We start from the raw sequence: 55,464 nt of genomic DNA, 5'->3' as shown, positions 1-55,464 counted from the left end.
TACTTTGCCAGCGAGTCAAGGAAAGGTACGCGTTCATAACCTCCCGACTCGACCGGTACAGTGTCGTTACCCTGTGCCAGACCCTGGGGGTTCACCGAAGTGGCTTCTACGCGTGGCTGAAACAGCCTACATCGCCACGACAGCAGGAGGACGAACGACTGACCGGATTGGTCAAGCAATCCTGGCTGGAAAGTGGTGCTGTCTACGGTTATCGCAAGATCCATCGCGACCTTCGTGACGCAGGGGAAGCCTGCGGCAAGCACCGTGTGGCCAAATTAATGAGGCGGGAAGGGCTGCGTTCGCAAACGGGCTATCAACGCCGCAAGGGGCATTATGGAGGCAAGAGCCCGCAGGCTGCCCCAAACACGCTGGCACGTCAGTTTAAGGTGCCAGCCCCCAACCTCTCCTGGGTGACTGACATTACCTACATCCGTACTCAAGAAGGGTGGCTGTACTTGGCGGTGGTGCTCGACCTGTTCTCTCGCCAGATCGTCGGCTGGGCGATGAAGTCACGCATGACGGCAGACTTGGCGGTTGATGCGTTATTGATGGCCGTCTGGCGGCGCAAGCCCAAGCAGCCGGTACTGGTGCATTCGGATAGGGCAGCCAGTTTACCGGTGCTGAATGGCAGGACTTTCTGAAGGCCCACAACCTGAGTTGCAGCATGAGCCGACGTGGCAACTGTCACGACAATGCTGTCGCCGAGAGTTTCTTCCAGTTGCTCAAACGGGAGCGGATCAAGCGCAGGATTTACGCGACAAGAGACGAAGCCCGCAGCGATGTGTTTGATTATATCGAGATGTTTTACAACCCAATCAGGCGCCATGGTTCCAATGATGGGCTGTCGCCGGTAGAGTTTGAAAGGCAGTTCAATGTTCAACAACAGAGTGTCTAGAAAACCCGGGGCGATTCAATGAGCCAACTCAACATGTAGGGAATACCGACCAACTATGACAGCAAGTATTGGTCGGTTGTCTCGACGCTGTGCTGCTAATTGACTCCATTCGGATATATCGAGACTAGAAGGATGAGGATGGTCCTCTGGATGTGTGTGCCATTCACCTAGATAGCGGACAGTACCCTGGCTTGCCATCCATCTAGACTGAGCGATGGCTTCGTGACCTGTCGGCATCCGTTCAAACTGATATCGAAACCGTTTATCCAATGTTGTGGGAACTGTTGCCTGCTCGATGAGTAAATGAGTGCCGTGTACCGAGCCAAGCAAAATGCCCCCAGCTTCGCAATCGAATTCACTTACTTGAATATGCTGGCAGAAAGTTCTCAGCACAGACCCTGAAAAATGTAGCAGCGTTCTGCTATCCTCTGTGGCCCAGGAGTTCATTGGCAGCATATAGGACATTCCCGATCCTGCTGCGGATCACAATCTGGTGTAGCTGGCTGTTGGGTTCGGTCGATCAGTCTCGTACGCAGTGCAGGGGAATTGATGCCATTGACCCAGTCAATTGTCATCTCAGCTCCTAGGCTGGCAGCTTGTACGGACACCGAAGCGGGAAATGGCACGTACAAGCCCTCGCATCCATGTCCCGCCAAGATAGTAGGCAGAGGAAAAAGGGTAGAACGGAGTTCACCTCTTCTATTGCTATGCCAAAGACATCGGAAACATGCTCCTGATTCGTTCGCTCTCAAGAGTGCACGGACGCCTGTTCCCGGTCCTTCGATCCAGACCGAGAGTATGGGTAGGGGAAGCTGATAGTAACTGCACAGCCAATGTCCTAATGCTTCTTCCCCAGTAGCATCTATGAGCAGATCCAGCTTTCCTAGTTGGGCCAACCTCACATCCACAGGGAGAGCTCGAATTTCAGCGCCAGGTGCCAAGCGTTTGAGCTCTTTCGCCATGGCTTCGGCTTTGTTGGACATCAGATCAGAGAATCCTAGGCGATGGCGTCCGATGTTCTGGGGAAGAAGGATATCGAAATCCACCAATGTGAGTCTTCCACCACATGTTCCCGCCCCAGCTTTGACCAGCATGTCCGATAGATACCCACCGATTGTGCCACATCCAACAATGGCTAGGTGCTTACCTGCAAGCGTCTTTGACTTGGGCATGTTCCGCTGAGCAAGATATCTATCATCGATTCTGACCACAGAGATGGGCGTTACCTTTAACCTGTAGCTAGGATCTCTGCGCTCTTTAAGTCTGTCCTTTTTGACTGGTTCTTGGCGATCATAGAAAACGACAAAGCCATAGGTCATCAGCGGTGATTCAATAATGATCAGTACGCCCTTAGCATTCGTTCTCTCCCCTTCTTTTATGCGTTCGTGAATATTGTGCCGGCACCGAGGGTCAAGGGTGCTTTGCCAAGCCAAAATATCTGCGACCGTCACAGGCGGCCATTGGTTGGCTAGCGGCCGAGGTTGAGCGGCGGTTTTGACTCGGTAAGTTAGCAAAGTCTTATCGGTTATTTGGAAACCGAGTGAACTCAACTTTATTGTTGTTCGATCTGCGTTATCGGTGATGAACAAAAATGGTTTTCCATTGGCGGCTTCCGCGACAATACAATTTTGTCGTCCCAGCTCGTCGTTTTGCATATCTGAGAAGCAAAGCCAGCCGTTCCAGTAGGCGAAGAATTCTTCAGCGAGATCTTCTATCATCTCACCCTGCAAAATCTGCCCGAATACCTCTGCCGCACGTTGCAGGCACGCCAAAGACTGTCCTAAAGGATCGTAGATATCCAGAACAATAGTACCCTTGGCGAGATAGCAAAGATCACCGTTTGCGCCAAGATGAGGGAGCGTCTTGGGCAGCTCAGGAGGAATGTCGAGCAGCCGAATGCGAGGCAGGTCGAAGAACTCGGGGTCGATCTGAATCTCACACAGGTATCCTTTGTCCGCGTTGGGTGGGAGCAGTTGTCCCTGTAACTTGAACCAGCCATCGTCCGTTTTGCAGACAAAATAGAAACCTTGTTGCTTGAAGGCATCGATCACATCAGTGACAGTAACGACGTTGTTCATCCAGCCTTCGTACGCCCGACGAATTCGCTTGGACCGGCTGTGGCAGGTGCTGCTGCGATGGTGGCGGCGACCGATACAGCCTTGACTCGATCTGGCTCATTCGGAAAGCGAGGGCCGAATTCGCCCTGCATCCAAATGCAAGCCTGTGAAGGACTGCTAGCGTTAGTGGCCCCACGAAGCATCTTTTCGAATTCTTCAAATGCTTTTGCAGCCTCTTCGACACCTTCCTTGCCAAGCCGTTCTGTGAGCGATTCTGACTCATCCACGGGGTTATTGACTCCTGCACGTAGTTTACCCGGCAGTTTTGTAACAACATCCAGTAGTGCAAGGTCATCGCGTCGATCTCGTTTCTCAAAGAGGGGCGCCGCAGATGCCATCAGTAGGATCGAAGCTGGTCCGCCGCTGGACCATCTCCAATCGCGGTATGCCTTTAAGTAGCGAATCACGCGGCGAAACTGCTCTCCCTTGGCCTCAACTTCGCCCAAAAACCACTCCTTTACTGGTCTTGGATCAGAGCGCATCCAGTTGTATTCGCGATGTGCGAGGAGAACCTCGTCAGCAGGTAGGGCTGTCCAAGCATCTCGCTCTGCTTTTTTCACTGCTTCGGTCAGCGAATCATAGCCGTAGCTCTCCATCGATGCTTTGGCTAGCATGACAAATTCCTTGTCTGGTATGGCATACAACGGAATATCAATGTGAGCATACTTGGAAATGATTATGCGGATACATGTTGGTTTATCGGTAACAAGCTTCCACTGCTTTTCTTTAACCAGTGGCGTTAAGGCTTCTTCCGCGGCGGTAAAGAACACCATTGCCGCTACACTGGGACGCTTCGTCTGCGAAACGAAGCTCAATGGCAAATAACAGCCATCATCAATATCCGCTTGTTGAGGGGGCTTTGCCGGGGAATTTAGCGTCTTGTATGCCCACGATCCTTGCGTGAAGAAACGCGGCTGTGGCACATCTTCAGAATATCCATGTGCTTTCAGCACTCGTGGGATGCCATTTCGCAGACAGTTCCTGACATCTGTGCGCGCATTGGCGATACTGACACGTTGTTCGGGGGTCAGATCCAGTTCGTCATGCATGCAGGATTCGTCATCAGAAGTAGTAAAGAAAAGCGGACTCAGGTTTAGCATGTGACCTCCGAAGCATTCTTGTTGGGGCCGTGATAGAAGGTGGGGGCACCAGCTTGGTGCGCTCGGAACGGTTTAAAAAGTGGATCGCCAAGTGCACGTTGCGCGGCGTGAATTCCTCGATTTTTGAGCGTGTTAGTTGCACCTATAGAAACCCGATCTAGCGCCTTTACATCTTTACTCTGATCAGGCGTTGCCTTGTCGTCGATCTGGAAGTAGTTGTTCCCTAGCAATTGCCGCAGCATATAGTCTACTGACGATTCCTGAGCCGAGATCACTAAGTCGAAGAGCCCCCCACGCCATTTCCCAAATCCACGGTCAAGACTTGCGGCCCCTCGAACTGTAGCGCCAATACTCATTGTTCCTATGGACAGAACTCTAATCTGGGCATTCTGGTTTGGTGCGAGGAATGTGGTTACTTCATGTAACCCAAATAAACCTGGAGCGTTGCCAACCAGCCCCCCATCTGCAAAAACTCCCCGGTCATTTCGTGCTAATGGAAAGTAGACAGGAGCTGCTGCTGTTGCAAGCGCAACATCGACGAGCTTCATGCGATGATCCAGTTCAAAAGATGGGTGATGAGGCGTCTTAAAGAATTGCCCGCGCCCTGTCGAATAGTTGACTGCCGGCACAAGAACACGATGCTTCAAATCACCCATAGTGAGCTCCTGGAAGCGTTCGATTAATACCTGCCGTAATCCGTCGGAGTCATGTTTTGCTGTCCACCAGAACCCGAGCATTCGCCGCCATAAGTTGCGACAACCAAAGATGCGATTGCCTTGTTCTTCAAAAAGGGCTTTGAGCTCATAAGCGGGAATATCTGCAGCTAGCCCTAATGCAAGCATTCCCCCTGCGGATGTACCGCAGATGAGATCGAAGTGTGAAGCTATAGGGCGACCAAGTATGGCTTCGAGTTCGGCCAGAACAGTGGCTGTATATAGGCCGCGATAACCACCACCTGATAATGCCAGAACGTGATACGTTGGGGGACTTGTCATGGTCTGTTAGCCTTTTGGCGGAAAAGGATCTTTGCCGTGGCTATCCTTGTCACGAATACGACCATCCGGGCGGTGAATGACAAGTTCAGACTGTTGGTTTCGTGCAATATCTCTCGCGGCATCAATGGCTTGCTGCTGAGTGTTGTGTACAGAGGTTGCCTTCTGATTGCCTTCACCTTTAACAGCCCAACCATTTTCGTGAGGAACAACATGCTGATTTTTGCCCGCCATCATAAATCTCCCGAATTGAACCAATGAGAGCCAGCTATGCTGGTGGGCTAGTCAATAGCTACCCACTACTTCAGTTATGCCGGCTAAAGAATGTATAGCTATCCACTTGAGGACACTGTGACACTATATGGCGTGCCTGTTTATATGGTCAACTACCATATATTGATTTCTGTTAAAGACATCAATGATGGTGGGCGGAGTTGACGGTGTATGCGGATAGAGGCGGGGAGTGTACTTTTTTCATTAAACTTGGACCTCATGGCGAACGAACTGCAAAGCAGCATCGACCTCCTCAGTGTTGGCATGCTTTTGGCAAAAAATACTGAATGCCAGGACTGCAGAATGTCGCTCTTTGTAGAAGAAGTGCATCCGTAGCGGATGCTTTGCTGCCCCATATAGTGGGGCATTTATCCCGTCAAATCGGTTACCCAAAGTTTCTTGAAACTGATCCAGGGTCAGGTCATAGATCAGCCCATCGATCTCTAGCCAGTAGTGCGACTCTCGACGATCTCTGGTATCGCCTTTGACAACAGTCACCATGTGTTGTGTGGGCAGAAGACTCACCAACATTCCAAACACCACAGAGGCCCCCTGACAGCAGTTCAGGGGGAAACTGGTGAAGAAGGGCAGACCAGTTAGGCTCTCGTAGTGCAGCTCAAAGACGCTGCGTGTGGATCTGGCAAGTTGCTCGATGGTCATTCGTGACTCCAGGTCGGGGGAGCCAATAAGATACTACTCACGAGGGACCCTGAGAACCCTCGGTCTCCCACCTTTCCTTCTCCTGCTCGGCACCTCCATCTTGCCCACGCTACGGGAGCGTTCAAACATCGTAGCCAGTAACCTTTCATCCATTTTGAACAAATAGTTCAGGGCATGATCTAATAGCTTTCCTCGCTTGCTCGAATCATCCCAATGCACCTCTCCAATACCGCACGTACCCCATTCCTCATACTTTTGCTTATCGGCATTACAATTATGATAACTACCAGCCTTCCAAGCCTCCCCTAATAAACGGCCTATCCGGATATCGTTCTGCACAAAATTGCCATTGAAGAAGAATGCAATGTGATAATGATACTCCCGGTGCTTGCCACACTCTAATTTCCACACATAACCAACCAGTGATTTGTACTTTCGTTTAATCGAACGTAAATACCATTCTCGTTCCTCTTTAGCTTCTTCGATAGTCACTGAGTCTCTAAAGTGAAAATCTACTCGTACAACCAGTAGTTTTGCATGCTTGGCAAATAGTTCATCTACATACGATTTTATACTTGCGCTATTACGTAGCTCAGAACGTCTCAGATTGCGTAGCCGTAGTTGATGTTGCGGTGACATCAGATCACTCATGAAATCCTCTAGAACGTATTCTAGCTCAGTCAAAAGTTCACTTCGTGCTTCAGCAGATAGATACTCGTCAAATACATTCAGGTCTCGGTACTGATAGAAGGATTTTAGAAATAGCTCAACTGAGGGTTGAGCTGATTTAGCCTCTTGGTATTGATAGTAGTGTTTGGTTACTGCATCCATTGCTTTTTGGAAAGCATGGATACTGAATGATGGATAGTCAGATTCGAAGTCTTTAATGAAGTCCAGTATGTCTGTAGACACGAGTAGTTCCTCAATGAAGAGTGGCAATAGGATTGGTGGATGCCAATCCTATTGATATTGACTGATGAATTAATTCAATTGATTAATTAACAATTGATTAATGAATAATATAAACCACTTAACCAAATGGATTTCATTGGTAAGTTAATAATGCTGGTTTCAACCTATGCATATGTAACTATGTGCACTAAAAATAGTGCAAACACTAAATATATGGAATTCTGGTTTCTGTAAACTTATGGATTCATATATGTTTTTAGAAATATCTCAGATGACTTGCAAGCATAGCTTATTGTTTATGTCGAGAGTTCTCATTCAACAGAATGCATCTAATAATTTACGTGTGCGTTGAATACGCAATGGAATTTTTGATTTATATTTTCCGTAGTAGGGGACCAACCCTTTAATTCGTCCACAATTTTTCTCCAGCCTATAACGGTCACGTATGTAACTTGGATGTCTATCCCATGACAAGGAGATGAGCAGGGACTGCTTTCTCCTGAAGCAATAAATGTCTCCCGTAGCAATAAGGATCTCAATTGCGCGATCTAACCTGCCTAAATCACGCATGCAATAGGGGCCACTTCGTCTTATGTCACTTTTTAAAATCCACTTATTCCGCCAGTTATGCTTAATCCAGGCGAGTAATGTGTCAGCATCTTTTTGGTCTGATAGATCTTTTTTGTCAGGCTTTGTAAAAATTTCCAAGGCCTGATGCAAGTATATTTCTGTCAAGTGAATTGCCATATCCATAGTTTTGTAATTAACAGAATGCTCTTTATAGTCAGTGTGAGTAAAAACATGAAGAACGGCTGCGATACGTGAAACCTGCTCCATAAACTTTGAGCCAAAATCTGTATAGTCCATCAGGTATTCACCACGTTGCATATGAGCTTCAATCTCATTGAATTTTTGACGCCACAATATTTCGGCACTATCTGTCATTTTCAAACAGTGACGAGCTATACAAGCTTCCCCCTCTCTCAGCAAAGCTTCAATTCTTGTATTAAAATTGCACAATGCATTTAAGCCCTGGAATGGCAAGTCACTATCTACAGACTCATCCTCAAATCTATTGCCAATCTCAGATGTTGGTTCACAAAACAAAAAGCGAGCATCAAGTCCAGAGCTTCTGAATGAAGCCCCACTTTTTTCTCTAAATGATGTGTATATATCAGGTTGAACCTGGATGCTTATTGTGAGGCGAGCACCATCAATTCGTATCTCAGTGTTGTTGGCCCTGTCGATTCTTATCGTTTGCCCAGACCATAGCGAACAAAAAAGTGAATGGTCTTTTATCAGCTCGCTAGATAGTAGGGTCCCACCCTCATCTGAAGTCAGTGCCAATGAGGAATTTTTTTCTGATAGCATCATTTTCAGTTTCGCACCTGAAATATCATCTATCAGCACTCGTCTAGTGATTGGTTGAATCGGTTTACATAATTGATGTAAACGCCATTCTTCGGCAGCTTCGTTAAAGGTAGTGCTATCATGATGATTTTTTTCTAAGCATTTTTTTAGAGCCTTTTGCTTCAGTTCCCACAATTCAAGTTCTATTACATAATTCGCATATGTAGCTTCTGTCTTTGTTGCCAAAGAGAGTTCATATTCACGGATAGACTTCATCAATAACTTATCAACCGTACTTTTCCGTTCACCGGATGCGGCAAGAATGAGAAAATACAGTGAAACAGGTAACTGCATACCCACTGGTGTTCTAATGTCAACCAAAGGTTGCGCAGCTATACTCATCACTGAAAGCATCTGACTTAATATCATAAACTCAGGTGCTTTTGTTGCGTGAGAAATATCATCCAAGGGGGCTAGGATTTTTTCATCCAAGTTTTCGATAGCGCTCCTGATTTCTCGGCGAATATTCATTTCTCACATCCTTTAGTTGATTTTTTTGAACGATTTTCAATCCATTGGTTGACGTCACTTTGACGCCAGCCGACAGCTGACAAACCCAGCTTTATTGCTTGCGGAAAATCGCAGTCGTATCGTTTTGACTTGATGTCTAGCTTGTCATAAATGGTTGATCTGGCTAGACCAATCATCTCTGTGAGTTCTGGCAGCCTAATGATGCGATCTGTGGTGTGTGGCATTGCGTGCTCTCCTTCCTATCTCTGATTCAGGAGTCCCCATGATGAAGTGTTCGAAACTAAAATTCCTGGGGTGAAATTACGTGGGCAAAACTCGAGTTATTACACCACACAGATACCAGGCTGGAGGCCGCTAGCCAGCACGCTCTGACGCTGTGCCCGCCCCATCGGCAATTCATCTATAGACCTCCTCAAATATCATCGTGATGGTGCCGCTGTCGTAGGGCCAGGCCAGTCTCAAGGACTCTCACGTAAAGCTACGTGGCGTAGGAGACTTGTCATCACAATCACTTGAACAACAAAGGGCATTGCGGCAGGGCCAGAGTGCACACGCGCTGGCATCCCCCAATTGACCCCGCACATGCCAGTCGAGCAGTTGGGGCTCATGCCGGAGTTGATGTTGCTCACAGAGAATTATCTGTGTTGGTAAGAACGTGTTGATCACTGGGGCGACGGGTTGCGATAAAAACTACGTTGCCCGCTCCCTGGACGAACGAACAGCCAGCAGCATATGTGCGGGTTCGTAACTACCGGTTGGGCTGGTTACTGGAAGAGCTGAGCGTGGCTCGTGCAGATAGCGGGTATAAACGCTTGTATCCTGACGCTGGCAAAGCAGGTGTTGTGGCTACTAGATTTGAGCACGCGACAAGCGGCGTGTCTGCTGGAAGTGGTAGAGGGTTGGTATCAGCAAGGGAATTCGGCCATAGGCAGCCAATTACCAGTTAGGGGCTGATTGATTTCGGTACAATACCCACCCCCTTAACGTAAAAATCATCAGTTCATGTCAACACCAGCTTGTCGCCGCCACGATATTTCAGACCGTGCATAGGCTTTAATCGAACCTCATCTATTGGGGCAAAAAGGTCAATGGGGTCGTGTTGCTCGTGATAACCGATTGTTTATCAACGCTGTTTTCTGGGTTTTGCGCACAGGGGCTCCTTGGCGTGACTTGCCCTCTGAATACGGGGACTGGAAAAACACCCATCGCCGCTTTTGTCGTTGGCGCGACAAGGGCATTTAGGCTCGTCTTCAAGAACGTCTGATAAATGAACCTGATTGCGAGTGGCTGATGATTGACGCCAGCCATATCAAGGTTCATCCCCATGCCAGTGGTGTTCGAGGTGGTAATCAGGATATGGGGGTCACTAAGGGGGGGCTGAACAGCAAGACCCATTTGGCCGTCGACGGACATGGAATGCCAATATAATGCATCATTACATCGGGTTCGACCGCAGATTGTACGCAAGCCGCGACCTTGATTGACGGTTTGGAGGCCGCGTATCTCTTGGCGGACAGGGGATATGATACCAATTCATTGATTGATACCGCCCAGGTCCAGGGGATGGAGCCCGTCATACCTTCCAAACGGAATCGTAAGGAACAACGAGACCACGACAGGGGGCTTTATCGGGCAAGGCATTTGGTAGAAAACGCCTTCCTTCATCTGAAGCAATGGCGAGGCATTGCCACAAGATACGCCAAAAACACAGGCTGGTTTGTAGCCACAGTGCAGATCCGCTGCGCATACATGTAGGCCTCAATCTTATGACGACACCCCCTAGTGAGTGGTACCTGATGGTAAGCCACCCGATGATAGCGAATAGGCTACTGCATCACAGTCTAAAAGGTGAGTCGATGAGAACGCTGGTACAAACCGATCAGTAACGGTAGAAATGGATATGGTACGAAGAATGTTGTAGTGAGGGTGATCAACTTGTTCGAAATGTATACGCAACTGAGCGGATAAATGCTCGTCAGATTCCAAAATGACAATCATGTGGCTCGGCTGTCGTTCAATTTAGATGGATAAGTCAAGTGATATTGGGAACTCACTTTATATTTAACGATAAGAATCCAATAGGCAATATAATGACAACACACAAATTTGCTACAATTCTATACGCAATAGAAGATACTCTTGGCCTTTGGTCTAATGCCAGAAAAAATGAACAAATCCAAAAGTCTGAATATGATGGGCACCGTCAACACTATCATGAAGTTGATCTATCAAGGTCTGATATAGACAATAACACCTCAAGAATGAAAGCAATTTTTAATCGCTTGCATATAGGGTCTAATGTACCACAAGCGATGAAAGATAATCATCTTAACATATTGGAGAGTATTTATAATTTCATATCTAGACAATGCTTTTATTTAGCCAGTCGTACAAGTAATCCCACCCAGTTTTATATCGATTGGATATTATCACCTATAATGTGTGTCGATATTGCCATATTTCATGCTGGTGCTAATGAAAATTCCATATACTTTCATCTCGATCGAATTCTTGGAATTGAAGAAATAATTAAGAAAAAAGATGGTGTTGAGGTTTTAGATAAAACCATTGCTAAAAGATATGTTAAAAAATACATTAATCAGTTATTTCAGGCTGTACATAATCAAGCTTCTTCGTATGATACGCCTCAAGCTATAATACCAGGTATTCTTAGTTACTTAGATGAGTTCTCGAAAAGATCGAATCAGACCAGTGTGACTTTACATCAACGCATAAAAATGGATCGTGATTTAAAAAATGAAAGTGCAGAGTCGAGAGAAATTACAAACACTATAATAGACAAAATTGAGGCGGCTTATACTGCCATTATAATATTGCAAGATATTGACAATGAAATGAACAATTTGGGCCTTATGTTAAGGCTATATAATAGCTTCTATAGCCCTTATCAAAAGGAAGATGGCAATCTTTTGGGTTTATGGTCATACATGCACAGCGCACTTATCACCAATTACCATGAGCTTTTTGAATATGAATTCAAGACGTGTTTTATTAATAATATCAGTCTAGAGTTTTTTTTAGATATAAAGAAGCGTAATTATGTTGAGAACATATGTGGATATATTTATAGCTTAATGTTAGAGCATTTTCAGCCTTGTGCTATAACTAACTTAACGATGTCATCGTTAAGCGAAGAAAATCATTTATCAAAGATGGTCTCTCTGCCTCCTGAAATTGAGCCACCTATGATTTGTAGTGATGCACAGACTTACGCCAAGTATTTTGATAAAGCAAAGAAATACAATCTTCACGTGTTCAATAAGTCAAATTTTTCTTGTATTTATGACATGGCAAGATGTCATGTTAATGACGATAAACTCACAACTAATGATGCAGAGTACTTTGGCCAATATATACCATTGATTGAGGCGCTTGATTATATCAAGCATGGAGATGCAACATCAGCTTTACGTGAAATAAACACTGCTTCTGAAGTGAAATTTCAATTGTTCGGGTTTGTAAAATATGCACTTGCTGTTCTTCATATTGGTCTGATGTACAATCTTAATAAAAAGATTGGCAATAAACATTTAATGCCAAAAATAAATGACATTATAAATCATCAAGGTCTTGTCACCATTCCTAGCGTTTTACCATCCTATGTAATACAGCCTGATAATATGAAGTGTAGAGAGGCCTGGATGCCAGAGGAGGAATATTTGAAAGCCTCAATTATTTTTGGTGCCAATACCTATAATTACATATTATCTCAAGCAATATATTGCTATAATTTCACGGTGGCTCGACATACTGTGACAAAGGGTGTTTTCGCTGACAGTAAAGATGCAAACATCACCAGAGTTAATTTGTTAAAACTCAATTATTCATCACCATTGATTATCCACAACCTTCTTGACAAACTTAATGAGATTTCAGAGAAAATCCTGAATGGACTTGATAAAGTAAGTGTCAATGTGGCACCAGAAGTTTTTGCTATGGATTTATGTACCAAAAATATAATAACTGAAACAGAACTAACGGAGTCGCTTATTCGTGGAATTAATGATTCCTCCCTTGGTCTCTGCCTCTTAGATCACTTAACCATTATATTGTTATTCTCTGTCCCTGGTGACAATGTCAAAAGCATTGTTGAATTAGGTAAAAATACCAGGGTGGTAGAGTTATTGTATCTGGCGTATCAACACCATAAAACGCTAGACAAGAAGCCAAAATAACCGTGATGGGCTCCAGGCCAAAAATAATTGAGATGTTCGCAACAGACGAACCTCCGGCCATGCCGGAGGTTCGTTTCACGTTGAGGTAAAATAATGAATCTTCTGTGACTTTGGGCTATCATGACAAGCCCCATCAGCCTTATCCCAGTCGGTTCTGATTGTTAACCACCAGTGCTCAAAATCTGATATTCACAGATATTTTTTGATACGAATATCAAAAATATCACACAAAAGACTCAAGAAAGGCCCTTGATTGGTTTGCATATTTTATTACCGGCTCTGTACGTAACTATTTGCGAACATGAATGTAAAGTCATGGCTAGAGATGAAGCCATACGGATGAATATGATTGCCAAACACCTATGGTTAAATTTATTGACAAGCTGTACATCAGAACCTGGCATATTCTATAGATATATTTATCCATACTCGGTGACATCCATTTAAAAAACGAAATCATTTATTTTCTCCATGTGTTTTTATCTATGATGCCCGTGAGGGCATGGGGTAAGTAAGTTCATGTAGGCATTTGATAGGCATTCGGTGTAACGGCTGCTTGTATATATGATGCGTGATAGCTTGTATCGCTATCACAATGATACTATCCTATACTCCTCGCACAGTCTTATATCGCAGTATGATGTTCCATGTTGTGAACTATAGAGATGACTGGCCGCATGGCTATTAGTATTTAATTAAGGGATATCTATGAGTGAATTTCTGAAAGTTCTGTTGAACATCCGCAGTCTGCGGGCCGCAATGCGTGAGTTGTCTCTGGACCAACTCAAAGAAGCCCACGAGAAGATTGAAATGATTTATCTGGAACGGTTGGAGCTGGCGGAGAAAGAACAAGCTGCAAATGCTGAGCACCAACAAAAGCTGGCTGAGTTCCAAGCGATGTTGGCTCAAGCAGGTATTGATCCCACAGAGTTGGTTGGCAGTGCCCCGGCAGTAGCGACTGCGGCTAAAGCTAAACGAGCACCTCGGCCCCCGAAATACCGTTATGTTGAGAATGGCGTAGAGAAAACCTGGACCGGTCAGGGTCGCACACCCAAATTCCTGGCTGAGCAGGTCGAGCAAGGGCGTCAGCTGGACGAGTTCCTCATCTAATATAGAAAAGGTCATGTAAATAGGGGGGCCTTAGAGCCCCCTCATATGAATTAAGTGTGGCGTGGGGTTGAGAGTAAATATGCTCTTTTCGACCGAGCATTACAATGTGGCACGCCAATAAGATAAATCCAGGCTTTATGCGGTTTTTGGCACGATACCGGTGGTTTTCTCAATAATGCATATTCACTTTTTCGATGAACGTACTGCTAGCATGCTTTTAATATGAGAGGGTAGCTAAGAGGTGGCCCTGCTGTTTTCTGGCTTAATTTATTTACCTGATCGCACAATTAAAAGAAGAATTGGTCATGTCAATACAAGATACCTGAAATAGCATTGGGGGACTAAGATCGGGAGCTGGATCTGGGTCTAAAACGATATGTGTACTTTTATGATGATGGAATATGCAGCAACGGTGCCTACCAGCCCTAGCCTCATATTAGTATGGGGCAGATGAGTTCACCTCCAATTGTAAATCCGGTCGATTATCGACCGGCTTTGGTATTATTACATGTTTGAAGTCATCTTGCCTCTTCGATGATGTGAGTATTCATCAGTTTGGCTAGCAGGTTGGCCAGACGGTCACGCATATCGCGGCGGTCGATGATGAGATCAATAGCACCCTTCTCGAGCAGGAATTCGGAGCGCTGGAACCCTTCCGGTAGTTTCTCGCGCACGGTCTGCTCGATTACACGAGGACCGGCAAAGCCGATCAACGCCTTGGGCTCGCCCACAATAATGTCACCAAGCATCGCCAGGCTAGCAGATACGCCTCCAAGGGTCGGGTCTGTCAGCACCGAGATATAGGGCAAACCCGTCTTGGAGAGTCTGCCCAGCACCGCACTGGTTTTAGCCATCTGCATCAGAGAGAAAAGTGATTCTTGCATGCGAGCCCCACCGGAGGTGGAGAAGCAGATCAAGCCACGGCCTTCCTTTATACACTCTTCGACAGCGCACACAAAGCGTGCTCCGACCACGGATCCCATAGAGCCGCCAATAAAGGAGAACTCGAATGAACAGGCGACAACTGGCACCCCTTTGAGGGTCCCTTTGATTACCACCAACGCATCATTTTCTCCCGTAGCTTTCTGGGCGGCAGATAAACGATCCTTGTATCGTTTGGCATCCTTGAATTTAAGTATATCTTGCGGCTTCAGCTCGACACCGAGCTCTGTACGCCCCTGCTCGTCAAGGAATCGCTCGAGACGTGCGCGGGCGCTGATGCGCATATGATGATCACACTTGGGGCACACTTCGAGATTGCGCTCCAACTCAGCCCGGTAGAGCACCTGTTCACAGTCACTGCACTTGGTCCACACCCCTTCCGGAATGTTGTGACGACGAGGGGCAGTGATCTTACTCTTGGGAAGAATCTTCTCAAGCCAGCTCATAGAACTCCTAAATGCTTTTTTGCCTGACAAAACGCCTCGAACCTTGTTTATTCAATAAGTTAAGAGCTCGAATGCGACAAATAACGGTTCATTAAACCACAATTTTTCAGGCGCAGTTACTAAAAACTGGTCCTACCCGGAGCCGAGTCCGGCAGCCACAACTGGCCAAGCAGCTCCCTAGCAACGCTAGCTTAGTTAGGTAATCAATATTGTATAGGCAGAGGCCACCCGCCAAGGCGGATGGCCCAGCAAGATTCTGCTTCCGATTGGTCAATGGCTCGGCTGTCTACTCTATAAGTGTGAGCAATGGCGTCTTGAAGCTTGTAGTCAACGGACCGGAGCGGGCTGAAAAACCGCTCATCCAATAGATACAGCCCAGTCTGTAGTGATGGTTGTAAATGACAAAATGGTTGCGATGGGAGGTGGCGTTGAAGCAGGCGTGGAAACTATAGTCCACAGCGCACGATGATATCCGGCGGTTAGTCCCTGAACCCCTCGGCACGGTTCGAATCTGTAATGGCGTTAATGGGATGGTCGCCCCTCCACAAAATGGCATCAGAGTGCCAAAGTGGCGAATGTAAGTTCCCACTGATGAGAGAGGCGACCACCATGAAGGCTACGACTATCGGCATCGATCTGGCAAAACATCTCTTCCAATTACATGGCGTTGATCAACATGGCAAGACGGTCCTAAAGAGACAGTTGAAGCGGGAGCCTTTAGCAATCTTCCTCCTAGCCTGATCGGCATGGAGGCATGCGGCAGTGCCCATTACTGGGCCAATAAATTGCAAGGGCTGGGGCATACCGTCAAGCTGATGGCGCCTCAGTTCGTTAAGCCCTATGTAAAGACCAACAAGAACGATGCTGCGGATGCCGAAGCTATTTGTGAAGCTCTGACTCGGCCCACCATGCGGTTCGTGCCGATAAAGAGCAGCGAACAATTGGCCATCCTGGCCTTGCATCGTGCTCGACAGGGCTTCATCAAGGCCAGGACTGCTCAAGCCAACCAGATCCGGGGCCTGTTAGCAGAATACGGGTTCATCCTTCCTCAAGGTATCACCCACATAGGCAAACACGTTCCCGAGCTGCTCGAGGACAGTGAAAACGGCTTGCCAGGAACGTTTCGCCATTTGTTAATGCGACTTCACGAGCTCCTCAAGATGCTCGACAAGCAGGTCAATGAATTGGAGGACGCGATCGTTCGCTGGCATAAGGACAGTGCCGCCAGCCAAACCTTAGCCCAGCTGCCAGGTATCGGCCCTATCACCGCAAGCGCACTGGTTGCTTCCATCGGCAATGCGAAAAATTTCAAGAATGGCAGGCAATTGGCCTCGTGTCTGGGGTTAGTGCCACGGCAACACTCCAGTGGTGGTAAGCAGAACTTGCTTGGGGTCAGCAAGCGTGGCGACAGCTATCTGCGCACCTTGTTAATTCATGGCGCTCGGGCGGTGCTACGAGTAGCAGAACGCAAGGAGTCGTTTTCGGGAAGCTGGCTGGCCGGGGTGATGGCTCGGCGCAACCCTAACGTGGCGGCGGTAGCGCAAGCCAACAAGACGGTTAGAATCATCTGGGCATTGCTGGCACACGACAGAAAATATGATGCCCACTATGGCATAGGCGCATGAAAAACAGGTTTGGCAATGTAAGGGCTGATTGACAGCCCTATGACCAAAAATTGGTAAGGAAGCACCGATTGCACAGGCAATCATGAAGTGATGGCGAGACAGGTCAGACCGTGGCTGGTAAAACCCGAGGGAAACAAAGTACTTCCAAGTACGTGGCGTTGATAGCGGAGCCAGCCAGCGAATTCCATCAGGGATAGAGGCAGTAGCCTCGATCAAAATCCGGATCTATGGCTGCAATCTCCACCTGACTCACTTTCATCGATTGAGGGCTTGGCAAACCAGGGCGACTATCTATGTTTCCCAAATCGATGCAGCTTGAATGGAACTAACTGAGGGCTTGGTGATCTGATCACCACCATCCTCTTCAAGTCTGCATTCATGGGCACATCGCTTCACCCCATCACCAACTGGCCTACATACAACAACTCTTTGATTAACCGTGGTTCCCTTACCTTCTGGGTTGATGCAGGGACTATGGATAACTGGTTCCACCACGACCATCATGGGCGCCGGAGCCGCAGTCAGCTCTGCACCGACCAGACCATCTGTACCTTCCTGATGTTCAAGGGGATTTTTAACCTCACTCTGCGGGCCACTCAGGGACTACTCGACCCCCTGTTCGAGTTGATGAACATACCGCTTTGTGCCCCCGACTACAGTTGTGTAAGCAAGCGGGCCCGCACGGTGACGGTGGCTTATCGACAGCCCCCAAAAGGACGTATTACCGATTTGGTTATCGACTCAACCGGGCTGAAGGTATTTGGTGAAGGCGAGTGGAAGGTCAGAAAACACGGCGCCGAGAAACGGCGAGTTTGGCGCAAGTTGCATCTGGCAGTAGACCCAGCCACTCACGATATCGTGGCGGCGGAAATCTCGCTGGAGAATATCCATGATGTTGAGGTATTGCCGACTCTGCTCAATCCACTGTGGCGCAAACTGGGGCGTGTTTATGCGGATGGCGCCTATGACAGCAAAGCCAGCCATCAGCTTATCTTGCGCAAAGGGGCGACAGCCTGTATCCCGCATCGTAAGAGCGCGGGGTTATGGAAAAAGGGGCATCCAAGAAATGAGGCCGTGCTGGTGATGCGCAAGGAAGGGCTGGCGCACTGGAAGAAAATATCGGGATACCACCGTCGCTCGCTGGCAGAGACGGCAATGTATCGGTTCAAGCAGTTGCTGGCGGGGAAAATTAGTCTGCGAAAATACAACGGTCAGGTAGGGGAAGTGATCAGGGCGAGAGCGTGAATATTTTGTTAAAAACAAGCGAATTTGAGTAATTAATAAGCATTTTTTGCTTGCGAGGTTTTCATTCAGCACTATCTAAAGCGTATCCATATTTTCGACAGGCCGGTTTCAGCAAATGGCATAAGTATCGCTCGTACTGCCGTCTATTGAATTGTTCGGATTAGCTTAAATGTTAGGCAAACAGGTCGCTTGATAACATAAAAAACCAGCGCATTAACATTTAGTTCACGCTCTCGCCCTGGGGAAGTGATGGCGTATGTTGGAGCGATAAATAAATTGAACAGCCTTGGTCTGCCCGTCAGACAGCCCCGAGTGTAGCGGTCACCTGGAGCTGAGGAAGTCATGACTTGCTGGTTGATTTGGGCAACAACGCCGTTAATCATGCTATATGTGAGTTAGATGTTGCGCTTGGTGGTTTTGTTGACAAAACTGTTGCAAAAAAGATGCTGATGTAATATTTTAATTGGTGTCGTATGGAGATTGCCAATATTGAGTTCAACCTAAAAGAAACAAACTCAAATTGCTTCTAAAATGACTTAATAAATCAACAGTAATAAGCATTACTACACTTTTAGTGTAGTGGAATAATGTCCTAAAGCGCCGAGAGGGGCGCAGGGAGGACATGAAACATGCCCTAACTAAATACGGCGCTATACCGAAGGCGCAGACCGTTACTGCAAGGGACGGGAAAGAACGGTAAATATTATTTGTCGTTACTGTTTCAAGACATTAATAAAGAAGCAGCATGGGCACTGTCAGGTGCCCTTTTTTTATGCGTATTGTTATGGAATGCGTATACAAAATTCACACTATGGAGTGTTGCTGAATGGCGCTACGAATAGTCTATTTGACATCAGTTACTTCGAATCTTCTCCCTCAACTAGGTATGAAAATATCATATTCATCACAAGTTCTTCGTATTAAATATTTTGGTTCTGAAGGAAGTAAATATCTTTATGCAGCTCTAATTCAGTGCGAAGATCATTCTTCCTGCCATGATTGGACCATCCCTGAGTGCAAGATCATTGCGGAAAAAAATATATCGTTCAGTAAATTGTACTCTCCAATACGTAAGTACTCTAGTGTAGATCTTCGTGATTCGGCAAATCGTGATTTATTAAGGAGGCTGAAAAAAGAACGTCGCAAACAAAATAATAGAGTGTTAACTGAAGATAACTGGACTCAATTCGTCCGTCGAAAGGAAGCTGTCCGTTTTGCGTTGCTCGGCGTATAAAATTTGTATCTTGTTCATGTTTTAATTCAGTGTCTCCAATAGATAAGTTACAACATGTAAACTTTTGAACAACTGTTTAAACTACATAACTACCTTGCATAACGATGTATCGAATTATATTGGATGCGTAGGTGGAATTCAAAGTTGGTCAATGTAAAATTTACCTAGTAAGATAATTAAACCTTAAAGAGATTATTGATAATGATAAACAAAATTGAAATCCTAAACTATATAAAAGAAAAAATTATTTTTGAAGACCTCGACCTCAGTGAGTGGGGGCATGAACTCTTAGATATAAAGGATGATACCCCATTATTGTCGGAGGAAGGCTTGGCATTAGATTCTGTCGATGTTTTAGATATTTTTGTTGGAATACAAAAGGAATACAAAATTGATTTAGGTGAGATCACGAAAGAATTGATGGAAAAGCATTGTCAATCCCCTATGACACTTACCGAGTTAGTTATCGAGAAATGCAGCGAACGCTGAGATTAATTATATAAATGCAACTCAATTGGAAGTTGAATTTATCCCACAGCCTAAAAATCGCTCAAATCGTAGATAGTAAAATAACATGAAAACTTTAATCATAAGAAATTATAAATCAACAGTCATTGATTACTTGATTGGTAATATCATTGAGGACAATGTTGTACTGCTTTCATTGAATAATACCGGTTATGTGAAAGAAGATATGGTTGCGCAGCTGGAAGCGAATGGTCTAGTATATAGCAATGTCATTGTTGATATGAGATATAATGAAGAGGAGTGCTTGAGGACTATATTTAATGGCGATATCACTTTTGATTGCAATGACATTTTCTCAAGTAAGCTAGTTGATGATATTAATAATTTGATGAAGGTAATCAAACGAGTTGTGTTGGCCAACATGAAGTTGGATAGTTGTAAGTTTTTCTTTTTGTTAAAAGACGACTCGTTTGGTTATGTAGATGAGCATGATAGCTCACCCACATACAACGAAGCCATGATATCAATGTCGAAATCCTTAGCGAAAGAGTATTCTCGTTACAATATGTTTTTCAACTCACTGATTATCCAACCAGAACTACAAGAACTGAACCTCAGTAGGCAGAAAAAAGAATTTCTAAAAAACTACGCATTAAAATATAAATCGAATAGCTACTTAGAGGTTGCTAGCTTTATCCTATCAATGATTGAAAATAATTTTCCGATTAATGGAGCAACGATCCGCCTAGGTAATGGAGTGGTCGACTATGCTTAAGAAAATAGTGCTCGTCACTGGAGGTGGAAGAGGGATCGGGCGAGAAATCTGCATGGATCTTGCCTCTGAAAGCACTCATATAGCGTTAACGTATACACGCGATGCTCATAGCGCAGAACAGGTCAAGATGCTGCTGACAGAAAGCCGTGTATCTTGTTCCGTTCATAAGCTAAACGTCCAAGACTTTCGGATGTGTCAGTCAGTAGTCGAAGTGGTTGAACGTCAGTACGGTACAATTAATATTCTGGTAAATAATGCTGGGGTGACGTTGAGTAAACAATTCGTTAATTGTGACGAAGTGGAAAACAAAGCCGTGTTATCAACTAACCTTCAAGGTGTGATTAATATGACTATGGCTACGGTACCATCCTTGAAAAGGTCGACGAAAAATGACGAGTTAGGACGGGTTGTAAACATATCATCAAACACATCCCTATGTGGGAATGCTGGCCAGGTCGCTTACAGTGTTACGAAAGCTGGAGTGAATGGTTTTACTCGGTTATGTGCAAGGACGCTAGCTGAAAGCAATATAATCGTGAATGCGGTTGCTCCTGGCTACATCGATACTGACATGATAATTGATCTCCCTGAAGATACTTATTCTCACGTGCTGCAAGTGTCGGCGATAAAGCGAACTGGGCGAGCGAAAGACGTGAGTTCAATAGTAAATTGGCTATGTGGCGAGCATTGTAATTACCTGACAGGTCAGGTTGTCCATATTGATGGCGGGAAGTTCTGTTAGAAACAGAATAAGGTGGGGTTATGGAAGATTCAATTGTAATATCTGGTATGGGGATCTATACACCCCCTGTTACTGATCTAGGCGAGTTAATACGTTTTTCCACAGATGATCATCTATTAATCAACAATCATGAATACAATGAGTTGGGGATTAAGAATGCAACTGTGTCTGTATTCGATAAAAAATGTACAGAGTCTTTTAGAAAACAAGGCTGGGTAAATAATGCCTCAATTTTTGCCTTGAGAGCTACTGAAGCCGCCATAAAAAACTCGGGAATAAATCTAGCTCAGTATGATAAGCGTCGTATTTCTATCGTATTAGGTAGCTATAATTCCGGCACTGACAGTTATTCAAAAATGTTTAATAAGGTGCTCCAGAGCGAGCAGGACACAGTAACACACAGCGAACTGATGTCTTCAATGTTATCCCATTGCGGGAACGTTATAGCCTCTCGTTACAACATCCAAGGGAAGAAAATTGTCGTCTCGTCCGCTTGCTCTTCGAGCTTAACAGCAGTAGGGATCGCGACGGATTTACTCCATTCTGATAAAGCCGATGTTGTGATATGTGGTGGTTCTGATTGTGTCGACCTACCTGTAGTAGCCGGTTTCAACAGTCTAAGTGCTTTGAATGAAGGACGATGTGCGCCGTTTTCTGAGCCTAAAGGAATCAACCTGGGAGAAGGGGCAGGTATACTCATACTTATTAAGAGCAAAAATAACATTAATAATAAGTGGTTAATCACCGGATACGGCGCCTCCAGCGATGCGTATCATGAAACCTCGCCAGATCCCGATGGGGCTGGTGCCATTCGGGCAATTGATGCAGCATTATCGGCAGCAGGCCTGATTAGAAATGATGTCCATTTAATTTCAGCGCATGCTACCGGTACGGGAGCAAACGATATTCCAGAATCAAATACATATGAAAAATTATTTGGTCTCGATGTGCCAGTCAGCGTAATGAAGCCATTTTACGGCCATACCTTAGGGGCATCTGGCATCATAGAGCTTATTAGTGTCTTATACCTACTGGATGCTGGAATTACGCCAGAGAACAACAACTTGAGAGAATTGCGTGAAGGATGCAGTCCCATAAACCTCAACTACAAAAACTACCCTAGCGATAAAGTCTATACCGTCCTGGCAAATAGTTTTGGATTTGGTGGCAGTAACAGTTCCGTTATTGTTACTAAGCGAATGAATGAACGAAAGAAAAGATATACTAAGTCAGCAATACCAATCATCAAAGCAAGTTCGAATGATGGAGTGAAAAAAACTGTTATTGACTCCAAAATTGGGGTCGTTAAGGATGAATGCAAGATTCATTTACAAAACAAGAGATTTAAAAGAGATTCACCTGAAATAAAATATTGCATAGAATCGGTAGGCGATGTAGTCAATGGTTTTGAACAAGTATTAAAAAATAATGACAGAGCTGGGGTTGTCACTGGCAACTCACAACGCCCACAACGTTGTCTAGAAAGTTTCCTGACATCGATCTATGAGGGTGATCCAAAATATGCAAGTGCACGCCACTTCCCTGGGCATATTGTCAGTGCAACTTGTGGTCAGGTATCCATAGCACATAAGATTAGTGGCCACTCAACGGTGTTATGCAGTCCTACTGCTGCGTTAGAATATACTGTAGATCTTCTGCGAAGTGATACACAAGACTTCATGGTTGCCTGTTCAAGTGACGATGTCACCCAGGTTCAAGAAAATCTTATTCATCAATTATTTGCTGATTCAGACTATTTGATGGCTAAAGGCAGCGCGGCTCTTCTTCTTTCGAGCCGGGGGCAACTTTCCAATTGTGAGCATGCGCCAATAGCATGGGTTAGAAGCATGGTTCACTCGTCTTATAATGGATTGGTGCTCAGGAATGATGAGAAGTTTCATAGCATCTTGGCGCGGCTCATCCTCGAATCTTGTGAAGAGGCCTGTATTAGCTTTAATGAAATTGAATATTGTCTTGTATCAAACGCATTGGCGGACAGTCACATCCTGGATGGGGTGAAACGTGTGTTGACTAAATATCACCCTGATCTCATCGTTGAGAGTAAGATGGAAAAAAGGTTGTCATCCGACTTCATGACACAAATCGTTGATGCAACTGAGATGATTTCGATGGGTATCAAGAGCAACGTGTTAGTCATATCCATTGACCTTTCTTCCAATGTAGGAGCATGCATCATCTCAAATAAAGGCTGACTGGCAACATAGTTCAAGGGGAGGGCGTGTATTTATCTCATTGGCGGTGGATAAACAACTCGGTCTTCTTGCCATTAATGTCCTTCTTTAGGATTTAATATCAGAAACCTGCAGGCGATTTATTTTGAACAACAAAAATATACATGGGGCTATTATTGATGTAGCCTCTGAAGGATCATTTTCCATGTTATTTAACAGCGACTGCCTATTTTTCGATGGGCATTTTCCTAATAATCCGGTTGTCCCAGGAGTTCTGTTGTTAGATACCATATATGATAACCTATTGAAAATAATTGAGGTGGGTATTTCTGGGATTGATAATGCACGGTTTTACAAAACAGTTCTACCAAACGAAAAAGTTACCGTTAAAATTAACAATCAACTAGACAAAATAATTTGTACTGTCAAAAGTGACACAGGCAAAGTACTCAAAGCCAGCTATATAAAAGAAAAATAATATGATCGACTATTCGACTCAATCAGATATTACGGACTTAGGTGGCGCGACGCCTCATCTCGATGTCAACTGCCACTCTTTACTGAGTATTGCAAAAAGTTGTCGAAACCTTATTGAACATCAAAGTGGTATCAATGCTCACAAAATCCCTCTGTTCCGATATAAAGACTATGAACTACGAACGGTTACGGAAGTTTTACAAGAAGTAAAGAGACGAGGGCTGAATTTAAGAACAGAGAATCCTTTCGAAAAGAAAATAATTGGTAATTGTCAAACCATTTCATTGTTATGTCTCGGGATCATGCGTGAGCTGTCGATCCCGGCACGATATCGATTCTGCCTGTGTGAATATTTTGAGCCCAATTCCTATGTGGAACACATCGTCCTTGAATACTGGTGCGATGCAAGTAATAAATGGAAAATTTTGGATCCAACAGTCACCATTGATATGGTTGAAAAAAACAAAACTAAGACCTTTATTGATTTCGAATTTGATAACATTCCTAAAGACAAATCCAATCTCTTTATCGACCTATGGAAAAAGTACCGACGTGGTGATTTAGAGCTCGATGCTATTCATCATCGTTCGTACAAAAAAATACGCGGGCTAGAACGATTAGTATGGAGGACACTACAGGATGTTTTAGCTTTACATAAAGTGGAGCTGTTTTACTGGGACTACTTTGATTTTAAGAAATATGTGCATGAGCCTAAATTAGTGGATGAGATCATTGAATGTATCGATGAGAGTAAAATGCAGATGAGCAGTATCAATCTTGAATTTGAAGGGTTCACTAATTTTCATCCTTATCAGCGAGATTACAAGTAATGCTAGATTTTATGAGAGGGGCTCATACTTCACCTTTTTCATTTATTGAAACCGTTGAGAACATGACATCATATGAAATGATGGCTACTGCGAATTTTTCTGAAGAGAAGGTATATAAAAGGTATTGCAAAAATGCATGGCCTTTGATTGTTGAGTCATTAGCTCAGGCAGCTGGCATTCATATAAAGAACAATTTCAATCCTGATTTTAATGGTTATTTAGTTGGTTTAAATGACCTACATATCCAGAAAGCAGGAGAGCTCTTGTGCGGCTACCATTTAGTTACAAAGATGATCAGTTCTCTTGATGATAAGTATGTATATCACTGCGAAGCCTTTACCAAGACCAACCACTCGATCCTATCTTGTAGTATTTTACTGTCAAACTCAGATTGATACAGCATCTTTTAATACGATCATGGCGTAAATGTGTCGGCATGCAGCATCTAATATTAAAAAACTGTCACCACATTCGTATAGCGGAGTCAAAATTTTTAATTAAAATGAGTCTTTAAGTATTTGCTGAATCTAAAAAATATTTTATCGTTATGTCACATGTTTATAAAAACTTAATAATTGATACATAAATTGTTCGTATCGGTTAGATAAAATATACCAAGCCTACCTGAAAATGATTGATGGATGAATATGGATATTATTAAAAAGAATTGCAATGAGTCTGAAAACGCATGCGAGGAGATTTTTTCTCAAGTTGATAGGTCGTGCTTCCACATATCATCAGGTAAAGATATCTCCTTGGAAGAGATCGCTCACGCAGCGAAATATCATCAACCGGTCACATTGGATGATGATATTTTTAATAGAGTGAAAAAATCACGCGACATCCTAGAGAGGATGGTTTCAGATGATAGAGTTATTTATGGCGTCAATACGAGTATGGGGGGGTTCGTTAACTATATAGTTCCTCTCGATAAAGCTCATGAGCTCCAGAATAACTTAATTAACGCCGTCGCAACTAATGTGGGTGAGTATTTCGACGATACAACGGTAAGGGCCACAATGTTGGCACGAATAGTGTCATTGTCTCGTGGTAACTCAGCCATTTCAATCATTAACTTCAAAAAATTAATCGACATTTATAACCAAGGGGTGGTCCCCTGTATCCCTGAAAAAGGCTCACTAGGGACAAGTGGTGATTTGGGACCACTAGCCGCCATTGCACTGGTTTGCACAGGACAATGGAAAGCGCGTTACAAAGGTGAGCAGATGAGTGGATTGGAGGCACTAAAAAAAGCGGGGGTTTCTCCAATGACGCTCAGCTTTAAAGAAGGTTTAGCTCTGATCAATGGCACCTCAGCTATGGTTGGCTTGGGGGCACTACTGTATGACGAAGTGAAACGATTATTCGACAAGTACCTGACCGTCACATCGCTGTCGATTGAAGGACTACACGGCAAAACGAAGCCATTTGAACCTGAAGTGCACCGAATGAAGCCGCATTTAGGGCAGCTTGAAGTCGCCACGACCATATGGGAAACATTGGCTGACTCTGGGTTGGCTGTGAGCGAGCATGAAGTCGAAAAGATGATCGTTGAGGAAATGGATGGTTGCGTCAAAGCTAGTAACCATCAGATCGAGGACGCGTATTCGATCCGTTGTACACCTCAAATTCTTGGGCCAGTTGCTGATAGCCTTAAGAACATTAAACAAACGTTGACTAATGAGTTGAATTCCTCAAATGACAATCCGTTGATTGACCAAATTACTGAAGAGGTATTCCATAATGGCCATTTTCATGGCCAATACGTTTCCATGGCCATGGATCACCTGAATATTTCGCTGGTGACGATGATGAACCTCGCTAATCGTCGAGTCGACAGATTCATGGATAAGTCTAATAGTAACGGATTACCAGCATTTCTGTGCGCAGAAAATGCGGGGTTACGTTTGGGGTTGATGGGGGGACAATTTATGACCGCATCGATCACTGCTGAGTCCAGAGCTTCCTGTATGCCAATGTCAATACAGTCTCTTAGCACAACAGGAGATTTTCAAGATATTGTTTCTTTTGGGCTGGTTGCTGCTCGCCGCGTTAGGGAGCAGTTAAAAAATCTGAAATATGTAGTCTCGTTCGAATTACTTTGTGCTTGTCAGGCCATTGACATACGCGGCACCGCTGGTTTGTCAAAACGTACGCGCTTGCTCTATGAACAGACACGTACATTTGTGCCATATTTATCAGAGGATATAACCATTACAGATTACATTGAAACAATTGCTCACTCTGTGTTGACACATAATCGCGATATTTAATAACTAAAGCATTCGCAACTTAGTCATCCATGCTAATAGTGCTACTGACTTTATTGTTACATGGTGATGAATCACAGGGCGAATGATATAGGATATTTAAAGATGGAAAGAACTGAGATCGAAAAAGCACTAAGAAATGAATTAAATTCAATAAACAAATACGGCGATGGCGTAGAGAACACTTCAGAGGTAAAACTAAAAGAACTTCTCGATTCGGTAGATATTCTAAAGTTTGTTTACAGTATAAACAGAGAATATGGTCTGTCATTTGGTAGTAATATTGGCGATGAACAGCACTTAGATACGCTAGATAAAATGGTCTCTTGGGTGTACTCTGCAATTATCGAAAAAAAGGCTTGAGATGACAAAAAAAAACATATTATCGATGATTCTTAGGTTTAAGAATAATAGTGATGTCGCTTATTATGATTTTGAGAAAAAAATAACTTTCTCACAGCTGTATTTGGAAGTTGTTATTATTGCCAATTACTTTGAATCAATGGGGATAACTAAAGGAAAAAAAGTTGTATCATTATTGGATAAATCATTTTCAGAGTATGCCCTTTTCTATGCATGCTTATTAAAAGGCGTCTCATTTTGTCCACTAGATAAGAGTTTACCCACAAGCCGCTTAGCTATGATTATGTCAGATCTTCAGCCTGATATGATTTTGGCTGAACATTCATATATAAATGAAGAGAACAGCTTTAGACAAGACCTTTTAATACCAAGTAAGTGTATAGTATCTAAGGGGAGGTCAGGATCATCAAGCGAAGATTATTTCATTGATATGACAGATGTTGATGCAGACACCGTTGCATACATCATCTTTACTTCCGGCTCGACAGGTAAGCCTAAAGGAGTTCAAATAACACACGGAAACCTAAATGCATTCTTAGATGCGTTATATCCTAGGTTCGTAAGTGAGAGGTCAGAAAAATATTTATCGATTGGCCCATTGTATTTCGACATGACCATACTCGATAGTATTATACCCCCTTTGTATGGACACTCGGTCTACTTATACAAATCTCCGTTCATACCAGAAATTTTTTCGAAAATAATTGAAAAATATCAGATCACCAGATTTAGCTGTGTTCCATCAGTGCTAGAGATACTGTTGCCACAGCTCAAAAATGCGACAGGTTTTGAACAACTTAGATCTCTAAACCAGATTCTTTTTGGTGCTGAAAAGCCTCACGGACAGTCCATCAGAAAATTGCTAGAAAACATACCTGGTCTGAAGGTCATCAATGCGTATGGCCCGACAGAAGGGACAATGTGCTGCTTTTCTTCCGAGATCACCATCGATAGCCTAGTGGGTGATATCAGTATTGGTAAGCCATTTGATGGTACTAATTACTTAATCGGAACAAATTCTGGCTTCTCAAATTTTGGAGAGGGGACGCTATTTATATCTGGTAAGCAAGTCATGAAAGGTTATATTAATCAGTCGCAAGTTGATAACCAGTTTATTTTAGTTGATGATGAAAAATACTACTGCACTAATGATATTGTTAAAGTCGGCCATGATGGGATTTTCTATTTTCTTGGGCGTTCAGATGACGAAGTAAAACTGAATGGATTTAGAGTGCACCTTCAAGATGTTGCTGAAAATATAAAGAAAAAACTTAACCTTGGTGATGTTTTTTTGCACAAACATACGGATGATAACAAAGACTATTTGGTTCTTTCATACGAAGATACGTTGTTGATTAATCCTGATGAATGTATATCAATATTAGGTGAGTTGCTCCCCAAATATATGATGCCAAATGTTTTTGCCGTTTTTGACTCATTACCTAAACTACCAAATTCAAAGTTAGATAGAAATAAAGTTAAACATTTAGTGAGCTCGGTTTTCATCCGTGCTAAGCAAAACATAAGCGATAAAAAATTCATTTTATTACACATTAAATGAATCTGGCTTTGCTCTGAAATTTATTTGGATTCATTAATGTTATGACAAGATTATATTTGTGTCGAAATAAAATTTTTTCTCTAAACCTTATTTGCAAATGCGTACCATCCTAAATATGGATAACGCATTCGAGCATCATAAATAGTTGAAAAGTAAGAGGAGTAAATTGGTGAGTAATGCTGACTTGAAAAGTTTGCTTCGGTCGGTGAGAGGGCGCTATGGGCATAAAAAAGCGATTATTTTTAATAACAAAGCGTATTCTTATACAGAGTTAGGCCACTTTATCGACGTTTGCAACAAAGAAATTTCACATAGTGATACGGCTGTCATTATCAATGTCGCAGATAGACTAAAAGCCATCACGCTGATGTTATCCGCCATAGACTGTGGCATTACATTTATACCTGTTGATAGCGATAGACCCCATTCATTCTTGACTCAGATAGCATCAAAGTTCTCTCAGGTTCGAGTGATTAATGATGTGTGTTTAGATACTGGACAGCTTGTCTCACACACCCTGTTGAATCATGAGCACATGCAGGCACTTCCTAGCCATCAAAAGCAAGGTGTGATGTCAATTATGTATACATCAGGTTCAACGGGAGAGCCCAAAGGGGTTCTGGTCAAAGCAAGCTCTGTGCTTAATTTATTATATCGTCCTTCTTTTATTTCCTTAAGTAGTGAAGACGTTGTGGCGTCTTATTCGTCACTGTCTTTTGATGCGTCTACTTTCGAAATCTTTACTCCCTTACTTTCAGGCTGCACATTGCTGCTTTTGGATAAGATGATAGTGTTGGATGATGACCATCTTCTTCATGTCATTGAACAATACAAGGTATCGTGTATGTGGATGACTGCCGGCCTTTTCAGTAGTCATATGTCGTCCGGTGATTGCCGAGCTTTAGCATGTCTGAAACATCTAATTGTTGGTGGAGATAAAGTTGATTTACACTCTGCGGTATCGTTTTTGGAATGTTCACCAAGTACACAACTGTACAACGGTTACGGTCCGACTGAAAATACAGTTTTCACAACTGTTGCGAAGTTAGACCTCCATAAACTGAAACGTGAGAAACGGATTCCAATAGGAAAGCTGGTTGAGGGGGTTGGTTATCTTCTCTTAGATGAACACTCAGGGAAATACTGTAGAACCGGTATCGGTAGATTACATGTGACGGGGAAAGGTTTATCCGTGGGCTACCACGATAACCCCGTTGAAACCGAGAGAGTGTACACAATGATTGAGGGTATTCGTTATTACGACACCGGTGATATCGTCGAGTGTACATCGGACCAAGAGTTTTATTTTCTGGGGCGACATGACCGCCAAGTTAAACTAAATGGTCATCGGGTTGAACTCGATGATATTGAAAAGACAATAGAATGCGATAAATCTGTTGTAAAAGCCCTGTGCTTTATATGGAAAGGTCATCTTGTGGCTTTGCTCGAAATACAGGGGGGCTCTGTAGGGCTGGATACGATCATTGCTCGATTGCGATCTCAATTGAGTCATTTTTCTTTCCCGGATTTTTTTATAGAAAACACTCAATGGCCACTTAATTTGAACGGTAAAGTGGATGTCAAACTTATAATTAATATGGCGACAAATAAACTAGAGATGTTTCAATGCGACCCAGTTGGACTTTCGGTTAAGAGTGTCGCTGAACAGGTGTTGGATAGGCCTATTCAGCAGCTCAATATTGGTCTGTTTGATCTTGGCTTTGACTCTCTATCTATGCTCACGTTTTGTCATCGCCTGAACGAGCAGTTTGATATAAAAGTAAATCTACTAGACCTTTATACTGCAGGAACATTGCAGGGTGTGGATTCGTTAGTGGCAACCAAGATGAATGTTTGACGTTTTTTATTTCGCTTTGTGTGGTGAAATAAAATGAATAAGCTGCAATGCTATCACTGACATTGATGCAATTTAATTATAAATCGTCAGCGTTTTTGGGCGATAGACTTGTTTTTCGAGTGGTGATTATAATTCACTTTTTTCCAACCCGCCCGATACTGGGCATTATATGAATGGAGTACGTTATGGCTGAATACAATGAGATTGAGCTGAAAAACATTAGCATTGTGAAGTCACTGTATACAGATATTTTTGATACGGGCAATTGCCCTGTCGTCAATGACTATTATCATGAAGATGCGAAGTGCCATTTTAAAGGCACAACGTTGAAAGTTGAACAGATGAAAGGGGGGATGGCTGAATTTGTTGGAAAACACGCATCGATCTCAACTTCGATAGAATCGATTTTTGCCGTCGGTGACCGCACATATGCCCGCCTTAATCGCCAGGCTACGCTGAAAGGTGAAGGACAACCCCGTGATATTGAAATTATGGTAGAGAAACGATTTGTTGGTGGGAAAGTCGCAGAGCTGTGGTTTATGGTCGATGACGAAATGTACAGCGAAATTTGGTTAAAACAGCAATCAGCATAAGCCGATAACCTAGGCATAGAATTTACATTCTATGCCTATGACAACAGGTAAAATAAAATGGATATAGCGATCACTGGCTTCTCTTTTCTCTTGCCTGGTGCAAGTAATATGGAAGAGCTGGACGCGTTGTTGGAATCAGGTCAAGATGCGTTGAGCGACCCTTTTTTCTCCAACGATCATCGTGAGGGGTGGGTCAGCCGAGCGGGCTATGTGCAGGGAGTTGATCAGTTTGACTATGACCTGTTTGGGATGTCACTACGTGACAGCTACATTATTGAACCTCAACAACGTATGTTCATTCAATGCGCATGGCGAGCATTGGAACATGCTGGCTACAACCCGACACGCTGTCCGCTGAACGTCGGTGTCTACTCCTCATCTTCTGATAGCCATTACACGTCTTTTCTTTCAGACAGCCAATTGACATTGGATAAGTACGATCCCTTTGAGATAGAGATTGGTTCAAACAAAGAACAGCAGTCGTTGCGCTGCGCATATTTGTTTGACCTGCAAGGTCCGGCCGTAGGGGTGCAATCGGCATGTTCTAGTGGCTTACTCTCTATCCACATGGCGATGCAAGGGCTCACGACTGGAGACTGTGACATGGCCATCGCTGGCGGCGCTTGTCTGCCATACCCTCTCCATTCCGGGTATCAATACCAACCTGGCATGAACTTGTCGAAGAGCGGTTTTTTAGCCTCTTATTCTAATACTGCAGATGGCATGGTACCTGGGTTTGGTTCCGTGGTGTTTGTACTCAAAGCCCTTGCTAAAGCGCGCAGTGACAAAGACACGGTGTATGGTGTGCTTACCGCGAGCAGCATCAACAACGATGGAAGATCGAAATCAAGTTATACAGCGCCTTCAACCAGCGGAATCGCAAGAAACATCCAACGAGTGCTAGAGAAATCTGCCTTGGACGCTCAGGACATCCATTTCGTTGAAGGCCATGGGTCGGGGACCGTCATTGGGGATGTATTGGAAGTTGCGGCACTTAAAAAAGCCTTTATGAGTAACGAGTTTGCCACCAATAACACAGCACTATCGTCTGTCAAGGCCAATATAGGCCACCTGGATGTTGTTGCCGGTCATGCTGGCTTGTTAAAGTCTGTACTGCAAGTGTGGAAACATAAGATATACCCGGCAGCCAATTTCTCATTGCTGAATCCGAGTTTACAATTGGCACGGACACCCTTCTACGTTCCTACAGAAAGCCGTCGAAAGGATAATTTAACAGGCTTGGTGAATTCTCTAGGGATTGGTGGAACCAACTGTGCGTTGGTTATTCGTTGTGAAGAGTCCTCGTCATTGGCCAAAGAAAGCTCGTCGCAGACAGTCGTCGTTATGATTGGTGCAGACAATGATGTACGTCTACAGCACCTGTTAATTCAGCTTCAAGATGAATTACAAAACGTATCACATTCACTGGAAGATGTGGCGTATACCTTGGCAAGGCGTGCGGTGGGGAAGCGTTGTATTAAGACATTTTCTGTTGCATCACTTACCGAGCTGTGCGATCAAATTGCCGTTACATTACGCTCAGGTGTTGTCGGTCATTCACTGGACCTGTGTCTAAAGGAGTACACGGGGAAAGCTATTGCGATCGGCTCCAGCGAAATTGATGCCAAGCGTGTCGTTACGCTCGAATCCCACTCAAAGCCACAAACCAAAGTTGACTCAGCACCGTTCGAAGAAATTATAGACAATACTGTTAGTTTCGAAGAGTCCTTGCGTAAGATATGGCTCGATAATTTTATGCTTGACTCGATAGAATTGGAAGATAGTTTTTTCGACTTGGGGGGACATTCTATCCTCGCACTATCACTGGTCACAGATATCAATTCCTCACTTGGCCTTTCTCTAACTATGGACTGGGTTGAAAAATATGATGTGTTTAGTGTGCAGTTGAGAGAATTGAACAGATTAATAGGAACCCAAGTAGCTTCTTCTCTGATAAAACCTCTCTATGAGCCTCTTGGTGAAATACGAGCAACAATTATATTGGTTCACGCATCTATTTCAGGTGTGGAAATATATAATTCGTTGTCAAAAAGTATTGCAGGTGACATTGAGGTGCTCGGGGTTGACTCATACAACCTTTATAATAAGAATAAGATTTGCTCAATAGATAAACTCGCTGAAATGTATTCCAATGAAATCCTGGAAAGGATATCTGACAAAACAAAACCAATTTTCATTGGCGGCTGGTCGTTAGGTGGGTTACTAGCGTTAAAAATAACGGAGCAATTAAATGGCAAGCTTCCGATAAAGGGGAATTTATTATTGGACTCAGTTCTTTACTCTCAGCAAAGCTCAGTGCTTTTTACGGATGAATGTCTTGCTTACTTTATGGATCTTAGCTATTTTTCACACTCTATTAATGGAGATGAAAAGGCAAGGGAGGATTTAAAATCATTATTTGATATAGAGAGAGGTATGGTTAAAACTTTTGGGGACCCCAAGTTACAGTTGCCTTTACTAAACATCGTAGCGACGTCTTCTCTCGTGCAGATTCAGAACTCTACAATCTCCAATGAATTTGAATCATTAAAAAAGGCCAACAATAACTGGCCGGTGACTAATTTAACGATGCTCAGGAAAATAAAAGCTGACCATATTGGATTGGTCACAGGACAACATGTTGATGAAATTGCAGAATTCATTCGGGAGTTTTTAGAACAGCATGTATAAGCATATTATCTTGTTCAAGTTCAACGCGTCGGTGTCTAAAATGCAAGCCTTAGGATTGCTTCAGCAGCTTGGTGAATTGAAACATAGAATACCGGAGATAAAGAAATACAGCTACGGGATGAATGATCGTGACAATGTGAACAATTCTGGTTTTGAGTCTGCATTTGTTATGGAGTTTAGTTCAAAAAATGACAGAGATGCGTATCAGATTAATGATTATCACCAAGAGTTCATTAATGAAAAACTGAGCCCTGTTATTTCAGAGGCGATTGTCTTCGACATGGTTGTTACCGAGGCAGAAAAATGAAATATAAGATTGCAGTGACAGGAATGTCAGGATTGTTTCCTGGGGCCAACGACTATCATGAGTTTTGGGATAACCTATGTAATGGACGGGTATCCTATCAGTCATATACTGATCCAGATGGACATACCAGGTCGAAGGGACAGTGCCCGGATCCAGAAATGTTTGATGCGCAACGTTATCGTCTTTCTGAGAAGGAAGCGTTGGTCATGGATCCGCAGCTGAGAAAGTTCATCGAACTTGTCGACTCGGCACTGCTTGATGGCGAGCATGACCCGGACAAGCTGGGCACGGTTGCCGTGATAGCGACGCAGGGCAGCAATAACACCTACCACGATCAACTGCAAAAAAGTGTCGCTGTCGGTGAGGTTGAACCACCTAATTCTCTGCTCCTTAACCTCAATAAGGGTTGCGATTTCATGGCTACCCGCGTAGCCCATATATTTAATTTTCATGGTCCGTGCTTCAATCTTCAATCCGCCTGTTCTTCATCATTGACCGCTATTGTAGAAGCCTGCTGGATGTTACAAACAAAGCGTTGTGACACCGTAATTTGCGGAGGGGTACATATCTCCTATCCATTGGAGGTGGGCTATAAGTATGAACCTGGGTCCATTTATTCTCAAACAGGCGTGTGCAGACCTTTTGATCATCGTGCGGATGGCACGGTTCCCTCCGATGGGGGCGGCGTCGTCATTCTCAGACGCCTTCAAGATGCCGAAGAGAATGGGGATACTATCCATGCTGTGATTACGAATGCGTTGAGTAATAATGATGGAGCGAACAAGACAAGTTATGCAGCTCCCTCGGTCAACGGTCAGTGGCAATTGCTGTCTCAAATCTATAGTCATTCGGCCATCAACCCTCGTCAGTTGCAGTTCATCGAATGCCATGCAACGGGGACGGTAGTGGGCGATCCAATGGAAGTTCAGGCATTCAGCAAACTAATGAACAGTTACGCTGCGGACGACACGTTATCCCCGGTGATTGTGGGATCGGTCAAAGGGAACATCGGGCATCTTTTCTGGGCATCGGGCATCGCTTCCTTGATCAAGTCTGTGTTGGCACTTAAGCAAGGGATTTACCCCGGTACATCTAATCTTTCTCAGCTCAATGAATTACTTAGCGAGACGGAGAAACAGAATTTATTGTATACGTCTAACAATATTCCGTTGGCTCCTGACAAGCCCTCCCTTGCAGCCATTAGCTCGATGGGCGTGGGTGGAACCAACGCGCACATAGTGATCGAAGGCTACGGTAAATCAGGTTTTCAAACACTGAAAAAACCGACCTACAAGGAGGCACAGGGCCGAGAGTATTCATTCTTCTCTCAAACTGAAACAACAAAAAATACCAGCTGTGATAAGGGGGCGATAAGGCAGCCCTCCTCTGTAGAGCAGACACATTTTACACCGTCCTCATTATTGCCTCATATCTTGTCTTTCTACCAGCAAGTGCTTGGGGAGGATGAGGTTTACCCAAACAGTGACTATTTCGATCTGTATGGCGATTCTGTGACAGCTGTAGAGCTACTCGCATTGTTCAAATCAGAGCTCGGCATTGATGTCACGACAGAAATAATCTATAAGCACTCAACGCCTGAGTCCTTGGCGAATGCGATTGCCAAGAAACCGCTATCTGCTACTCAGCCAGTATTGGATTGCCAACCAATGAGTGACAATGTTCGTTCATATGGCTTGTTGTCACCTTATCAGCAGCGTTTTTATTTATTGGAAAAACTGCAGCGGGGCGACCGAAGTCAATACAATGTTCCGGTATGTGTCGAGATTACGAAGGCGTTCCCGGTAGAAGATTTTACGAAAACATTGGATACAATTCTTGCGCAACTCCCTCAATTCAATCACCAATACAAAATAAGCAAAGAGGGCATTACACTGGCCGCTAAACGTACACAGGTCGTTGAAACGGTATCACTGGAGATATCTGCTGAAACGGCGTTGGAGGTAGCGCTGCAGGCCGTGTATGAGCAACGATTTGATCTTGATATGGGGCCACTTTGTCGAGTCACGACGTTACGTCACGGGGCTAAAAAGTTATTGGTGGTGAATTTTCATCACATTGCGATCGATGGGACGGGTTTACACAACTTGTTGGCAGTATTGTCTGAGGTGCGCGAAGAAAACAGTCCGTTAAATAGCATCCATATTCCTAAGCACATAGAGCTTGGCATCTCCAACGGAAGCCTTGTGTTCTGGAAGAACTCTCTGAGTGGCGTTTCACAGACGGCATTACCGGTCGATCCCCACAAATCTTTAAGCTCTAAGGAATTGATCTGCGGCACTGTGGTCTCTCGTCTTTCATCTGACCAGATTTCAAGGGTTCAGAATATTGCTAGAACTCATAAGAAGCCTGCTTTTGTCGTGCTCTATGCTGTTTTTAATGCAACATTATCAGAATTTCTAGATACCGCCGTTGTTTGCACAGGAATAACGCTGGCCAATCGGTCTGAATCCGATAGGGCCGTGATTGACTGTCGCATGAACAATGTTCCTGTTGTCGTCGATTGTGGATCTGGGAAATTCTGCGAGATCCTGAATGAGACGGATGAGGCACTTAAAACGTGCCTGCCTCATGCCCACGTGCCTTTAGATAGAGTTTCGTCCCTGTTAGGGAGAAACGGTCAAGAGGTTTATGACATTTTGTTTATGTATCAGAACCAAAACAAAGGGAATACTATAAAATATCGAGAGTTTACGCTTCCTGAACATTCCATGCGCTTCCATCCAGTGTATGGCAATCTGACTGTCAATCTTGTACCAGAGCAAGAGGGGCTCGCAGTTGAGATGATGTTCAATCAAGCGCGCTACTCCAAGGAAATGGTGGCAAGTCTTATGTCTAGTTTTATGATAAATATAGACAAGGTCTTGTTTGAACTGCAAAAAACAAAATAGATGAAAGAGTAATGAATTCTACATTTATCGATAAATTTGATTCTGTCGCGAAAACATCCCCTGAGAGTATTGCGCTCATTACCAATCAAACTTCAATTACTTATTATCAACTCCAACAAAAGGCAAAGAGGATCGCTGTTGGCATTCAGTCTGAGAACGATGATAACGTCGACGGAGTGGTAATTTGCTTACAGCGAGATGAGCAGCTCATTGCCACGCTGTTAGCATGCCATTATCTTGGTATACCGTATATTCCAGTTGATCCAAGAACCGCAAGTGAGAAAATTGAACATATCCTCTCTCAAGCCAACTACTTGTATATCAGCAACGCGAGAATAAGCCAATTCCAAAAAACAATTGATATCAACAGGCTGTCTCAGTCCGAAGCCACCTTCGAGCAGGATAGTCTCTCAAGCACATCTCAAGAGGCCTATCGCATATATACATCTGGTTCTACCGGCGCTCCTAAGGCTGTCATGGTAAGCTATGTAGGGGCAGCTAACTTAATTGAGTATTTTTGCTCGCTGCTTGCATTCAAGCCCGAACAGACATGGTTATCATCTACGTCAATTTCCTTCGATATTTTTTTCTTGGAATACTCAGTTCCATTGTCGTGTGGTGGAACGTTAATATTACTAACAGATCAAGAGATCTACTCACCTCAACAGGTTGCAAGACAAGTAATGCGTTGGTCTCCTTCTGTCTATCAAGCCACTCCTTCTCTTTTTAAGGGGCTCTTGGGATATATAGACAAGGGGTGGCGATTCCAAAAAGTATTAGTGGGGGGAGAGTCTCTATCGCCCCAGTTATCTTCATCGCTGTTTGAACGAAGTGATTGGTTGTGTAACGTGTATGGACCAACAGAGACTACCGTCTGGTCTAGTGCGCACGTTATTCAGCAAGCTGGGGATACGCGTATTGGACGCCCCATATCTCACACTGATATTTTTGTGTTAAACGAGCTTAAACAAGAGTGCGTCCAAGGTGAGATAGGTCGTATATATATTTCTGGAGATGGTCTTGCTCTGGGCTATTTTAATAACCCTGAGTTGACGTCAATGAAATTTACAGACGTACTTGTCGGGGGGGTGAATATACGAATGTATGATACAAATGATGTTGGTTATGTGGATGATGAAGGTATCATAAATTTTCTTCACAGAGAAGGCGGGTATATAAAAATCAATGGATTTCGAGTAGAACCAACAGAAGTGACAGATGCGTTTGAAGCGATAGAGGGGGTGTCGGGTTCTGCAGTCATTGCCATTCATGATGAGCTATCGGATTCTTCAAAACTGATTGGGTGGGTAGAATGCAATGGGTTAGCTGAGACGACTATTAGAGCATTTCTCGAGACAAAATTAAGCTACTATTTGATCCCACATCATATTTTCACCATCCCTGAATTGCCTTATACATTGAGCGGTAAAGTTGACGCAAACCGGCTTGAAGACATGAGCATTAAGCTTTTAAGTAAAGCGACTAAGGGTAGTGTTTTTGAAATAAATAGCGAGTCATCAGCGCTGTCATCTCATCCTGTGGGTGAGATTTTGAGCCAATATGTCGACATAACTCTGATGTCAAAGGACGACAACTTCTTTGAAAAGGGTTTAACGTCGATACAAGCAATTTCCTTTCATATCGATATGCTTGAACTGTATCCTAACTTAGAACTGTACGAAATCTTTGAACGGCCATCGTTCAATAAACTGATAAATGAACTTGATTGCATATGATTTTAATCTGAGTCATTTCCGACTCATAGGAACGTCCAACGGCCAATAGGTCGTAAAAATGGAGATATACATGAACGACTCATTCGTGCTTGAGAGGAAAGTGATTTGGTTGATGGCGCTTATTCAGTTGATCAATGCGGTGGATTTTATGATAGTTATGCCACTCGGGGCCGATCTTGCAAGTGCGTTACATATATCAGCGGCAAGTATCGGCTATATTGGTGGAGGTTACACCTTAGCTGCCGCCGTCTCTTCCTTACTGGTTGCTAAGTATATCGATAGGTTTGATCGTAAACGGGTAGTGTTAGTCATGTTGAGTGGACTATCGGTAGCTACCTTGCTGTGCGCACATGCCTGGAATATGGAAAGCTTGATGTTTACCCGTATCCTTGCTGGTTTCTTTGCTGGTCCTTTAATTGCTATTGCGCTGGCCATTGTCACAGACTGTGTCCCCCCACAGCGTCGTGGTCGAGCCATGGCCACCGTGATGGGGGCATTTTCCATTGCCGCGATTGCGGGCGTGCCTTTGGGCCTTAAGCTAGCAAGTTGGTATGACTGGTTCACGCCTTTTTACGTAGTTGGCGTCTCAGGGATGTTGGTGACCACAGTGGTGGCGGTGTTGCTGCCAAGCCTTAAGGGGCACCTTCAGGAAAGGGCGTCTACATCGCCTGATGTGTCTCTGCTGGTTTTAATGGCAAATCGCCGGGTGTTACTGGCGATGTCCTCGTTAGGCTTGGCAGTATTTAGTACGTTTCTTCTGGTACCGAATCTAGCCGTCTGGCTTCAATTCAACGCCGGTGTCGCTCGGGATGATTTAAGTGTGTATTACCTAATCGGGGGAGTGACCAGCGTGATCGCGCTGCAGATTTTTGGCCGCATGGTCGACAATATGGGAGCGTTTTCCGTCGTAGCCGGTCTCGCTGTAGGCATCTTTGTTGTGATTGTCGACGGTTTTATGCATACCTCTGCCTTACCACCTTTGGTTATTTTTACCGCATTTATGGCGTTGACGGCAACGCGAACTATTGTCGCGACCACAGTTAATACAACGGTCCCAGCTCCCCACGTAAGAGCGGCTTTTATGTCTCTTCAAAGTATCTGTCAACATGTATTTAGTGGTCTAGCCGCCATCCTCTCGTCCTATATCTTGGTAGAAGAGCAGCAACAGCTACACAACCTTGGGATATTGGCAACCTGTGCGTTAGCCCTCACGCTCGTGCAGCCACTGGTCTTACAGCGCTTGCTCAAGCATCAACAGCTCTCTCCCACCACGCCATAAGTAGATTAAGAAAGCTTGATGTCTTGATACGCCTCAGGCTTTCTCAATACGTGCCACTTATTTGGTTAAGGAATGACGCATGCCTCAATTTCTTAAAACCAGCCAGAAAGTCGTTTCTCCTCTGTTTAGGCATTTGGTCTTATGGTTCAATGCCTTCGATCTCAAGTATTTCGATCAGTCACTTTTCTTGGAGTCAGGTGTGGAATACCCAACGTCTCTCACAAGAGCGATACCAAAAAGAAAAGCCGAGTACTTTGCTGGCCGGCTGGCTGCTAGACGTGCACTCCACTTTCTTGGGTGTAAAGAACTCGCTCTCCCAATAGGAGAGTATCGACTTCCCAAATGGCCTTCGGGTTACCGTGGGTCCATTTCGCACACACGGGCATTAGCGGTGTCGGCAGTCTGTGAGCACGATCACTATCAGGCTGTAGGTATTGATACTGAAACGATATTCACGGCTGATCAATGTGCCAAGTTAATGAGTGTGATTGTATCTGAAGCCGAATGGAGTTCTATCGCTAGAGGTGATTGTGCACTTGCTCAACCGCAGCTCATCACTCTTGTTTTTTCAGCTAAAGAAGCTCTTTATAAAGCGCTATATCCTCACACCTTGTTGTTTCAGGATTTTAGTGCCGCAAAACTCACATGGGTAAGTGAAGAATCGGCACAGTTTCAGATTGAGCTAACCTGTGACTGGAGTGGAGTATATCGCACAGGCTCTCATTTTACGGGATGGTTCCAGTTTTTCGACAATTCTGTTGTCACAGTGATTGCTGATGGGCCTCGAAAATAAACGGCCCTACTGAGTGGGAAGAATTTCCCGATTTGGCCAACTAGTCACTTCAATGAAGTATTTTTTTTTGCATCTTAGTAATGAGCCTGATGAGCAAATTACACAAAGACAAATTAAAAAGGAAATTATTTTGAACTATGAAGTAACTCAGTCACTCTTTAATGAGCGCAAGGTGACAAAGTATGATGGTTATTATCATGACATCCCATTATCTGTAGGTGAAATATTTGTTTTGGCAAGGAATATTGTAGAGCATTATAAAGGGGTTAATAAATACAAAATAAGCCCTGATAGGTATCGCGACATAGATGTCAATCAACCTGAAATTATATTGGATAGGTTGTATAGTTCTGGAGTAAAATCAATTATAAAACCGATTCCCTTTGAGCATAAGATCATCGGGCATTGTTTAACTATATCTAGCATGGCGCTTGATATGATGAGGTACAAAAAAATCCCTTCTCGACTGCGGTATGCTTATTGCACTTACTTCAGTAAAGATATTTACCCAGAGCAAATTTTGATTGAATACTGGTGTAGGGAGCGAAACGCATGGTTAATGGGAGACCCCTCGATGAACCAAGAGATATTGGAGCACAATCAGATCTCGGTAAACGTGGATTTTTGTGACGTGCACACCACGTTGTCTCAGCCTGTCTACTGGGTATGGCATCAATTAAGGAAAGGACAGCTAGATTTCAAAATGTATCGTGGTATCCATAACAAGCAAGGGGAAAACAATGTATTGCAAGAGGTCGCTAGAGTATTTTTGAATGACTTGGCAATGATGAATAATATCGTATTGTCTATCTATGATTATATCCTATCACCGTATCAGTCTGACCATCTTAGTGAAGGGGTATTTAAATATCTAGATGAGATTGCGGATGAAATGATAGCCTCGCCTGGTTGTATGATTACTTATGATGAATCCAATCTTATTCGGCGTCAGCCGAGAGTTGTGGTAAGAAAAAGTGTATTCCAGACAGAAGAATATAAAGTTGAGATCTAAGAGTGTACAATCTGGCGTTTTTCAAGAAAGTTATCACCTGACACAGGCTTCAAACCGCGGTCTTCTTTATGCTACATAAATTATGTGGCGTTATTAATGATTGCTGCTTGGCTTAGCCAGGTTTCCAGACAACATCACCAGCGGTGGCAAACAAACGTTGCTGTGGATCACACTGGTCTATCAGGATCACCTACGACAGACCAGCTTATGGGCAAGGCTAATGGCCAGGGAAGGCGCCGCATCAGCTGTATGCCCATCAGGTGGCTGCGTAGCATATCAGGCTAAACGGGCTCATAGAAGGAAGCGGCCGATGGCCGCTTCCTTCTTGGGTCTGAACGAGCTGAAAACTCAGCGTTTACCGAATGTCCCTTGGATTACGTTCCCCATAACATCAGGTGATTTTTCTACTTCATGTTGGGCTATTTGATGTTTCACAATATCCCCCCACCGAAGAAATAAACTCCTAAGTTTTTCAGGGTTACGTAAAGCGCCCGCCTGATAAGTTCGCAGGAGTTTGTCACTGATTTGGTGGTTCAGCATATGCTCTATCTCTAGAGGTCCTGCACCAAGTTCAATACCACAGCAGTTTGCAACACTGCGCCGCAGGTCGTGTATGCTAAAAGGCTCAAGTTCAGCCAGCTTACGCTTCTGTAGCCGGTCAAGGGCGCGCATAAGTGCGTCACCTGTGATAGCATGACCCAGCTTCGTCGTCGATTCGAACACATACGGACTGGTAGAGGAGGTTATCATTCGCTGTTCTGAAATGATTTCCCGAGCCAAAGGCGACAAGGTCACCACATGCGGGCGCCCATTTTTGGTTTCCGGAATCGTCCAGCGATCACCATCCAAGTGTGCCCACTGCATCGATATCACTTCACCTCGACGAACCGCGCTCAATATGACGATTTTAATTGCATTGGCGACACTTCCAGAAAGAACAGAAGTCGTAGCAATGCCACGACCACCAGCTGTTAACGCTCCGCCACCTTCAACGCCCTCTTCTAATGCATGCCATAAGGCTCGTAATTCAGAGATTGGTAGCCAACGCTCTCGAGGTGGATTGGGGGTCGCATTGTACACTTTGGGTTTGAGTGCCAACGTGGGGCTCATCTCGATAAGCTGTCGTCGCATAGCCTCCTCCATCACCTGGTTCATTATCCCCATTGCTTTGCGAAGCCCTTCCAGAGAGACCTTCTGTAGCTTCTGATAGTGTTGGTGGAGGACGGCCATGGTGATATCGCAAATTCGATATTTACCAAGGACCTTTTGCAAGTGTGTTTGGTAGATTCGACGATAATCAGTGACGGTTCGGAGGCTAATCTCTGATCGAACGCCATCACGGCGTTTTACGCTGGCTTTGTGGCTAAGCCATTGCTCAAACAGTTCATCAAGCACGAGCATCTGTTCGTTCTTTTGTTTAGCTTCTGCAACAACCTGACGGGGATCGATGCCCTGTTTGACTTGCCCCACCGCAACACAATGTCGCTCACGAGCTTGAGCAAGTCCCATCGCAGGGTATAGTCCAAGTACCATGGTTTGTTGCTTGCCAAGGAGCCTAAATCTATACACGAAGCGTTTTTGCTTACCGGCCCGAACCTCGAGTGATAACCCGTTACCATGTTTAGAGCTGATAGCAAATCGGGTTGCGGTTGCACCTTCTTTAAGCTCTGCTGCCGCGACTTGTCGATCTTGAGAAATCATCCTAAAACCTCGTATTGGGGTACCACACTGGGTACCACATTTGGCATCGTATAGGGTTGTATGTCGTTGGACAAGAGTGAATTTGATGTGTGCTTAAGTTATTGAATTCAATGTAAATGCATTTATTTGTTGGATTTATCAAGACAGGATTAAACGTGAGTTTATTGACTTCGTAATGCGAAGGTCAGGAGTTCGATTCCCCTTATCGGCACCAAAAAACACAAAGGGTTAGCTTCTGGGCGAAGCTAACCCTTTGTGTTTTTTGGTTGGTGGCCCCTTCTCATACCCCTCTTTTGCTATTGCAACACCAAGGAGGAAGGCCTGCGGGCCAACCCTCCCGGCAGGCGGCTACGCAGGTTTTGCTATTCCCCTCAGGCAACCTCGATGTCTGGCTTGGCTGGCTCCTTCTGCATGGATAGCTCTCCAGCTTGCGATGAGGATTCCAGCTTGTCGATGCGCACCGCAGCTACCTTGAACTCGGGGATCTTGGCGTGGGGGTCGGTGGCATTGATGGTGAGCCGGTTGGCCGGGGCTTCGGCGAAGTGGAACGGGATAAAGACCACGCCCGGTTGCATCCGCTTGGTGACGAAGGCGGGCAGCTCGATATGGCCGCGGCGGCTGGTGACTTTCACCCGCTCGCTGTTGCTGATGCCCAACCGCTGCGCATCCACCACGCTCATCATCACCCGCGGGCCAGCCAGCTTGTCGAGCCCCTTGGTCTTGCGGGTCATGGTGCCGGTGTGGAACTGCTCCAGCAGGCGGCCGGTAGTGAGCACGATGGGATAGGTCTCGTCGGGCAGTTCGGCGGCATAGCGGAACGGGGTGGCGACCATCTCCCCCTTGCCACGGGTGAACTGCTTGCCGTGGAGCAGGCGAGTGCCTTCGGGCGCCGCGTCGTTGCAGGGCCACTGCAGCCCTTGTGCTCCAACCTTGTCCCACTGGATGCCGGCGTATTGCGGGGTGACCCGGCAGATCTCGGCGGTGATCTCCTGGGCGTTCTGATAGCGCCAGTCGCCGCCCATTGCATTGGCAATCTGCTGGATGATCCACCAGTCCTCCCGCGCGTCACCCGGCGCCTTGAGGGCGGGGGAGATGCGCTGCACCCGCCGCTCGGTGTTGGTGAAGTGGCCGCTTTTCTCGGCAAAGGAGCAGGAGGGGAGCACCACATCGGCCAGCTGGGCGGTTTCCGAGAGGAAGATATCCTGCACCACCAGAAACTCCAGCTGCTTGAGCCCCTCAATGACGTGATGCTGGTCCGGATCGCTCAGCACCGGGTTCTCCCCCATAACATAGAGCCCCTTGATGCTGCCCGCGCAGGCGGCATCTATGGTCTCGGTGAGGGTAAGGCCCGGTGTGCGCGGTAAGTCTGGCTGCTGCCAGGCGGCGAAGCGGGCATGTACTTCGGGGTTGGCCACCTTCTGATAGCCGGGCAGGCAGTTGGGCAGCGCCCCCATGTCACAGGCGCCCTGCACGTTGGATTGGCCCCGCAGCGGGTTGATGCCGCCCCCTTCGATGCCGATGTTGCCGCACAGCAGTTGCAGGTTGGCGATGGCCCGTACGTTGTCGTGGCCGGTGGTGTGCTGAGTGATCCCCATGGAGTAGTAGATGGCAGTGCGCTCGGCGGTGCCGATGAGGCGGGCGAGCTCAATCACCTGCTCGGCCGGTACGCCGGTGACGAGGGCGACCTTGTCCGGTGCATAGGCGGGGGAGAGCACCTCCGCTTGCAGCGCCTCGAACCCTTCCACCCGTTCGGCGATATAGGCCTTGTCGTGCCACTCGTTCTTTATGATCTGCTGCATAAGGCCGTTGAGCAGCATCACGTCGGTGCCGGGGCGGTGGGCCAGATAGAGGCTGGCGTGGTCCGCCATCTCGATCCGCTTCGGATCGGCCACCACCAGCCGCGCCTTGCCCGTGATGACGGCCCGCTTGATATGGGAGCCGATGATGGGGTGGGCTGCCGAGGTGTCGGAGCCGATGATGAAGATGAGATCCGAGTGATCAATGCTCGGGATGTCGTTGGTCATGGCGCCACTGCCGAGTGACGCCTCCAGCCCGGTGACGGTGGAGGCGTGGCAGAGCCGCGCGCAGTGATCCACGTTGTTGGTGCCCAGCTCCCGGCGCATGAACTTCTGGAACAGGTAGTTCTCTTCGTTGGTGGTTTTGGCCGAAGAAAAGCCCGCCAGTGCATCGCTGCCATAGCGCTGGCGCAGGGCGGTGAAACGCTCGGCGACCAGGGCGATGGCCTCCTGCCAGCTGGCGGGCTCCAGCTCGCCATTTTTGCGGATAAGCGGGGTCGTGAGGCGCTCCTTGCTCTGGATAAAGTCAAAGCCGAAGCGCCCCTTGACGCAGAGCAGCCCCTGATTGACTGGCGAGTTGCGGTTCCCCTCCACATAGCGGATGCGGTTGCGCGACTCATCGACATAGAGGGTGACGCCGCAGCCGACCCCGCAGTAGGTGCAGATGGTATTGACCGGCGTGAGCAGCTCGGTGCGCCCCTGCGACTTGTCGCGGGCATCCACCAGGGCTCCGGTAGGGCAGACCTGTACACAGGCGCCGCACTGCACGCAGTGGGAGTCGCCCATCGAGAGTCCCGTGTCGAATTGGGGGCGGTTCGAGAGGGTGCCATCGCTGTGCTTGGCAAAGTGCAGCACTCCCTGCACCGCTTGCTCACCACAGGTCTGCACGCACTGGCCGCAGCCGATGCAGCGGTTGGCATCAAACACGATAAATTCGCTGCTGTTATCCACTGCAAACTTCTGGCACTGACTGGTGTCGAGAGCGCTCTGCTCGACCTCGTATTCGGTGGCATAGTCGCGTAGCGCGCAATCGGTGTTGGCCTGACAGCCGCACTCGAGGCAGCGACTGGCCTCGCTGCGGGCATCGGCATCACTCAGCCCACGCTCCACCTCGGCAAAGCTGCCCTCGCGATCCTGCTCTGCCAGATGAGGCATGATGGTACGGGCGACTTTATTCAGGTGAGCAAACTGGGCGGGATCGACCTGCTTGAGTGTGGGTGCCTTGCAGGCGTTGAAAGGGCGAACCGGGTCGATCATGTCACCGTGGAGGAACTGATCGATGGCCAGTGCCGCCTTGCGACCATCGGCGACCGCTTCGATGGCGGTGGCGGGCCCGCGGCGCAGATCGCCGATGGCGAACAGGTTGCCGTGGCCGCTGTGCATGGTCTCGGGGTGGGATTCCAGCGTCTGCCAGCGGGTGAAGGGGAGGGTGAGGGGCTCCCCTTCCATAAAGCTGAGATCCGGCTGCTGCGACACTGCCGCAATCACGGTATCGAACTCTTCGATGAGGAATTCGCCGGTGGGCTCGGGGCGGCGGCGACCGGAGGCGTCCGGCTCGCCGAGGGCCATCTTCTCGAGACGCACCTGACAGACGCGACCACCCTCATCGGCCAGATTTTCTACCGGATTGGTGAGCATCATGAAGCGCACCCCTTCGTGCTCCGCCTCGTCGATCTCGTAGGCTTCGGCGGGCATCTCGGCGCGGGTGCGGCGATAGATAAGGGTAGTTTCAGCGCCCAGCCTGACAGCCGTACGGGCGCAGTCGATCGCGGTATTACCCCCCCCGATAACCGCAACCTTCTTGCCAGTGGTGAGCCGCTTGGCCAGCATCCGATCTTTGAGGTAATCGACCCCGAGATAGCAACCCGCCAGGGTGCTGCCGGGGTAATCCATCGGCACCGCCTTGGATGCGCCGATGGCCAGACAGACCGCATCATAGTCGCGGCACAGTGCCGAGAGGGTGATCTGGTGGCCTAGTCGCTGCCTGGTGTGGATCCGCATGCCACTCTGGCACATCAATGCGATCTCCTGATCGAGGATCGCCTTGGGCAGCCGGTACTCGGGGATGCCGTAGCGCAGCCAGCCACCTGCTTCGGGCATCGCCTCGAACAGGTCGACCTCGAACCCCTCGTAACCCAGATAATAACCGCAGGTGAGGCCACCCGGGCCGCTGCCGATAATGGCCACCCGCTTGTTCTTGGCGGGCTTCTTTGCCGGTTGATAGGGGGCAATCTCTGCCAGATCGAGATCGGCGGCGTGACGCTTGAGTTGGCGAATGGCCAGTGGCTCATCCACCAGCGCGCGGCGGCACTCGGCCTCGCAGAATGCGGGGCAGACCCGGCCGATGGAAAGAGGCATCGGCAGGGTCTGCTTGATGACGGCCATGGCCGCCTCGTGCTCCCCCATGGCGATGTGGTGCAGATAGGATTGAATGTCCACCCCGGCCGGACAGGCGCGCTGGCAGGGGGCTTCGCAATCGGCGTAGTGATCCGAAAGGATGCGGCCGAGCGCCCGCTGGCGGTGTGCGCGCAGGGCATCGCTTTGGGTCGTGACCATCATCCCTGCCTTGGGGCGCGTCTCGCAGGCGCGCCGGATGCCGAGCCCGGCAATCTCGACCACGCAGAGGTCGCAGGGGGTCTTGGGGCCGCTGGTGTTGTCACCGCACAGGGAGGGGATATCAGTCTGGTGCTGTTTGGCTATCTGGAGCAGGGTTCTGGTCGGGTCAACCGTCAACTGAGCCCCATCGAGGGTGATGGTGATCATGGCGTCATAAACTCGCTTTCAAGGCGCAGAAAATGCTGCATCTGGCGGAGCCAGCAGGGGAAGCGACAGGGAGGCCGCTTGCTATACGCTCACCATAACAAAGATTATTTACAACTTTATTTGATTTTAGACAGCTTATTGTTCAAAAGGGAAAACGATTTCAGGTTGTCTTGTCTACCTCATCGGCACGGCGCATCGTTGAGAACCATTCCTGTTAAAGCAGGAGATTTATTGTCTTATTGTCAGTTTATGCGTCTGGTAGAAGAGAGGCTGCTCTCGCTAGCGGTAGGCGTGATCCGCCAGTAGCACCATTTTTGATGCAACTTATTTTGAATAAATGGTGACGCAAGGCATGCGATGCATGCAGAGCAAAGGGGGGGGGCACTCGGCTGGCTAGACGGTTGCTGGAGAGGGGGCGGGCATGCGTGAGTGGCGAGTCCTAGATAAAGAAAATGGCCACCTTTTGAAGGCGGCCATTCACGTTGTCGGTCGGTGCTCTGTTGGTCCAAAGGGGTGGTCGCGGGAGATCAGCCGGATATCAGGGTCGGCAGTCGGGCTTGCCAGATCTGGTGCCAGTGCTGCAGTTCGCTGCGCGGCATCGGGCGGGCGGTAAAGAAGCCCTGACAGATATCGCACCCCAGCTTGGCCAGCAGTTGCCAGGTCTGCACATCTTCCACCCCTTCGGCGACTGATTTCAGCCCCAGCTTGCGGGCCAGCTCGATGCTCGATTCGATAATGGCCAGACGGGAGGGGTCGGCATAGCAGCGATCGACAAAAGATCGATCAAGTTTGAGCTCGGTAAACGGCAGCAGCGCCAGCTGCTGCATCGAGGAGTAGCCGGTGCCGAAGTCATCGATGGAGAGGCCAAAGCCGTGCATCCGCAGCCGGGTCAGCACCTCCAGTGCCTTGCCGATATCCTCGACAAACGAGCTTTCGGTCACCTCCAGGGTGATCAGCTCGGGATTGACGCCCCAGCGCTGGCACTGGTTGATCAGGAAGTGGCAGAGATCCCCCTCAATCAGCGAGGTGGTGGAGAGATTCATCGACAGATTGAGGGAGAGACCGGTCTGGCCCCACAGATGGCAATCCTGCAGCGACTTGTTGATGATGACATCGGTCAGCTGATCGATAAGGCCGTTATTTTCCGCCAGCGGGATAAACATGCCGGGGGAGATCAGCCCATATTCCGGATGCTGCCAGCGGGCCAGCGCCTCCATCCCCACCCACTGGCCGGATGCAAAGCCGACCTTGGGTTGATACCAGGGCAGCAACTGGTCGTTGTCGAGGGCGCGTTTGAGCTCGTCCACCGACAGGACGATGCCATCGTCCTTGCCCGAGGGGGCCGACTTGGGTGCCCAGGAGTCGATCAACTGGCGCAGCCGCTGCGGGCTGGAGGGTTTCTCGATGCGACCCAGCACATGGAGACCATAGGCCGCGCTCATGCGCAGCACAGCCTCCACCACGTCATCTTCCAGCGCGCTGGAGAGGATGATGCCGCCCCGAAAGCCACCCAGCGAGAGGCGGCGCAGCAGCGCCATGCCATCCATGCCGGGCATCCGCAGATCGCAGAACAGGATGTCGACAGTGTGGCTCTGGCACAGTGCCAGGGCTTCGATGCCGTCTGCGGCCTCCAGCAGTTGCTGATAACCGAGCGCCCGGATCTGGTGCATCAGGGTCTTGCGTTGAAACCCGTGATCCTCGACCACCATGATGACCAACTCGTCTGCCGTTCTACTCATCGAGCCACAATCCCATTTCACGTTCAATATTGTTCATCTGTTCTTCCACTCTCTGTGTCAGCAGCGCGAGCTCGCTCAACTGTTTGAGGCGGGCCGCCGATTCCAGTTGCGCCGCATGCTCGGCCAGGGAGAGCTCCCCGACCATTCTGGCTGCCCCTTTGATGCGGTGGGCGATCTCCACCAGCTCCTGGCTATCATCGGAGGAGAGCGCGCTCATCATAGCGTGGCAGTCTTTCCGGTTGGAGGCCAAATACTCCCTTGCCATGCTTTTGGCAATCCCTTCATCGCCAAACAGATCTTGCCAGCGACCGATCATGTCGAGATTGATGGCCTGTCGTGCGGGCACTCTCTCTGTGATCGTAGTCGCGGGCAACCACCGCAGCAGCATCTGGCGCAGTGACTCCAGCGAATAGGGTTTGCACAGCATGCCGTTCATGCCGGCTGCCGTCATATTGGCTGCCGCTTCCTCCGAGGTATCGGCGGTGACGCCGATGATGGGGGCTTGCTCCCCTTGTTCCCGCAGGCGGCGGGTCAGGGTGTAGCCATCCATGTGCGGCATGTGGCAGTCGGTGATCAGCAGGGCGAAATCCCGGGTTTGCCAGGCGCGCAATGCCTTCTCGCCATCTTCCACTACCTCGCACTCCACCCCCAGAATCGCCAGCTGACGGGTCAGCAGGGCGCGATTGACTAGGTGGTCATCGGCGACCAGCACCCGCCCGCCCAGTTTTTCGATTCTGGCGGCATGGGTGGGTACGGCTCGTCCGGTGATCAGTTCGCGGCAGCTTTCGAGCAACAGATCCGGATAGAGGGGGGATTGGCCGAGGCGCCACCAGTTCTCCGAGCCTATGCGCCCCCGCAACGCTTCGCGGGGGGAGAGGATGACCCCCTTGATGGGGCCGGATTGCAGCAAGGTGTGCCATTCGCTCCCCATGCTGGACTCCAGCGCGGCCTCTTCCGCCAACAGCAGGCCGTCGAGATCGGCGGTGAGCTGGTGGATATCGAGGGGAGTTAACCGGGCGCCGAGCCGTGCCATGGTGGCCTGCAAGGCGGCATCGCTACCCAGCCACCACCATTCGCTGCCCGCCAGTGCGGGTGGTTCCCACAGGACATTGAGCAGCGGGATGCTGAAGCGGAAACAGGCCCCTTCACCGAGCTGGCTCTTGACCGTCAGGGTGCCGCCCATTTTCCTCACCAGCTGATCACAGATGGCCAGGCCCAGACCGGTGCCACCAAAGCGGCGATTGATATCGGATTCCACCTGCTCGAACGGGGTAAAGAGCAGCGCTTGCTTCTCTTCGGCGATACCGATGCCGGTATCCGTCACCGCGATAACCAGCTGCTGGTCGTGATAGCTGGCCTGGATCGAAATGGCGCCCTGTTCGGTGAACTTCACCACATTGTTGAGCAGATTGGAAACCACCTGGCCCACTCTGACCGGATCGATATCGGCCAGGTCGGGGAGTTGATCTTCCCACTGGAGCGTGACCTTCAGCCCCTTGCTGTAGGCCAGTGCGGCATGGCCGCGGATCACGTCGCACACCACAGGTTGCAGACGGCAGGATTGGCGATTGAGGTGCAGCTGACCCGCCTCGATTTTGGAAAAGTCGAGGATATCGTTGACCAGATAGAGCAGGTGGTTGGCAGAGCTCTCCACATTGCGCAGCAGATAGCGCTGGTCATCATTGAGCTCGCTCATGCGCAGCAGCTCCAGCATGCCGTGCATGCCCGAGATGGGGGTTCTCAGCTCATGGCTCATGGTGGCCAGAAAAAGGCTGCGAGCCTGCATCGCCTGCTCGGCCGCGGCGCGCGCCTCACGCAGCTCATGCTCCTGTTGCTTGATGGCGGTGATGTCCTGCACCACGCCGTTGAGCAGGCGATCATGGCCCTGTTGCGCCACAAAGTTGCCGCGGATCTGGATATAGCGCTCCCCCTGAACAGAGGGCACCAGCACCTCCATATCGAGCGGCTCAAGGATTTGCGCATGTTTGGCCACCTTATCGATAAAGGTTGCCAGAGCCTCATCGTTCAAGCCGAGGATCACGCCGCCAGACTCGGCTGCCATCAACTCTTGGTGGGTCATCCCGAGAATGTCGCTGGCTCCTTGGGACAGATAGAGGAATTTCCCCTTGCCGGCCCCTTGCCAGAGATATTGATAGACCAGACCCGGCATGCTGTCAGTGATGTCCCGCAGCCTGCCCTCCACTTCCCGCACCTTGTTTTCGGCGGCCTTGAGGGCACTGACATCGGTCAATACCGTCAGCACCCCCTGAATCGCGCCGTCTGCTGCGCGATAGGGCAACTTGACGTAGACCACGTGAAGGGGAATATCCCCCTCGCGCTGGGTATAACCCGATCCTTGGAAGATCTCGCCGGTTTCCCAGACCGCACGCTCCTCGCGCAGCATCTGTTGCCGCTCGTCCTCGGTCATATAGCCCCAGCGATCACCTTCTTCCCCATCACCGACAAACAGCTCGCGGTATGCCCGGTTGCTGAGGGTCAGGCGATGATCGCGATCCCGCAGCGCCACCATATTGGGTAGGGAGTCGAGCAGGGTCTGGATGAACACCAACTGTTCATTGAGCGTCTTCTCGGCCCGTTGTCGCTGCACGATCTCCCGTTTCAGGGTACGGTTCCAGGCCCAGAACAGGGTAAACAGCAGGGTGGCTGCCGCGCCGCTCATTACGAACCAGAACAGCACTGTTTCGTTATTGATGCCGGTCTGCACGCTCATGGAGAGCCAGCGTCTCTCCACTTTATTGAGCTCCTCCGGCGGTATCGAATAGAGCACCTTGGTAAGGATCCGCTGCAGCATGGGATCTTTGCGCGTGGCCATGGCGACTGGCAGGCGCAAGTCTTTGCCGGCATAGACCACCTGATAGCGTTCGCTCACCCGCTTGTTGATGGATGGCAGGGTGACCATCACGTAGTCGGCATCGCCCGTGTCCAGCAGCTCCAGCAAGCGGTTGTCATTGTTGACCTCTACCGGATGGGCGCCGATGTGGGTCAGTAGATCTTTATCCAGCGAGCCATGCACCATGCCGACCCGTTTCCCTCGCAGCAGTGAGAGATCGGTGATATCGGCACTGCGTTTGGGGGCAATGACTACCCGATCGACAAACAGATAGCCGGGGGTGAACAGCGCAAACTGGCCGCGGTCGTGGTTGGGGGAGATGGCCGGAATAAAGTCGATCTGCCGCAGCTTCAGCATATTCTGGGTTTCACCCCAGCTATTGGTGCGAACCAGAGAGAACTTCAGCCCGGAGACTTGCTGCATCAGCGCCATCAGGTCTGCCACATAACCGACCAGCCTGCCCCGGTAATTGAATTCGCTCATGGAGGTCCAGTCCGGAGAGACGCCGTAAGTTAGCTCAGGATGCTGGTTGAGCCACTCCTGCTCCTCAGGGGTAAACTGCACAGACTTCACCGCTCCTGAGTCCGCATGTTGGCTAGTCGTGGTAGCTGCCAGCATATGACGACGATCTTCAACCGGTATCTCGTTGAATGCCTTGCTCACCAGGCTGACCAGTGCCGGGTCGCTCTTGTGCATATTGATGGAGAGAGACGTGCCGCTTACCCATTCCGGGGTTGCAATGGTGAAGCCAGCCTTGGAGTGCTGATCTTTCACCATCACCAGTGACGGCATGTCAGCAAGATAGGCGTCAGCCATGCGCTTTTTGAGCATAAACGCTGCTTCGCTGCGACTCTCTGCCTCGGTCACACGGAGAAATCCCAGTTTTTTCAATTCACTGCAAGCATTGACTCCTGTGACACAGACCCAGTGCAAACCATGGGCATCCTGTCGTGACAACTTCGTTTTGCCATTGTTGAGCAGCACGCCGCGCGGCATGGAGAGCAAAAACGGGAGGGAGACAATATTGGATCGCCATTGTTCGCTTGGCTGGTCGTTCACCAGTATGTCGATTGCTCCGTGGTCAAGTCCGGTCAGCGCATCCACGTAGGAGAGGTAAACCTTGTAGCGCAGGGTCAACCCGAGCGTTCTGGCAATCTGCTGCGCAATGTCGGGGACTGGGCCGGTAAAGCGTTGATCTGCATCCTTATAGCTGTATGGAGGGTCACCCATCATCGGCATGCCGATGACCAGCTCCTGGTGTGATGACAGCCAGGCGCGTTCAGACAGATCAAACTCGTCTTCATTCAGACTGGTAATGGCGTGCGCCGCCACGCCCCAGAGCAGTAGCAGGAGAAACAGGAATAGACGATCAGATTGGCGGAGCATCAGAAGGAATCCAACAGAATTGGGCGCATATTGTAAGTGCATTAAAATGCAGCGGCCAACTTCAATTTACTCAATATTGGGCCACGACATGCCACTGTACAGCTGTGAGTCCGGCTAGTACCGGGATGGTAACCTGATGATAAAGCCTGCGCGGTGATGTGCCTGATTTTTTGTCAAAGGCCAGTTCAAGGGGATATTGGAAAAAAATCCAACCAGTTTGATATCGGTAAACAACATGGACATGGATGTCTAGTCCTGAAATAGGTTTACACATTTTCAACTAGCATTTCTCTACTCAGAACCCCCTATGTACCGCATCGGGGTTCTGTATTTCAACGCATGATGCGGCTGCTCCGCGTTGTAAATATCCACCGCTTCACGCACCATTTCCCGCGCTTGCATCAAATCCTGCGGGCTTTGCAACAACAACTCTCCTTTCAAAATCCCGTTCACCCGCTCCGCCAACGCATTCTGGTAACAGTCATACCCATCCGTCATCGAGCATTTCACCCCGTACCGTTCATGTAGTGACTGATACAGCCCCGAGCAATACTGCACGCCGCGGTCCGAGTGATGGATGAGTTCACCGCCGCCACGCCGTTGCTTCAGTGCTTTCTTGAACGCCATCGCCACCGACTTGGCGTGCATCCCTTCGTGCACGTGATGGCCCACTATCTTGCGTGAGTACGCATCCGTCACCAGGCTCAGGTACAGCGGCCCGCTCCTGGCTGGCAGATAGGTGAT

35 protein-coding genes and 6 pseudogenes are annotated in these 55,464 nt (G+C 47.4%); 26 read left to right on the top strand and 15 right to left on the bottom strand.

What is annotated here, in order from left to right:
* Positions 1-895: pseudogene (locus tag AB5Z09_RS08970) on the top strand (IS3 family transposase); the annotation flags it as partial.
* Between the two features lie 15 nt (positions 896-910).
* Here AB5Z09_RS08970 and AB5Z09_RS08965 read toward each other — a convergent pair.
* The 9 genes from AB5Z09_RS08965 to AB5Z09_RS08925 all read right to left on the bottom strand — a co-directional run bounded on the left by AB5Z09_RS08965 (position 911) and on the right by AB5Z09_RS08925 (position 9,054).
* A complete protein-coding gene (locus AB5Z09_RS08965; protein WP_368195116.1) occupies positions 911-1,342 on the bottom strand; it encodes a Mov34/MPN/PAD-1 family protein in 432 nt (143 codons plus the stop codon).
* Positions 1,339-2,973 (bottom strand): ThiF family adenylyltransferase, encoded by a 1,635-nt coding sequence (locus AB5Z09_RS08960; protein ID WP_368195115.1) that lies wholly within the window; start codon positions 2,971-2,973, stop codon positions 1,339-1,341. The genes AB5Z09_RS08965 and AB5Z09_RS08960 overlap by 4 nt, the downstream gene beginning before the upstream one ends.
* The gene (locus AB5Z09_RS08955) at positions 2,970-4,061 is read right to left on the bottom strand and encodes a CBASS cGAMP synthase (RefSeq protein ID WP_368195113.1); all 1,092 of its coding nucleotides are present in this window, start codon (positions 4,059-4,061) and stop codon (positions 2,970-2,972) included. Before AB5Z09_RS08955 ends, AB5Z09_RS08960 begins: the two co-directional genes overlap by 4 nt.
* Before the next feature lie 44 nt (positions 4,062-4,105).
* Entirely contained in the window at positions 4,106-5,107 is a 1,002-nt protein-coding gene (locus tag AB5Z09_RS08950; RefSeq protein WP_108612029.1) for a CBASS cGAMP-activated phospholipase, read from the bottom strand.
* A 6-nt stretch (positions 5,108-5,113) separates the two neighbouring features.
* A complete protein-coding gene (locus AB5Z09_RS08945) occupies positions 5,114-5,338 on the bottom strand; it encodes a DUF2188 domain-containing protein (protein WP_106842215.1) in 225 nt (74 codons plus the stop codon).
* Between the two features lie 243 nt (positions 5,339-5,581).
* Positions 5,582-6,037, bottom strand: a complete 456-nt coding sequence (locus AB5Z09_RS08940) for a hypothetical protein (RefSeq protein ID WP_368195112.1) — start codon at positions 6,035-6,037, stop codon at positions 5,582-5,584.
* Between the two features lie 33 nt (positions 6,038-6,070).
* Positions 6,071-6,949, bottom strand: coding sequence for an inovirus-type Gp2 protein (locus AB5Z09_RS08935; RefSeq protein WP_368195110.1), 879 nt, complete (start codon positions 6,947-6,949; stop codon positions 6,071-6,073).
* A gap of 315 nt (positions 6,950-7,264) precedes the next feature.
* A complete protein-coding gene (locus tag AB5Z09_RS08930) occupies positions 7,265-8,830 on the bottom strand; it encodes a YfjI family protein (RefSeq protein WP_368195109.1) in 1,566 nt (521 codons plus the stop codon).
* Positions 8,827-9,054, bottom strand: a complete 228-nt coding sequence (locus AB5Z09_RS08925; RefSeq protein WP_104014281.1) for an AlpA family transcriptional regulator — start codon at positions 9,052-9,054, stop codon at positions 8,827-8,829. Before AB5Z09_RS08925 ends, AB5Z09_RS08930 begins: the two co-directional genes overlap by 4 nt.
* Before the next feature lie 832 nt (positions 9,055-9,886).
* Between AB5Z09_RS08925 and AB5Z09_RS08920 the strand changes: the two are divergent.
* From AB5Z09_RS08920 to AB5Z09_RS08910, 3 genes and pseudogenes are all read left to right on the top strand, one after another.
* Positions 9,887-10,585 (top strand): annotated as a pseudogene (locus AB5Z09_RS08920) (IS5 family transposase).
* Between the two features lie 335 nt (positions 10,586-10,920).
* Positions 10,921-13,026, top strand: coding sequence for a hypothetical protein (locus AB5Z09_RS08915; protein WP_368195107.1), 2,106 nt, complete (start codon positions 10,921-10,923; stop codon positions 13,024-13,026).
* 708 nt (positions 13,027-13,734) lie between these two features.
* Entirely contained in the window at positions 13,735-14,136 is a 402-nt protein-coding gene (locus tag AB5Z09_RS08910) for an H-NS family nucleoid-associated regulatory protein (protein ID WP_368195106.1), read from the top strand.
* A gap of 518 nt (positions 14,137-14,654) precedes the next feature.
* Here the strand turns inward: AB5Z09_RS08910 and accD are convergent.
* Complete coding sequence (gene accD / locus AB5Z09_RS08905; RefSeq protein ID WP_368195105.1) at positions 14,655-15,524, bottom strand: acetyl-CoA carboxylase, carboxyltransferase subunit beta; 870 nt, start codon at positions 15,522-15,524, stop codon at positions 14,655-14,657.
* A gap of 609 nt (positions 15,525-16,133) precedes the next feature.
* Between accD and AB5Z09_RS08900 the strand changes: the two are divergent.
* The 22 genes and pseudogenes from AB5Z09_RS08900 (at position 16,134) to AB5Z09_RS08795 (ending at position 42,484) form a co-directional block, all read left to right on the top strand.
* A pseudogene (locus tag AB5Z09_RS08900) lies at positions 16,134-17,149 on the top strand (IS110 family transposase).
* A gap of 378 nt (positions 17,150-17,527) precedes the next feature.
* Positions 17,528-18,379 (top strand): annotated as a pseudogene (locus AB5Z09_RS08895) (IS5 family transposase); the annotation flags it as partial.
* Positions 18,380-18,580: 201 nt separating this feature from the next.
* A pseudogene (locus AB5Z09_RS08890) lies at positions 18,581-18,712 on the top strand (IS5/IS1182 family transposase); the annotation flags it as partial.
* A gap of 1,117 nt (positions 18,713-19,829) precedes the next feature.
* On the top strand, positions 19,830-20,117 hold the full coding sequence (locus tag AB5Z09_RS08885) for a hypothetical protein (protein ID WP_368195104.1): 288 nt from the start codon (positions 19,830-19,832) through the stop codon (positions 20,115-20,117).
* Between the two features lie 85 nt (positions 20,118-20,202).
* Positions 20,203-20,871 (top strand): hypothetical protein, encoded by a 669-nt coding sequence (locus AB5Z09_RS08880; RefSeq protein WP_368195103.1) that lies wholly within the window; start codon positions 20,203-20,205, stop codon positions 20,869-20,871.
* Positions 20,864-21,613 (top strand): SDR family NAD(P)-dependent oxidoreductase, encoded by a 750-nt coding sequence (locus AB5Z09_RS08875; RefSeq protein WP_368195102.1) that lies wholly within the window; start codon positions 20,864-20,866, stop codon positions 21,611-21,613. The genes AB5Z09_RS08880 and AB5Z09_RS08875 overlap by 8 nt, the downstream gene beginning before the upstream one ends.
* A gap of 20 nt (positions 21,614-21,633) precedes the next feature.
* On the top strand, positions 21,634-23,826 hold the full coding sequence (locus AB5Z09_RS08870) for a beta-ketoacyl-[acyl-carrier-protein] synthase family protein (protein WP_368195101.1): 2,193 nt from the start codon (positions 21,634-21,636) through the stop codon (positions 23,824-23,826).
* A gap of 124 nt (positions 23,827-23,950) precedes the next feature.
* Positions 23,951-24,283, top strand: a complete 333-nt coding sequence (locus tag AB5Z09_RS08865; RefSeq protein WP_368195100.1) for a hypothetical protein — start codon at positions 23,951-23,953, stop codon at positions 24,281-24,283.
* Position 24,284: 1 nt separating this feature from the next.
* Entirely contained in the window at positions 24,285-25,112 is an 828-nt protein-coding gene (locus tag AB5Z09_RS08860) for a hypothetical protein (protein ID WP_368195098.1), read from the top strand.
* Positions 25,112-25,507 (top strand): hypothetical protein, encoded by a 396-nt coding sequence (locus AB5Z09_RS08855; protein WP_368195097.1) that lies wholly within the window; start codon positions 25,112-25,114, stop codon positions 25,505-25,507. Before AB5Z09_RS08860 ends, AB5Z09_RS08855 begins: the two co-directional genes overlap by 1 nt.
* Before the next feature lie 246 nt (positions 25,508-25,753).
* Positions 25,754-27,385 (top strand): phenylalanine aminomutase (D-beta-phenylalanine forming), encoded by a 1,632-nt coding sequence (locus AB5Z09_RS08850; protein WP_368195096.1) that lies wholly within the window; start codon positions 25,754-25,756, stop codon positions 27,383-27,385.
* A 102-nt stretch (positions 27,386-27,487) separates the two neighbouring features.
* Positions 27,488-27,745 (top strand): hypothetical protein, encoded by a 258-nt coding sequence (locus tag AB5Z09_RS08845; RefSeq protein WP_368195095.1) that lies wholly within the window; start codon positions 27,488-27,490, stop codon positions 27,743-27,745.
* Position 27,746: 1 nt separating this feature from the next.
* A complete protein-coding gene (locus AB5Z09_RS08840; RefSeq protein WP_368195094.1) occupies positions 27,747-29,306 on the top strand; it encodes an AMP-binding protein in 1,560 nt (519 codons plus the stop codon).
* 169 nt (positions 29,307-29,475) lie between these two features.
* Positions 29,476-31,164 carry a non-ribosomal peptide synthetase gene (locus tag AB5Z09_RS08835; RefSeq protein ID WP_368195093.1) on the top strand — a complete coding sequence of 563 codons (1,689 nt, stop codon included), beginning with the start codon at positions 29,476-29,478 and terminating at the stop codon, positions 31,162-31,164.
* Between the two features lie 185 nt (positions 31,165-31,349).
* On the top strand, positions 31,350-31,757 hold the full coding sequence (locus tag AB5Z09_RS08830; protein WP_368195092.1) for an ester cyclase: 408 nt from the start codon (positions 31,350-31,352) through the stop codon (positions 31,755-31,757).
* Positions 31,758-31,814: 57 nt separating this feature from the next.
* Positions 31,815-34,448, top strand: a complete 2,634-nt coding sequence (locus AB5Z09_RS08825; RefSeq protein WP_368195091.1) for a beta-ketoacyl synthase N-terminal-like domain-containing protein — start codon at positions 31,815-31,817, stop codon at positions 34,446-34,448.
* Between the two features lie 10 nt (positions 34,449-34,458).
* On the top strand, positions 34,459-34,755 hold the full coding sequence (locus AB5Z09_RS08820; protein ID WP_368195090.1) for a Dabb family protein: 297 nt from the start codon (positions 34,459-34,461) through the stop codon (positions 34,753-34,755).
* Positions 34,752-37,664: a beta-ketoacyl synthase N-terminal-like domain-containing protein gene (locus AB5Z09_RS08815; RefSeq protein ID WP_368195089.1), complete on the top strand. Its 2,913-nt coding sequence runs from the start codon at positions 34,752-34,754 to the stop codon at positions 37,662-37,664. The genes AB5Z09_RS08820 and AB5Z09_RS08815 overlap by 4 nt, the downstream gene beginning before the upstream one ends.
* A gap of 11 nt (positions 37,665-37,675) precedes the next feature.
* The gene (locus tag AB5Z09_RS08810; RefSeq protein ID WP_368195088.1) at positions 37,676-39,400 is read left to right on the top strand and encodes an AMP-binding protein; all 1,725 of its coding nucleotides are present in this window, start codon (positions 37,676-37,678) and stop codon (positions 39,398-39,400) included.
* Positions 39,401-39,470: 70 nt separating this feature from the next.
* Positions 39,471-40,679, top strand: a complete 1,209-nt coding sequence (locus AB5Z09_RS08805) for an MFS transporter (protein WP_368195087.1) — start codon at positions 39,471-39,473, stop codon at positions 40,677-40,679.
* Positions 40,680-40,758: 79 nt separating this feature from the next.
* Positions 40,759-41,472: a 4'-phosphopantetheinyl transferase gene (locus tag AB5Z09_RS08800; protein ID WP_368195086.1), complete on the top strand. Its 714-nt coding sequence runs from the start codon at positions 40,759-40,761 to the stop codon at positions 41,470-41,472.
* 67 nt (positions 41,473-41,539) lie between these two features.
* Entirely contained in the window at positions 41,540-42,484 is a 945-nt protein-coding gene (locus AB5Z09_RS08795; protein WP_368195085.1) for a hypothetical protein, read from the top strand.
* 348 nt (positions 42,485-42,832) lie between these two features.
* On the opposite strand, the gene AB5Z09_RS08790 is transcribed toward AB5Z09_RS08795, so the two are convergent.
* The 5 genes and pseudogenes from AB5Z09_RS08790 to AB5Z09_RS08770 all read right to left on the bottom strand — a co-directional run.
* The gene (locus AB5Z09_RS08790) at positions 42,833-44,185 is read right to left on the bottom strand and encodes a tyrosine-type recombinase/integrase (protein WP_368195084.1); all 1,353 of its coding nucleotides are present in this window, start codon (positions 44,183-44,185) and stop codon (positions 42,833-42,835) included.
* A 371-nt stretch (positions 44,186-44,556) separates the two neighbouring features.
* Positions 44,557-48,744, bottom strand: coding sequence for a formate dehydrogenase subunit alpha (fdhF, locus tag AB5Z09_RS08785; RefSeq protein WP_368195083.1), 4,188 nt, complete (start codon positions 48,742-48,744; stop codon positions 44,557-44,559).
* Positions 48,745-49,271: 527 nt separating this feature from the next.
* Complete coding sequence (locus tag AB5Z09_RS08780) at positions 49,272-50,483, bottom strand: EAL domain-containing protein (RefSeq protein WP_368195082.1); 1,212 nt, start codon at positions 50,481-50,483, stop codon at positions 49,272-49,274.
* A complete protein-coding gene (locus AB5Z09_RS08775; RefSeq protein WP_368195081.1) occupies positions 50,476-54,720 on the bottom strand; it encodes a transporter substrate-binding domain-containing protein in 4,245 nt (1,414 codons plus the stop codon). Before AB5Z09_RS08775 ends, AB5Z09_RS08780 begins: the two co-directional genes overlap by 8 nt.
* Before the next feature lie 295 nt (positions 54,721-55,015).
* A pseudogene (locus AB5Z09_RS08770) lies at positions 55,016-55,464 on the bottom strand (transposase); the annotation flags it as partial.

The sequence above is a fragment of the Aeromonas sp. R2-2 genome, from assembly GCF_040908355.1.
Lineage (GTDB): Bacteria > Pseudomonadota > Gammaproteobacteria > Enterobacterales > Aeromonadaceae > Aeromonas > Aeromonas veronii.
This window is presented reverse-complemented; position numbering and strand designations above follow the sequence as displayed.

Coding starts and splice junctions, on each gene's coding strand:
- AB5Z09_RS08800 (WP_368195086.1), top strand. CDS start 40,759: ATGCCTCAATTTCTTAAAACCAGCCAGAAAGTCGTTTCTCCTCTGTTT.
- AB5Z09_RS08915 (WP_368195107.1), top strand. CDS start 10,921: ATGACAACACACAAATTTGCTACAATTCTATACGCAATAGAAGATACT.
- AB5Z09_RS08880 (WP_368195103.1), top strand. CDS start 20,203: ATGAAAACTTTAATCATAAGAAATTATAAATCAACAGTCATTGATTAC.
- AB5Z09_RS08925 (WP_104014281.1), bottom strand. CDS start 9,054: ATGCCACACACCACAGATCGCATCATTAGGCTGCCAGAACTCACAGAG.
- AB5Z09_RS08805 (WP_368195087.1), top strand. CDS start 39,471: ATGAACGACTCATTCGTGCTTGAGAGGAAAGTGATTTGGTTGATGGCG.
- AB5Z09_RS08790 (WP_368195084.1), bottom strand. CDS start 44,185: ATGATTTCTCAAGATCGACAAGTCGCGGCAGCAGAGCTTAAAGAAGGT.
- AB5Z09_RS08845 (WP_368195095.1), top strand. CDS start 27,488: ATGGAAAGAACTGAGATCGAAAAAGCACTAAGAAATGAATTAAATTCA.
- AB5Z09_RS08780 (WP_368195082.1), bottom strand. CDS start 50,483: ATGAGTAGAACGGCAGACGAGTTGGTCATCATGGTGGTCGAGGATCAC.
- AB5Z09_RS08875 (WP_368195102.1), top strand. CDS start 20,864: ATGCTTAAGAAAATAGTGCTCGTCACTGGAGGTGGAAGAGGGATCGGG.
- AB5Z09_RS08910 (WP_368195106.1), top strand. CDS start 13,735: ATGAGTGAATTTCTGAAAGTTCTGTTGAACATCCGCAGTCTGCGGGCC.
- AB5Z09_RS08955 (WP_368195113.1), bottom strand. CDS start 4,061: ATGCATGACGAACTGGATCTGACCCCCGAACAACGTGTCAGTATCGCC.
- AB5Z09_RS08860 (WP_368195098.1), top strand. CDS start 24,285: ATGATCGACTATTCGACTCAATCAGATATTACGGACTTAGGTGGCGCG.
- AB5Z09_RS08960 (WP_368195115.1), bottom strand. CDS start 2,973: ATGAACAACGTCGTTACTGTCACTGATGTGATCGATGCCTTCAAGCAA.
- AB5Z09_RS08825 (WP_368195091.1), top strand. CDS start 31,815: ATGGATATAGCGATCACTGGCTTCTCTTTTCTCTTGCCTGGTGCAAGT.
- AB5Z09_RS08870 (WP_368195101.1), top strand. CDS start 21,634: ATGGAAGATTCAATTGTAATATCTGGTATGGGGATCTATACACCCCCT.
- AB5Z09_RS08815 (WP_368195089.1), top strand. CDS start 34,752: ATGAAATATAAGATTGCAGTGACAGGAATGTCAGGATTGTTTCCTGGG.
- AB5Z09_RS08965 (WP_368195116.1), bottom strand. CDS start 1,342: ATGAACTCCTGGGCCACAGAGGATAGCAGAACGCTGCTACATTTTTCA.
- AB5Z09_RS08950 (WP_108612029.1), bottom strand. CDS start 5,107: ATGACAAGTCCCCCAACGTATCACGTTCTGGCATTATCAGGTGGTGGT.
- AB5Z09_RS08840 (WP_368195094.1), top strand. CDS start 27,747: ATGACAAAAAAAAACATATTATCGATGATTCTTAGGTTTAAGAATAAT.
- AB5Z09_RS08940 (WP_368195112.1), bottom strand. CDS start 6,037: ATGACCATCGAGCAACTTGCCAGATCCACACGCAGCGTCTTTGAGCTG.
- AB5Z09_RS08810 (WP_368195088.1), top strand. CDS start 37,676: ATGAATTCTACATTTATCGATAAATTTGATTCTGTCGCGAAAACATCC.
- AB5Z09_RS08850 (WP_368195096.1), top strand. CDS start 25,754: ATGAATATGGATATTATTAAAAAGAATTGCAATGAGTCTGAAAACGCA.
- AB5Z09_RS08775 (WP_368195081.1), bottom strand. CDS start 54,720: ATGCTCCGCCAATCTGATCGTCTATTCCTGTTTCTCCTGCTACTGCTC.
- fdhF (WP_368195083.1), bottom strand. CDS start 48,744: ATGATCACCATCACCCTCGATGGGGCTCAGTTGACGGTTGACCCGACC.
- AB5Z09_RS08945 (WP_106842215.1), bottom strand. CDS start 5,338: ATGGCGGGCAAAAATCAGCATGTTGTTCCTCACGAAAATGGTTGGGCT.
- AB5Z09_RS08830 (WP_368195092.1), top strand. CDS start 31,350: ATGGCTGAATACAATGAGATTGAGCTGAAAAACATTAGCATTGTGAAG.
- accD (WP_368195105.1), bottom strand. CDS start 15,524: ATGAGCTGGCTTGAGAAGATTCTTCCCAAGAGTAAGATCACTGCCCCT.
- AB5Z09_RS08855 (WP_368195097.1), top strand. CDS start 25,112: ATGCTAGATTTTATGAGAGGGGCTCATACTTCACCTTTTTCATTTATT.
- AB5Z09_RS08885 (WP_368195104.1), top strand. CDS start 19,830: ATGATAAACAAAATTGAAATCCTAAACTATATAAAAGAAAAAATTATT.
- AB5Z09_RS08930 (WP_368195109.1), bottom strand. CDS start 8,830: ATGAATATTCGCCGAGAAATCAGGAGCGCTATCGAAAACTTGGATGAA.